At 63.5% G+C, this 57,671-nt stretch carries 52 protein-coding genes and 1 tRNA gene; 52 read left to right on the top strand and 1 reads right to left on the bottom strand.

Going from position 1 to position 57,671, the window contains the following annotated elements; all coding sequences use genetic code 11:
• Positions 1-82 precede the first annotated feature (82 nt).
• From QME84_10015 to QME84_10245, 47 genes are all read left to right on the top strand, one after another.
• Entirely contained in the window at positions 83-787 is a 705-nt protein-coding gene (locus QME84_10015; GenBank protein ID MDI6874599.1) for an HAD-IA family hydrolase, read from the top strand.
• An 8-nt stretch (positions 788-795) separates the two neighbouring features.
• Positions 796-2,799: an excinuclease ABC subunit UvrB gene (uvrB, locus tag QME84_10020; protein ID MDI6874600.1), complete on the top strand. Its 2,004-nt coding sequence runs from the start codon at positions 796-798 to the stop codon at positions 2,797-2,799.
• A 7-nt stretch (positions 2,800-2,806) separates the two neighbouring features.
• On the top strand, positions 2,807-5,644 hold the full coding sequence (gene uvrA, locus QME84_10025) for an excinuclease ABC subunit UvrA (protein ID MDI6874601.1): 2,838 nt from the start codon (positions 2,807-2,809) through the stop codon (positions 5,642-5,644).
• Between the two features lie 78 nt (positions 5,645-5,722).
• A complete protein-coding gene (gene uvrC, locus QME84_10030) occupies positions 5,723-7,603 on the top strand; it encodes an excinuclease ABC subunit UvrC (protein MDI6874602.1) in 1,881 nt (626 codons plus the stop codon).
• Positions 7,604-7,843: 240 nt separating this feature from the next.
• Complete coding sequence (locus QME84_10035; GenBank protein MDI6874603.1) at positions 7,844-8,323, top strand: MGMT family protein; 480 nt, start codon at positions 7,844-7,846, stop codon at positions 8,321-8,323.
• A gap of 102 nt (positions 8,324-8,425) precedes the next feature.
• On the top strand, positions 8,426-9,361 hold the full coding sequence (gene rapZ, locus QME84_10040) for an RNase adapter RapZ (protein ID MDI6874604.1): 936 nt from the start codon (positions 8,426-8,428) through the stop codon (positions 9,359-9,361).
• Between the two features lie 3 nt (positions 9,362-9,364).
• On the top strand, positions 9,365-10,300 hold the full coding sequence (gene whiA, locus QME84_10045; protein MDI6874605.1) for a DNA-binding protein WhiA: 936 nt from the start codon (positions 9,365-9,367) through the stop codon (positions 10,298-10,300).
• 297 nt (positions 10,301-10,597) lie between these two features.
• On the top strand, positions 10,598-11,590 hold the full coding sequence (gap, locus tag QME84_10050) for a type I glyceraldehyde-3-phosphate dehydrogenase (protein MDI6874606.1): 993 nt from the start codon (positions 10,598-10,600) through the stop codon (positions 11,588-11,590).
• Between the two features lie 13 nt (positions 11,591-11,603).
• Positions 11,604-12,788, top strand: a complete 1,185-nt coding sequence (locus tag QME84_10055; GenBank protein MDI6874607.1) for a phosphoglycerate kinase — start codon at positions 11,604-11,606, stop codon at positions 12,786-12,788.
• Positions 12,789-12,807: 19 nt separating this feature from the next.
• A complete protein-coding gene (gene tpiA, locus QME84_10060) occupies positions 12,808-13,569 on the top strand; it encodes a triose-phosphate isomerase (GenBank protein ID MDI6874608.1) in 762 nt (253 codons plus the stop codon).
• 153 nt (positions 13,570-13,722) lie between these two features.
• Positions 13,723-13,938 (top strand): preprotein translocase subunit SecG, encoded by a 216-nt coding sequence (gene secG, locus QME84_10065; protein MDI6874609.1) that lies wholly within the window; start codon positions 13,723-13,725, stop codon positions 13,936-13,938.
• Positions 13,939-14,408: 470 nt separating this feature from the next.
• Complete coding sequence (metK, locus tag QME84_10070; GenBank protein MDI6874610.1) at positions 14,409-15,608, top strand: methionine adenosyltransferase; 1,200 nt, start codon at positions 14,409-14,411, stop codon at positions 15,606-15,608.
• An 84-nt stretch (positions 15,609-15,692) separates the two neighbouring features.
• Positions 15,693-16,196: a peptide deformylase gene (gene def / locus QME84_10075; protein ID MDI6874611.1), complete on the top strand. Its 504-nt coding sequence runs from the start codon at positions 15,693-15,695 to the stop codon at positions 16,194-16,196.
• Between the two features lie 33 nt (positions 16,197-16,229).
• Positions 16,230-17,177: a methionyl-tRNA formyltransferase gene (gene fmt, locus QME84_10080; protein ID MDI6874612.1), complete on the top strand. Its 948-nt coding sequence runs from the start codon at positions 16,230-16,232 to the stop codon at positions 17,175-17,177.
• Positions 17,170-18,570, top strand: a complete 1,401-nt coding sequence (gene rsmB, locus QME84_10085; protein ID MDI6874613.1) for a 16S rRNA (cytosine(967)-C(5))-methyltransferase RsmB — start codon at positions 17,170-17,172, stop codon at positions 18,568-18,570. Before fmt ends, rsmB begins: the two co-directional genes overlap by 8 nt.
• A 295-nt stretch (positions 18,571-18,865) precedes the next feature.
• Positions 18,866-19,957: a recombinase RecA gene (gene recA, locus QME84_10090; protein ID MDI6874614.1), complete on the top strand. Its 1,092-nt coding sequence runs from the start codon at positions 18,866-18,868 to the stop codon at positions 19,955-19,957.
• Between the two features lie 302 nt (positions 19,958-20,259).
• On the top strand, positions 20,260-21,801 hold the full coding sequence (gene rny / locus QME84_10095; GenBank protein MDI6874615.1) for a ribonuclease Y: 1,542 nt from the start codon (positions 20,260-20,262) through the stop codon (positions 21,799-21,801).
• A 374-nt stretch (positions 21,802-22,175) separates the two neighbouring features.
• Positions 22,176-23,282, top strand: coding sequence for an ATP-binding protein (locus QME84_10100; GenBank protein ID MDI6874616.1), 1,107 nt, complete (start codon positions 22,176-22,178; stop codon positions 23,280-23,282).
• A gap of 236 nt (positions 23,283-23,518) precedes the next feature.
• Positions 23,519-23,779: a stage V sporulation protein S gene (locus QME84_10105; protein MDI6874617.1), complete on the top strand. Its 261-nt coding sequence runs from the start codon at positions 23,519-23,521 to the stop codon at positions 23,777-23,779.
• A 557-nt stretch (positions 23,780-24,336) separates the two neighbouring features.
• Positions 24,337-24,708 (top strand): hypothetical protein, encoded by a 372-nt coding sequence (locus tag QME84_10110; GenBank protein ID MDI6874618.1) that lies wholly within the window; start codon positions 24,337-24,339, stop codon positions 24,706-24,708.
• Between the two features lie 24 nt (positions 24,709-24,732).
• Positions 24,733-25,509 (top strand): sugar phosphate isomerase/epimerase, encoded by a 777-nt coding sequence (locus QME84_10115; protein MDI6874619.1) that lies wholly within the window; start codon positions 24,733-24,735, stop codon positions 25,507-25,509.
• Positions 25,510-25,830: 321 nt separating this feature from the next.
• Entirely contained in the window at positions 25,831-27,159 is a 1,329-nt protein-coding gene (gene miaB, locus QME84_10120) for a tRNA (N6-isopentenyl adenosine(37)-C2)-methylthiotransferase MiaB (GenBank protein MDI6874620.1), read from the top strand.
• Between the two features lie 141 nt (positions 27,160-27,300).
• The gene (locus QME84_10125; GenBank protein ID MDI6874621.1) at positions 27,301-28,143 is read left to right on the top strand and encodes a class III extradiol dioxygenase subunit B-like domain-containing protein; all 843 of its coding nucleotides are present in this window, start codon (positions 27,301-27,303) and stop codon (positions 28,141-28,143) included.
• 2 nt (positions 28,144-28,145) lie between these two features.
• Positions 28,146-28,685 (top strand): AmmeMemoRadiSam system protein A, encoded by a 540-nt coding sequence (amrA, locus tag QME84_10130; protein ID MDI6874622.1) that lies wholly within the window; start codon positions 28,146-28,148, stop codon positions 28,683-28,685.
• 298 nt (positions 28,686-28,983) lie between these two features.
• Positions 28,984-29,952, top strand: a complete 969-nt coding sequence (miaA, locus tag QME84_10135) for a tRNA (adenosine(37)-N6)-dimethylallyltransferase MiaA (protein ID MDI6874623.1) — start codon at positions 28,984-28,986, stop codon at positions 29,950-29,952.
• Positions 29,953-30,810, top strand: a complete 858-nt coding sequence (gene dapF / locus QME84_10140) for a diaminopimelate epimerase (protein ID MDI6874624.1) — start codon at positions 29,953-29,955, stop codon at positions 30,808-30,810. It abuts the gene before it with no gap.
• A gap of 115 nt (positions 30,811-30,925) precedes the next feature.
• Positions 30,926-32,086: an LL-diaminopimelate aminotransferase gene (locus tag QME84_10145; GenBank protein ID MDI6874625.1), complete on the top strand. Its 1,161-nt coding sequence runs from the start codon at positions 30,926-30,928 to the stop codon at positions 32,084-32,086.
• A 62-nt stretch (positions 32,087-32,148) separates the two neighbouring features.
• Entirely contained in the window at positions 32,149-33,444 is a 1,296-nt protein-coding gene (gene hflX, locus QME84_10150) for a GTPase HflX (protein ID MDI6874626.1), read from the top strand.
• Between the two features lie 127 nt (positions 33,445-33,571).
• Positions 33,572-35,683, top strand: coding sequence for a diguanylate cyclase (locus QME84_10155; protein MDI6874627.1), 2,112 nt, complete (start codon positions 33,572-33,574; stop codon positions 35,681-35,683).
• Between the two features lie 65 nt (positions 35,684-35,748).
• Positions 35,749-35,826 (top strand) — tRNA-Pro (locus tag QME84_10160).
• Positions 35,827-36,133: 307 nt separating this feature from the next.
• Positions 36,134-36,709 carry a CDP-diacylglycerol--glycerol-3-phosphate 3-phosphatidyltransferase gene (gene pgsA / locus QME84_10165; protein ID MDI6874628.1) on the top strand — a complete coding sequence of 192 codons (576 nt, stop codon included), beginning with the start codon at positions 36,134-36,136 and terminating at the stop codon, positions 36,707-36,709.
• 81 nt (positions 36,710-36,790) lie between these two features.
• Positions 36,791-37,474, top strand: a complete 684-nt coding sequence (locus tag QME84_10170) for an MBL fold metallo-hydrolase (GenBank protein ID MDI6874629.1) — start codon at positions 36,791-36,793, stop codon at positions 37,472-37,474.
• A gap of 646 nt (positions 37,475-38,120) precedes the next feature.
• Positions 38,121-40,619 carry a sugar phosphate nucleotidyltransferase gene (locus QME84_10175; GenBank protein ID MDI6874630.1) on the top strand — a complete coding sequence of 833 codons (2,499 nt, stop codon included), beginning with the start codon at positions 38,121-38,123 and terminating at the stop codon, positions 40,617-40,619.
• 502 nt (positions 40,620-41,121) lie between these two features.
• Positions 41,122-41,655 (top strand): isochorismatase family cysteine hydrolase, encoded by a 534-nt coding sequence (locus QME84_10180; protein MDI6874631.1) that lies wholly within the window; start codon positions 41,122-41,124, stop codon positions 41,653-41,655.
• A gap of 13 nt (positions 41,656-41,668) precedes the next feature.
• Positions 41,669-42,838, top strand: a complete 1,170-nt coding sequence (locus tag QME84_10185) for a nicotinate phosphoribosyltransferase (GenBank protein ID MDI6874632.1) — start codon at positions 41,669-41,671, stop codon at positions 42,836-42,838.
• 92 nt (positions 42,839-42,930) lie between these two features.
• A complete protein-coding gene (locus tag QME84_10190; protein ID MDI6874633.1) occupies positions 42,931-43,812 on the top strand; it encodes a lipoate--protein ligase family protein in 882 nt (293 codons plus the stop codon).
• 92 nt (positions 43,813-43,904) lie between these two features.
• Positions 43,905-44,213 (top strand): hypothetical protein, encoded by a 309-nt coding sequence (locus tag QME84_10195; GenBank protein ID MDI6874634.1) that lies wholly within the window; start codon positions 43,905-43,907, stop codon positions 44,211-44,213.
• Positions 44,214-44,454: 241 nt separating this feature from the next.
• Positions 44,455-44,925, top strand: a complete 471-nt coding sequence (locus tag QME84_10200) for an FHA domain-containing protein (protein ID MDI6874635.1) — start codon at positions 44,455-44,457, stop codon at positions 44,923-44,925.
• Positions 44,926-44,967: 42 nt separating this feature from the next.
• Positions 44,968-45,699, top strand: coding sequence for a MerR family transcriptional regulator (locus tag QME84_10205; GenBank protein MDI6874636.1), 732 nt, complete (start codon positions 44,968-44,970; stop codon positions 45,697-45,699).
• 1 nt (position 45,700) lies between these two features.
• On the top strand, positions 45,701-46,234 hold the full coding sequence (locus tag QME84_10210; protein MDI6874637.1) for a Mut7-C RNAse domain-containing protein: 534 nt from the start codon (positions 45,701-45,703) through the stop codon (positions 46,232-46,234).
• Positions 46,235-46,348: 114 nt separating this feature from the next.
• Entirely contained in the window at positions 46,349-48,157 is a 1,809-nt protein-coding gene (gene mgtE / locus QME84_10215) for a magnesium transporter (GenBank protein MDI6874638.1), read from the top strand.
• A 400-nt stretch (positions 48,158-48,557) separates the two neighbouring features.
• Positions 48,558-49,811 (top strand): D-alanyl-D-alanine carboxypeptidase family protein, encoded by a 1,254-nt coding sequence (locus tag QME84_10220; GenBank protein MDI6874639.1) that lies wholly within the window; start codon positions 48,558-48,560, stop codon positions 49,809-49,811.
• A gap of 27 nt (positions 49,812-49,838) precedes the next feature.
• The gene (gene hpt, locus QME84_10225; protein ID MDI6874640.1) at positions 49,839-50,381 is read left to right on the top strand and encodes a hypoxanthine phosphoribosyltransferase; all 543 of its coding nucleotides are present in this window, start codon (positions 49,839-49,841) and stop codon (positions 50,379-50,381) included.
• Positions 50,382-50,624: 243 nt separating this feature from the next.
• Entirely contained in the window at positions 50,625-51,095 is a 471-nt protein-coding gene (locus QME84_10230) for a bifunctional nuclease family protein (protein MDI6874641.1), read from the top strand.
• Between the two features lie 189 nt (positions 51,096-51,284).
• The gene (locus QME84_10235) at positions 51,285-52,337 is read left to right on the top strand and encodes an NAD-binding protein (GenBank protein ID MDI6874642.1); all 1,053 of its coding nucleotides are present in this window, start codon (positions 51,285-51,287) and stop codon (positions 52,335-52,337) included.
• A gap of 91 nt (positions 52,338-52,428) precedes the next feature.
• Positions 52,429-53,469 (top strand): septal ring lytic transglycosylase RlpA family protein, encoded by a 1,041-nt coding sequence (locus tag QME84_10240; GenBank protein MDI6874643.1) that lies wholly within the window; start codon positions 52,429-52,431, stop codon positions 53,467-53,469.
• 114 nt (positions 53,470-53,583) lie between these two features.
• Entirely contained in the window at positions 53,584-54,000 is a 417-nt protein-coding gene (locus QME84_10245; GenBank protein MDI6874644.1) for a hypothetical protein, read from the top strand.
• Here QME84_10245 and QME84_10250 read toward each other — a convergent pair.
• On the bottom strand, positions 53,963-54,661 hold the full coding sequence (locus tag QME84_10250; protein MDI6874645.1) for a helix-turn-helix domain-containing protein: 699 nt from the start codon (positions 54,659-54,661) through the stop codon (positions 53,963-53,965). The genes QME84_10245 and QME84_10250 overlap by 38 nt on opposite strands.
• Positions 54,662-54,751: 90 nt before the next feature.
• Here QME84_10250 and QME84_10255 point away from each other — a divergent pair, with 90 nt between their 5' ends.
• From QME84_10255 to QME84_10275, 5 genes are all read left to right on the top strand, one after another.
• On the top strand, positions 54,752-55,048 hold the full coding sequence (locus QME84_10255) for a hypothetical protein (protein ID MDI6874646.1): 297 nt from the start codon (positions 54,752-54,754) through the stop codon (positions 55,046-55,048).
• A 94-nt stretch (positions 55,049-55,142) separates the two neighbouring features.
• Positions 55,143-55,352: a DUF1858 domain-containing protein gene (locus tag QME84_10260; GenBank protein ID MDI6874647.1), complete on the top strand. Its 210-nt coding sequence runs from the start codon at positions 55,143-55,145 to the stop codon at positions 55,350-55,352.
• A gap of 458 nt (positions 55,353-55,810) precedes the next feature.
• Positions 55,811-56,353, top strand: a complete 543-nt coding sequence (locus QME84_10265) for a signal peptidase I (GenBank protein MDI6874648.1) — start codon at positions 55,811-55,813, stop codon at positions 56,351-56,353.
• A gap of 279 nt (positions 56,354-56,632) precedes the next feature.
• Positions 56,633-56,812, top strand: coding sequence for a hypothetical protein (locus tag QME84_10270; protein MDI6874649.1), 180 nt, complete (start codon positions 56,633-56,635; stop codon positions 56,810-56,812).
• A gap of 18 nt (positions 56,813-56,830) precedes the next feature.
• Positions 56,831-57,598: a glycerophosphodiester phosphodiesterase gene (locus tag QME84_10275; GenBank protein ID MDI6874650.1), complete on the top strand. Its 768-nt coding sequence runs from the start codon at positions 56,831-56,833 to the stop codon at positions 57,596-57,598.
• Positions 57,599-57,671 lie beyond the last annotated feature (73 nt).

Raw genomic sequence — 57,671 nt, forward strand, 5'->3', positions numbered from 1 at the left:
GATTGCTCTCCATAATGTCTATGGATTTGGTGACACAATTTCGTATACGCTACCGTTTTAGAGGAGGAGGAAGGGAACTCGATTGAGCGGGAAACGGATCAGCACGGTGTTCCTGGATGCCGGGGAGACCCTCGTCCACCCCATCCCCTCCTTCCCGGAGCTCTTCCGGGAGGTCTGCGCCTCTCACGGGCTGACGGTGGACATGATGGAGGTATCCAGGGCGACCCGCAGCCTGATGGCCGAGGTGGAGGAGAGGCAGAAGGAGGGCTTCACCTTCAGCGACCATCCCGAGAAGTCCCGCCGTTTCTGGCTCGACTTCTACTCCAGGCTGGTCGGCGAGCTGGGATACCGGGGCGGCGACGGCCTGCCGTGGGAGCTCTACCGCGTCTTTTCCGACCCGGAAAGGTACGACGCCTACCCGGATGCCCGGGAAGCCGTCTCCGGGCTGCGGGAGCGGGGCTTTCGCCTGGGCCTGATTTCTAATTTCGAACCCTGGCTGGAAGGTCTTCTAGCTCGCCTTGGGCTGGCGGATTACTTTTCCGTCCTGGTAATCTCGGGGAAGGAGGGCATCGAAAAGCCCCATCCCCGCCTTTTCGGGATCGCCCTGGAACGGGTGGGTGCCCATCCCGGGGAATGCCTGCACGTGGGGGACTCGCCCAACTCCGATTACCGGGGCGCCCGCGAGGTCGGAATGCGCGCCGTCCTCCTGGACCGATGGGGGAGGCATCCCTTTTTCCCGGGGGAGCGCATCTCCGACCTGCGAGAACTCCTCACCCTGCTGGACTGAGGTGCGAGATGGGAGGCTTCAGGCTGGAGACGGAACTCAAGCCCCGGGGCGACCAGCCCAAGGCCATCGCCCGGCTCACGGAGGGCGTCCTGCGGGGGGACCGCTACCAGACCCTGCTGGGGGTAACGGGCTCGGGCAAGACCTTCACCATGGCCCACGTGATCCACAACGTGCAGAAGCCCACCCTGGTCATCGCCCCCAACAAGACCCTGGCCGCCCAGCTGTGCAATGAGTTCCGGGAGCTCTTCCCCGAGAACGCCGTGGAATATTTCGTCAGTTACTACGATTACTACCAGCCGGAGGCCTACGTTCCCCGCACCGACACCTATATCGAGAAGGACACCTCCATAAACGACGACATAGACCGCCTCCGCCACCGGGCCACCTCCGCCCTCCTGTCCCGGGAGGACGTGATCATCGTGGCCTCGGTGTCCTGCATCTACGGCCTGGGGAGCCCCCAGGAATACATGAAGCGGGTGCTCATCCTCAAGCGGGGTGGGGAGTATGACCTGCGGGAGGTGGCCAGGAAGCTGGTGGACATGCACTACGAGCGCAACGACCAGTTCCTGGAGAGGGGGCGCTTCAGGATCAGGGGGGATACCCTGGAAATTTATCCCAGCTACGAGGAGAGGCTGGTGAGGGTGGAGTTCTTCGGGGACCAGGTGGACCGCATCACGGTAGTCGATCCCCTCACCGGAGAGGTGATCTCCCGCGAGGAATCCACGGCCGTCTACCCCGCCACCCACTACCTCACCAGCGAGGAGAACCTGGAGAGGGCGGTGGCCTCCATCCGCGCCGAGCTGGAGGAGAGGGTGGCGGAGCTGGAATCCGCCGGCCGGCTGCTGGAGGCCCAGAGGCTCCTGCAGCGCACCACCTACGACCTGGAAATGCTGCGGGAAACGGGTTACTGCTCGGGCATCGAGAACTACTCCCGGCACCTGGACGGGAGGAAGCCGGGGGAGCCGCCCTACACCCTCCTGGACTTCTTCCCCGAGGACTTCCTGGTCTTCGTGGACGAGAGCCACATCACCGTGCCCCAGCTGCACGGGATGCACGAGGGGGACCGTTCCCGCAAGGAGACCCTGGTGGAATACGGCTTCCGGCTGCCCAGCGCCCTGGACAACCGTCCCCTGCGCTTCGACGAGTTCCTGGAGAGGGTGCCCCAGCTGATAGCCGTTAGCGCCACCCCCGGCCCCTGGGAGCTGGAGGTCTCTACCCAGGTGGTGGAGCAGATCATCCGTCCTACCGGCCTGGTGGACCCGGAGCTGGTGGTGCGCCCGGCGGAGGGGCAGGTGGACGACCTCATCGGGGAGATCCGCAAGCGGGTGGAGAGGGACGAGCGCGTCCTGGTCACCACCCTTACCAAGCGCATGGCCGAGAGCCTCACCGACTATCTCCTGGAGATGGGCCTCCGGGTGCGCTACCTGCACTCAGAGATCGACACCCTGGACCGGGTGGAGATCATCCGCGACCTGCGCCTGGGGGAGTTCGACGTCCTGGTGGGCATCAACCTCCTGCGGGAGGGCCTGGACCTCCCGGAGGTCTCCCTGGTGGCCATCCTGGACGCCGACCGGGAGGGCTTCCTGCGCAATGAGCGGTCCCTCATCCAGACCATAGGCCGGGCCTCCCGCAACGTGAACGGACAGGTGATCATGTACGCCTCGGAGATCACCGATTCCATGCGCCGGGCCCTGGAGGAGACGGAGCGCCGGCGCAGGCTGCAGATGGAGTACAACCGCCGGCACGGCATCAACCCCCAGACGGTGCGCAAGAGGGTGAGTGACATCATGGACATGGTGCTGCTGCCGGATGAGAAGGTCCCCTACCGGGCGCGCCGCAAGGAGAGGGAGGAGATGCCTCCCGAGGAGATTGAGCAGCTCATCCTGGGCCTGGAGGACGAGATGCGCCTGGCCGCCGAGGATTTGCGCTTCGAGTACGCAGCCCGCCTCAGGGACGAGATCGCTGACCTCCGGAAGCGCCTGCGCTGGGCCACGGCGGGGGAGAAGAGGTGAGCTCGGCATGGAGTGGATAACGGTCAGCGGGGCAAGGGAACACAACCTCAAGAACATAAGCGTCCGGCTCCCCCGCAACCGGATGATCGTCATGACCGGACTTTCGGGAAGCGGCAAGTCCTCCCTGGCCTTCGACACCATCTACGCCGAAGGGCAAAGGAGGTACGTGGAATCCTTGTCCGCTTACGCCCGCCAGTTCCTGGGGCAGATGGAAAAGCCCGACGTGGACCATATCGAGGGCCTGTCCCCGGCCATCTCCATCGACCAGAAGAGCGCCAGCCGCAACCCGCGCTCCACGGTGGGGACCATAACCGAGATCCACGACTACCTGCGCCTCCTCTACGCCCGCATCGGGAAGGCCCATTGCCCCTCCTGCGGGAGGCCCATCGAGAGGCAGACCGCGCAGCAAATAATCGAGAAGGTCTCCTCCCTGGAGCCCGGGACCAGGTTTTCCATCCTGGCCCCGGTGGTGAGGGGCCGCAAGGGGGAGTACACTCGTCTGCTGGCAGAGATAAGGGCCAAGGGCTTCTCCCGGGCACGGGTGGACGGGGAGCTGCGAGAGCTGGAGGAGGAGATCCGCCTGGAGAGGTACAAGCGCCATGACATCGAGGTGGTTGTAGACCGCCTGGTGATGAAGGAAGGCGTTGAGAGGAGGCTGGCGGAATCCCTGGAGGCGGCCCTGGAACTGGGGAAGGGCACGGTGGTCATCTCCCTGGAAGGGGGCGAGGACCGCTATTTCAGTGAGCATTTCACCTGCCCTGAATGCGAGGTTTCCCTCCCGGAGCTGGAACCGCGCATCTTCTCCTTCAACAGCCCCTACGGGGCATGCCCGGAATGTAGCGGCCTGGGTTTCCTGCAGGTCATCGACCCCGAGCTGGTGGTGCCCGATCCCGACCTCAGCCTGGAGGAGGGGGCCATATCCCCCTGGCCCCGCACAGCCACCATCTTCTACCGTAAACTGGAGGCCCTGGCCCAGAAGTACGAGTTCAGCCTCAAGACCCCCTTCCGAGAGCTCCCCGAGAGGATCAGGGAGATAATCCTCTACGGGAGCGGAGAGGAGAAGATCTACCTGCGCTACCGCAACCGCCGCGGCTTCCTGCGCTCCTACTTCACCCATTACGAGGGAGTCGTCAACTGGCTGGAAAGGCGCTACCAGGAGACGGACTCCGAGTACGCGCGGGCCCGTATCTCCCAGTACATGAGCCTGCGCCCCTGCCCGGCCTGCGGCGGCGCCCGCCTGAAGCCGGCTAGCCTGGCGGTGACCGTGGGCGGGCTGAACATCCACCAGGTCTCCCAGCTCTCCGTGCGCGAGTGCATGCGCTTCCTGCGGGAACTGAAGCTCACCCCCACGGAGAGGGCCATCGCCGAGCGCGTGCTGCGGGAGCTGGAAGCCCGGCTCCGCTTCCTGGTGGACGTGGGCCTGGACTACCTCACCCTGGACCGCGCCGCCTCCACCCTGGCCGGGGGTGAGGCCCAGCGCATAAGGCTGGCCACCCAGATAGGCTCCGGGCTGGTGGGAGTACTGTATATACTGGATGAGCCCTCCATCGGCCTTCACCAGCGGGACAACCATCGGCTCATCGCCACCCTGCACGGGCTTCGCGACCTGGGGAACACCCTCATCGTGGTGGAGCACGATGAGGCCACCATCCGCTCCGCCGACTGGGTGGTGGACATAGGTCCCGGGGCGGGGGAGCACGGGGGGGAGATCGTCTTCAGCGGTCCCCTGGAGGAGCTGCTCAGGCATCCCGACTCCATAACCGCCCGCTACCTGCGGGGGGACTTGAGCATCCGCATCCCGGAGAGGAGGAGAAAACCCTCCGGGAAGAAGCTGGTGATACGGGAGGCCCGGGAACATAACCTCAAGGGGATTGACGTGGAGATCCCTCTGGGGCTCTTGGTTTGCGTCACCGGGGTCTCGGGCTCCGGTAAAAGCACCCTGGTCCACGATGTCCTCTACCGCGGGGTGGCCAGGAGGCTCTACCATTCCCGGGTGCCGCCCGGAAAACACCGAAGCATCGAGGGCCTGGAGCACGTGGACAAGGTGATCAACATCGACCAGAGTCCCATCGGGCGCACCCCGCGCTCCAACCCGGCCACCTACACCGGGGTCTTCGACCACATACGGGCCCTCTTCGCCGAGACCCGGGAGGCGAGGGTGCGCGGCTATAAGCCTGGCCGTTTCAGCTTCAACGTCCGGGGCGGAAGGTGCGAAGCCTGTCGTGGCGAAGGCACCATAAAGATCGAGATGCATTTCCTCCCCGACGTGTACATACCCTGCGAGGTGTGCAAGGGGAAGCGCTACAACCGCGACACCCTGGAAGTAACCTACCGGGGGAAGAACATCAGCGAGGTCCTGGACATGTCCGTGGAGGAGGCCCTGCACTTCTTCGAGGCCGTCCCCGCTGTACAAAGGCGCCTGCGCACCCTTTACGACGTGGGGCTGGGCTACATCAAGCTGGGCCAGCCGGCTCCTACCCTTTCCGGCGGGGAGGCGCAGCGGGTGAAGCTGGCAGCGGAGCTCAATAAGCGTCCTACGGGGAAGACCCTTTACCTCCTGGACGAGCCGACCACCGGCCTGCACTTCGACGACATCAACAAGCTACTGGCCATGCTGCAGGGGCTGGTGGAGGCGGGGAACACCGTCCTGGTCATCGAGCACAACCTGGACGTAATCAAGTGCGCCGACTGGATAATCGACCTGGGCCCGGAGGGAGGAGAGGAAGGGGGTTGGATCGTGGCCGAAGGGCCGCCGGAGGAGGTGGCCCGGGAACCGCGATCCTATACCGGTTATTATCTGCGGCCCCTCCTGGGCCTGGAGGAGGCCAGGGCCATGGGGGGTTAGGGTCAGGGGATAATCCGTGAAGGGACCCGGTGGCAGTTGTTTCCAGGACGGCAGGCGATCGGTGGCGGTGATAGGGAGATGACCGAAGCCCGTCGGAAGGCGGAATCGCTGCCCGAAGCTCCCGGCGTATATCTCCTCAAGGACGACCGGGGGAGGATCATCTACGTGGGCAAAGCCGCCTCCCTGCGCAAGAGGGTGGCTTCCTACTTCCATTCCCGGGAAGAGGAGAACCCCAGGCTGGCTGGGCTGCGGGCACGCATAGCCGACCTGGATTTCATCGTAACCGCCAACGAGGCGGAGGCCCTTCTCCTGGAGGCCAACCTCATCAAGAGGTTCCACCCGGACTACAACATCGACTTTCGCGACGACAAGTCCTACCCCTTCATGGTCATTCGCACCGGGGACACCTACCCCCGGGTGATGTTCACCCGGGGCAGGCGCCGTCCGGATGCCGTTTATTACGGTCCCTTTGCCCACGCCGGGGCGGTGCGGGAGACCATCGAGACCCTGCGCAAGGTTTTTCCCTTCCGCGCCTGCCGGGGGAGGGAGCCGGGCAAACCCACCGGCGGACCGTGCCTCGACTACCACATCCGGTTGTGCTGCGGTCCCTGTACCGGCAAGGTATCCGTGGAAGATTATGGAAAGATAATTGAGGGGGTGCGCCGCTTCATGGAGGGGGACCACCGGGCCGTGCTGGAGGAGCTGGAGAACCGCATGCGGGAGGAGGCCTCCCGGCAGGAATTCGAGCTCGCCGCGCGGACCCGGGACCGGCTCCTGGCCCTGCGGCGCATCCTGGAGAGGCAGCAGGCCCATACCCTGAAGGAAGGGGACCAGGACGTGTTCGCCCTGGCCGCCGGTGACCTGGACGCCTGCGTCACCATCTTCTACGTCCGGGGTGGGAAAATAATAGGAAAACAGGATTTCTTTTCCACCCCTCCCGCAGGCAGCGGGGAAGAGGATATCCTGGCCGCCTTCCTGCCGCAGTTCTACGCCCAGGCCGCGCATATCCCCCGGGAGATCCTGCTCTCCCACGCCCTCCCGGAGTCCGAGCTTCCCCTACTCGAGGAATGGCTGTCCGGGAGGGCGGGCAGGAAGGTTCGCCTGCTGGTCCCGCAGAGGGGGGAGAAGAGGAGCCTGGTGGAAAAGGTCGCCCGCAACGCCCGCATGTCCCTGGAGGTGCACCTGGCCAAGCAGGCCGCCGACCTGGGTTGGATCTCCAGGGCGGTGCAGGGGATAGGTGATGGCTTGGGGTTGAGCCGGGTGCCCTACCGGATAGAGTGTTACGACGTCTCTAACCTGGGGCCGCTGGACGCCGTGGGCTCCATGGTGGTCTTCGAGGGGGGCATTCCCCTGCGGCGGGACTTCCGCCGCTTCCGCATCCGGGGGGTGGAGGAACAGAACGACGTGGCCATGATGGAGGAGATGCTGGACCGGAGGCTCTCCCGCCTGGCCTCGTCCGGTGGAAACGGGGGCGATGGAGAGGTCAAGTCCGGGGTGCGACTGGACACCTTTCACAAGAAGCCCGACCTCATCGTGGTGGACGGGGGTATCCCCCAACTGGGGGCGGCAGTGCGGGCCCTGGCCCGGCACGGGATAAGGGACGTCGAGGTGGCAGCCCTGGCCAAGCGGCTGGAGGAGATATACCTTCCGGGTAGGCGCGAACCCGTGGTCCTCCCGAGGGATTCGGAGGCCCTCCACCTCCTGCAGCGCATCCGCGACGAGGCCCACCGCTACGCCCTGGAATACCACCGCCAGCAGAGGGAGAGGAGGACCCGCCGTTCCCTGCTGGACGAGGTCCCGGGCATCGGGCCCCGACGCAAGCAGAGGCTGCTGCGCCATTTCGGGAGCCTGGCCCGCATCGCGGAGGCCTCCCGGGAGGAACTGGCGGGGCTGAGCTTCCTGGACCGGAGGACGGCGGAGAACCTCTACCGCGCCCTGCATCCCGGGGAGGAGGGCTGATGCGCTCACTGGCAAACTTTAACATATACATCCGCCCCCGGTGGGGATACCGAACCGGATCGACTCGGCCTCAAGGAGATGATGGTGAGCGAAGGGACGAAGGAAAGAGGACGTAGCTGCCTCATCACCATGCCGGGAGAAATCTACGTCCTCACTCGTAGGGATATCCAACCGGGTTGAATAGGCCTCAAGGAGCCTGATGTGTGCGGAAGAACCAAGAAAATAAGATGTTACCAAATCATGACCGTGCTGGGAGATATTTACATCCATTCCGTCGGAGGAACCCCGAGCCGGATAAGTTTCCTGCCGCCGGAGTCGGATGTCTCCCTGGAAGAGGAAGAGCCTCCCCCTGGAATACGGAGGCTGAAGCGCGCCCTCCTCGACTGCCTGGAAGGGAAGGAGGTCGACCGCGAGGTGGCGGAGGGGCTTCTGGCCTTGCCAGGCCTGACCGAGTTCCAGCGCCGCGTCTACCGCGCGGTCATCTCCATACCCCGGGGCAGCACCCTTTCCTACCGCCAGGTCGCGGAGAGGGTCGGTTCTCCCCGGGCGGCGCGGGCGGTGGGGAACGTCATGCGGCGCAACCCCTTCCCGGTGATCATCCCCTGCCACCGCGTCGTCCGCTCCGACGGGAGCCCGGGAGGCTACAGCGGGCCCCGGGGCATGAAGGAGAGGTTGTTGAGGATGGAGGGCGCCGCGGCGGGCGCAGGGAGGTCGCCGTGAGGAGGCGGCGAAATCTATAATGGTGGTTGGAGAGCGCGAAGGCGGCGCATTCCCGTTTCTTTTCAGGCTACGGGGGGAAGCCGGGAGAGGGAGCCCAACGGCTTGGCGAGGTGGGGGAAGGAGGCCTTCAAGGAGCGAGGCCGCAAAGGGGGTAAGCCCCGTCGAGGGAGGAGGAAGGAACTGGAAATCACCATCATCACTGGGCTTTCCGGAGCCGGTAAGTCGGTAGCCATAAAGAGCCTGGAGGACCTGGGCTATTTCTGCGTAGACAACCTTCCGCCCTCCCTGCTCCTGAAGATGGTGGAGCTCTGTTCGCAGGGTGCCTCCAGCCTGGAGAAACTGGCCGCGGTCATAGACGTGCGGGGAGGGGAGTTCTTCAGGGACCTCAACCAGGCGCTGGAGGAGCTGGACCGCGGTAACATTTCCTACCAGATCATCTTCCTGGAGGCGGATGAAGAAACATTGGTGCGCCGCTTCAAGGAGACTCGCAGGGCTCACCCCCTCCACAGCGAGGGGGGGATCCTGGAGAGCATCGCCAGGGAGAGGGAACTCCTCCGGGGCCTGCGCGCCCGTGCCGACGTGGTAATCGACACCTCCCGGAGCAACGTGCACCAGTTGCGGGAGCAGATCATGAACCGCTACCAGGCCCGCGAGGCCGCCGAGTCCCTGGAGATGAGCCTGGTCTCCTTCGGTTACAAGTACGGTCTGCCCCTGGACGCGGACATGGTTTTCGACCTCCGTTTCCTTCCCAACCCCTTTTGGGTGGACGATTTGAGGGAACGGGAAGGAACCGACGGGAGGGTCAGGGACTTCGTGCTCGGTCAGCCGGAGAGCGAGGAGTTCCTCTCCCGCCTGCAGTCCCTCATCCTTTACCTTAAGGACCGTTTCGTCCGGGAGGGGAGGCGCTACGTCACCCTGGCCATGGGCTGCACGGGAGGACGCCACCGGTCGGTGGTGCTGGTGGAGGAGCTCGCCCGGAGGCTGCGCGAGGCGGGGATCAAGGTGGAAGTGCGCCACCGGGACATGGATCGCGGGTAAGCCATGAGTCATATCGCGGAGGTCAAGGAGGAGCTGGCCCGGATCAGGGCTTCGAGACGCTGTTGCCGCCTGGCCGAGCTTTCCGCCTTGCTCCACCTGGAGGGCAGCCTCCACCTGGGAAGCGGCAGCCACCTGGTCCTGCACACGGAAAGCGAGAATGCCGCCGTGGCCCGCAAGATGTTCAGGTTGCTCAAGGAGCTCTTCGCCCTTCTTCCCGAGTTGCGCGTGGAGAGGTCTCCCCGCCTCAGGGGACATAACTGCTACCAGCTCTTCCTCTCTGGTGACGGCCTGCCCCAGGTGCTCAACGAACTGGGTCTGCTCGATGATTCCCTGCGTCCGGTGCTGGGGATTCCGCCGCGCGTCATCCGGAGGCGCTGCTGCGGAATATCCTACCTCCGGGGTGCCTTCCTGGGCGGGGGTTACGTAAGCCGGCCGGATCTTCCCGCTCACCTGGAGATAAATACCCAGCACTGGGAGATGGCCCGGGACCTCCGGGAGCTGCTGAAGAGATACGGCATCCGCACCCAGGTGACGGAGCGGAGGAACATGATCACCCTGTACGCCAAGAGCAGGGCCGATCAGGCCGACTTCCTGGCCCTGGTGGGAGCTCACGAGGCCCTGCTCCGCCTGCAGAGCGAGTCCGTGTTGCGCGAACTGCGGGAGAGCGTCAACCGCCGGGTGAACAGCGAGACCGCCAACCTGGAGAAGGCGGTGGACGCCGCCCAAAGGCAGCTCAGGGACATCAGGATTCTCGAGGACACCATCGGACTGGAGAACCTTCCCCTGGCACTCCGTTCCGTAGCCGAACTCCGCCTGGAGCATCCCGAGGCCACCCTCAAGGAGCTGGGCGACCTCATGCAACCCGCCCTGAGCAAGTCCGCCGTCTACCACCGCATGCGGCGCTTGAGCCGCCTGGCCGCGGAGCTGGGGAAGACGTAGGTGACGAGCGCGGCCGCCCAGCCGAAAAACCGGAACCGGAGTGGATGGACCTTTAACGGCTCGTGCAAGTTCTAGCCGCGACGTGGCAATGCTTCCCTTGAACCCTTCGGATACTTCGCCTCTTTGGACGCCGCTGCGACACCGCTCCCACGCGACGCGGGAAGGACTCTTCGATCCCTTCCCGAGTTTAAACGCCCTCCCTTTTGCTTATAATGTCAGAGTGAGCGGCTTGACGGCGATAGAGATAGAGATAGAGATGGAGATGGAGATGGAGATGGAGATGGAAGGAGGTAGGAAATGGGAGTCAAGGTCGGGATAAACGGTTTCGGCAGGATAGGAAGGCTCTTCCTGCGCGCCGCGGCGGGCAAGGACGTGGATATAGTGGCCGTGAACGACCTCACCGACCCCGCCACCCTGGCACACCTGCTGAAGTACGATACCGTCTTCGGAAGGTACCCGGGCGAGGTTTCCGCGGGGGAGGGGAAGCTGGTGGTGGACGGCAAGGAGATAAAGGTGCTCTCCCAGTCCGACCCCGCCCTGCTTCCCTGGAAGGACCTGGGAGTCGAGGCGGTGATCGAGGCCACCGGAAGGTTCACCGCTCGCGAGAAAGCCTCAAAGCACCTGGAGGCCGGGGCCCGCAAGGTGATCATCACCGCGCCGGCCACCGATCCGGACATCACCGTGGTCATGGGGGTCAACCACGACAAGTACGATCCCTCCTCGCATCACATCGTGAGCAACGCCTCCTGCACCACCAACTGCTTGGCCCCGGTGGTCAAGGTGCTCATGGAGAGCTTCGGCGTGGAATCCGGCTTCATGACCACCGTGCACGCCTACACCAACGACCAGCGTACCCTGGACCTGCCTCACAAGGACCTGCGGCGAGCCCGTGCGGCGGCGGGCAACATCATCCCTACCTCCACGGGTGCCGCCCGGGCCATAGGCCTGGTCATCCCGGAGCTCAAGGGCAAGATGGACGGCATCGCCATGCGCGTTCCGGTGATGGACGGGAGCGTGGTGGACCTGACCGCCGTCCTGAGCCGGGAGGTGAGCAAGGAGGAGATAAACGCAGCCATGAAGGAAGCCGCGGAGGGAGCCCTCAAGGGCATCCTCGAGTACACCGAGGACCCCATCGTCTCCTCGGACGTCATCGGCAACCCGGCCTCCTCGGTATTCGACGCCCAGTCCACCATGGTCATGGGGAAGCTGTGTAAGATAGTCTCCTGGTACGACAACGAGTGGGGCTTCTCCAACCGCCTGGTGGACCTGCTGGGCATCCTCTTCGCCTGATACGGAGGCGGAAATGACCAAGAAGACCGTTCGGGACGTGGAGGTGGCCGGCAAGCGGGTGCTGGTCAGGGTGGACTTCAATGTCCCCCTCACCGAAAGCGGGGAGATAGAGGACGACACCCGCATACGCGCCGCCCTGCCCACCCTCCGGTATCTCCTGGACAAGGGAGCCTCCCTGGTGATCATGTCCCACCTGGGACGCCCAAAGGGGCAGGTGGTGGACAAGCTGCGCCTAGACCCGGTGGCCAAGAGGCTGGGAGAGCTCCTGGGAGCGCCGGTGCGCAAGCTGGACCAGGTGGTGGGCCCCGAGGTGGAGGAAGTCTGCTCCGCCCTGCGTCCCGGCGAGGCGGTCCTCCTGGAGAACCTGCGCTTCCACCCCGGCGAAACGGCCAACGACCCCGAGTTCGCCGCCGCCCTGGCGCGACTGGGCGACCTCTACGTGAACGACGCCTTTGGGGCGGCCCACCGGGCACACGCCTCCGTGGTGGGCGTGGCGGAGCGGCTCCCCGCCGTGGCCGGCCTGCTCATGGAGAAGGAACTCCGGGCCCTGGGAGGGCTGGTGCAGAATCCCGGCCGGCCCTTCGTGGCCGTCCTGGGGGGAAGCAAGATCTCCGACAAGCTCAAGGTGCTCTCCAGGCTGCGTGAGCTGGTGGACACCCTCATCCTGGGCGGGGGCATGTGCTTCACGATAATGAAATGGAAGGGACTGGAAATCGGGAAATCACTCTGCGAAGAGGATTTTCTGGACCAGGTGGGGGAACTGGTGGAGGGAGGCCCGGCCGGGGGGGCGGAGATCCTCCTTCCCCGGGACCTGGTGGTGGCCGACGACTTCCGACCCGACGCGGAGAGTCGGGTGGTGGACGCGGAGCACATCCCTCCAGGTTGGATGGGCCTGGACATCGGCCCGCGTACCTGCGAGGCCTACGCTTCCAGAATAGGCCAGGCGGCCACCGTCTTCTGGAACGGCCCCATGGGCGTCTTCGAGTGGGAACGTTTCCAGGAGGGTACCCGGAGGGTGGCGGAGGCCATAGCCTCCTCGGGAGCGGTAACCGTTGCCGGAGGGGGAGATACCATAGCCGCCATCCGCAAGTTTGGCCTGGAGGACCGCTTCACCCACATCTCCACGGGCGGTGGCGCCTCCATGGAATTCCTGGAAGGCAAGGTACTTCCGGGGGTGGAGGTTCTTCAGGAAAAATAAGGAAAGGGGGACCTTACCCATGCGCTTGCCGCTGGTTGCAGGGAACTGGAAGATGCACAAGGATCACCGCGAGGCGGTGGAACTGGTGAAGGAACTGGACGGTCTCCTGGCTGGGCTGGAAGGGGTGGAGGTAGTGGTCTGCCCGCCCTTCACCGCTCTCTCCGACGTCTCGCGCACGCTCAGGGGATCCGGCTCGCGGATCGCCCTGGGGGCCCAGGACGTATACCCAGCGCCGGAAGGGGCCTATACCGGGGAGATATCACCCCGCATGCTCAAGGCCCTGGAAGTACTTTACGTAATCGTGGGCCACAGCGAACGCCGGGAGATCATCGGGGAGGGAGACGACCTGGTGGCCGCCAAGGCGCGTGCGGTTCTGGAGGAGGGAATGGTGCCCATCCTGTGCGTGGGCGAGACCCTTAAGGAGAGGGAGGAGGGGAAGGCCGTCTCCAAGGTGCGGGGGCAGCTGGAGGCGGCTCTCTCCGCCTGGACCGGCGACGAGGTCTCCGGTCTGGTGATCGCCTACGAGCCCATATGGGCCATAGGGACGGGCAAAACGGCCACCCCCGAGGATGCCCAAGAGATGAACTCCTTCATCCGCGGCTGGCTTGCCGAGAGGTACGGGCAGGACACCGCCTCAGAGGTGCGCATCCTCTACGGCGGCAGCGTGAAGCCGGATAACGCCGCGGAGCTCATGGCCATGCCGGACATCGACGGGGCGCTGGTGGGCGGAGCCAGCCTGAAGGCGAAGGATTTCGCCGCTATCGCTCGCTTCCGCGATTGACCTCCTAAATGTCAAGCGCGGGGACGGGGGAGACGTCGTCGTGGTAAAATACCCCTGGTGGGCCGTTCCGCATTTAAGGACGCAGGATCGCGAGAAGGAATGACCTTGAGACGTGCAGCCGGGAGGTAGGAATTGGATATCCTGAAATACATCATGATCCCCCTCTTCTTTATCTCCGGGCTTTCCATGACCGTCTTCGTCCTCCTGCATTCCGGGAGGGGGAGCGGCCTCTCCAGCGCCTTCGGAGGGTCCTCGCTGGGGGGCCTTTCCGGGACCCAGGTGGTGCAGAAAAACCTGGACCGCATCACCATCGCCAGCGCCTTCGTCTTCGTCATCACCACCATAGTCCTCATCTTCATTTACAAGTGATCACGGCCACGTAAGTGGCCTCGGCCTTCCTGGGTATCCTGGAGAGACGGGGAATACCGCCGGCCTCCGTTCCCTGGTGGCGGATGGGGGACGAGACGGTACTTCGTCGGCCTTTCCGGTGGAGGGAGCCTGGGGCTTGCCGTTTCCCCTCGGCGGGGGATCTCCGGTACGTAATTGTTGGAATATTTTCCCATTGAACATGGAAGTTTCAGGTACCGCCCGGGCACGGAAAGACGCCGAAGATGGTTGCCCCTCCCGTCTCCCAGACGTGTAAATATTCTCCGGGCGCATGGATACGCCGCATGGTGACCGCAGGCGCATTCAGGGTTAAGGAATGGTGGGCAACACCGTTATCCCTGGCAGGCATGCGGGTGGGAGGCGGATGGGAGATATTATTGTAGTATAATGTTTCGATTAGGGTTGGAAAGCCGCAGGGATTCCTTTATGCGGCCGAAGGGAAAGGAGAGGAAGTGACCGACAGGTACCTGTTCACCTCGGAATCCGTCACCGAGGGGCATCCGGATAAGATAGCCGACCAGATAAGCGACGCCATCCTGGACGAGGTGTACCGCGATGACCCCTTCGGAAGGGTGGCCGTAGAGACCCTGGTGACCACCGGCCTGGTGATCGTGGCGGGGGAGATGACCACCTCCACCTACGTGGACATCCCCGGCGTGGTGCGCAAGACCATCGAGGAAATCGGCTACACGCGCGCCAAGTACGGCTTCGATTACGAGACCTGTGGCATCGTGGTCTCCATCGATCCCCAGTCCCAGGACATCGCCCAGGGCGTGGACCAAGCCTACGAGGCCAGGATGGGGATGACCGAGGACGAGATGCTGGATTCCCTGGGGGCGGGGGACCAAGGCATGATGTTCGGTTTCGCCTGCAACGAGACGCCGGAACTCATGCCCATGCCCATCATCCTGGCGCACAAGCTGGCCCACCGTCTGGCCGAGGTGCGCAAGGCGGGCATACTTCCCTACCTGCGGCCGGACGGCAAGTCCCAGGTCACCGTGGAATACGAGAACGGCAGGCCAGTTAGGGTGAACACGGTGCTCATCTCCGCCCAGCACCGCCCCAACGTGGACATCGAGGAGCTCATGAAGCCCGACCTCATTGAGCACGTCATACACCCGGTGCTACCCCCGGAGATGGTGGACAAGGACCTGCGGGTGCTGGTGAACCCTACGGGGAAGTTCGTCACCGGAGGCCCCATGGGCGATACCGGTCTCACCGGGAGGAAGATCATCGTGGACACCTACGGGGGCATGGCCAGGCACGGGGGAGGCTGCTTCTCGGGAAAGGACCCCACCAAGGTGGACCGCTCCGCGGCTTACGCGGCGCGCTACGTGGCCAAGAACGTGGTGGCCGCGGGGCTGGCGGACCGCTTCGAGATCCAGCTGGCCTACGCCATCGGCGTGGCCCGTCCGGTGTCCATAATGATCGACGCCTTCGGCACGGAGAAGGTGGAGCTGGACACCATCCTGGAGCTCATCCGGGCCCACTTCGACCTGCGCCCGGCGGCCATCATCCGGGACCTCAATCTCAGGAGGCCCATCTACAAGAAGACGGCGGCCTACGGCCATTTCGGGCGCATGGACAAGGACTTCACCTGGGAGAGGACGGACAAGGCGGAGATCCTGCGCCGGGAGGCCGGCCTGGATTGAGCGGGGTCAAGGCCCCCGGGGGCCGCGGGTGTTAGTCTTGAGGCGTTGCGGAACTCGAGTCGTGTCGCTGGTGGAGGCGTGAAAATGGCGGTTCTTCCCATCAGGGTCTTCGGGGATCCCGTGCTCCGGGAGGTCTGCCCGGAGGTGAAGGAGATCGACGAGAGCGTGGAAAAGCTGGTCCGGGACCTGGTGGACTCCCTGCCCCGTCCGGGAGGAGCGGGTCTTTCCGCGAACCAGTTGGGGGTCCTGAAGAGGGTCTTCGTCTACGAGGACCAGGGGGAGGTCAGGGCCTGCATCAATCCGCGCCTGGTGTCCGTATCCGAGGAGACGGGGGAGGATCTGGAAGGATGCCTCAGCCTTCCGGGAGTGGCGGTGCCCGTGACCAGGCACCTGTCCCTGGTCCTGGAGTGCCTGGACCTGGATGGCAGCCCGAGGCGGTTAGAGGTGGAGGGCTGGCTTGCCAGGGTTTTCCAGCACGAACTGGACCACCTGGACGGCCGGCTCATCCTGGACAGGACGGACCGCTCGAGCAGGGTGCAGGCCATACAGTTCCTACAGGGAGAACTTGAACCCGAGTGCAGCGACTGACCGCCGGAAATAAGGGAGGGGGACTTCGTTTCCTTGAGATTCCTTTTTCTGGGAACCGGTGATTACGCGCGTGATGCCCTGGAGAAGCTGCTCAGCGGGGGGCTGAACCCACGGGAGGTGATCACCGGTCCGGACCGGCCCTCCGGAAGGGGACTGCGTACGCGGCCCACCCCGGTGGCGGAACTGGCGGGAAGGAGGGGGCTGGACCTCCACAAGCTCGAAAGGCCGGCGGAATGGGAATTCAAGGAGATCCTGGACCGGCACCGGCCCGATTTCATCCTGGTCTGCGACTACGGGAACCTGATACCGGGGGGCGTTCTTTCCCTCCTGCCCGGACGTTTCCTGAACCTGCACCCCTCGCTCCTGCCGCGGTACCGCGGTGCAGCGCCCATCCGCCGGGCGCTGATGGACGGGGCGACGAGGACCGGGGTATCCCTGATGGTGATGGACGAGGGGCTGGACACCGGACCGGTGGTGGACGCCCTGGAGGTGGAGGTCCTTCCCGAGGACGACGCGGGAACCCTGCGGCTCCGGCTGGCGGAGCTGGGCGCGCACCTGGTTGAGGCGGCGCTTCCCGCCTACCTGGAGGGAAGGTTGCCTCCGAGGGAGCAGGATCCGCGTGAAGCCACCTACGCCCCTCCCCTGCGGAAGGAGGAGCTGTTGATAGACTGGAAGATGCCGGCGTCCGAGATCCACAACCGGATCCGGGCCTTGGCCCCCTCTCCGGGCGCGCGGGGGAGGTTGGGAGGGAAATGGATGAAGATACTCCGTTCGCGGCCGCGTGAGGACGTCCTGGGCCTTCAACCCGGAGAGCTGGCCGGGGAGGGGAAGAGGGAGATGCTGGTGGGAACGGGGCACGGCGCCCTGGAGGTGCTCCAACTGCAGCCGGAGGGCCGCAGGCGCATGGAGGCTGCCGAATTCCTCAGGGGCTACCGCGGCGGAAAAGGGGGTTTCTTCGAAGCGGTGGTCGGAAATGGCTGACAACAGAAGGAAGGGGAAGGGCGTCCGCGCGAGGGAGAGGAAGGCGGCGGTCCCTCCCGCCGATGCCCGGGACCTGGCCTACCGGCTTACCCGGCGCGTCCACGCCGAGGGGGGTTACCTAGGCCTTCTTATCAGGTACGGCCTGGACGGCAGCAACCTGAGCGCCCGCGACCGCGCCTTAGTGGCCGAGCTGGCCTACGGTGTGCAGCGGCACCGCAACAAGATCGACCACGTCATCGCCGCCTTTTCCAACCGCCCCCTGAAGGAGCTCAATCCCGAGGTCCTGGACATCCTGCGTTTAGGGGTCTTCCAGCTGCTGGAGATGCGGGTGCCTCCCCACGCGGCGGTAAATGAGAGCGTGGAGCTGGCCAAAAGGCACCTTGGGAAAAGCGCGGGCTACGTCAACGCGGTGATGCGCGGCGTGGCCGAGGGGCTGGAAGATGTTTCCTGGCCCGGTCCGGAGGACCTTCCCTTCCACCTGGAGGTGGTCCATTCCCATCCCCGCTGGCTGGTTGAGTACCTGATAAAGCGCTTTGGGGAGAAGGAAGCCCTGGAGCTCTGCCGGACGGACAACCGGATCCCCACCCTCACCCTGCGGATAAATCCTCTCCGCACCTCGCGGGAGGAGCTCCTCGTGGAGATGGAATCCCACGGCTGGCGGGGGAGACCCTCCGCCCTGTTCCCCGAATCCCTGGTGGAGGTGGCCGTCCCCTATCCAACCCTCCTGGACTGGCTGGAAAGAGGCCTCTGCGTGGTTCAGGACGAGAGCTCCATGCTGGTCAGCCACGTGGTAGATCCCCGGGAGGGGCAGGTGGTGGTGGACGCCTGCGCCGCTCCGGGAGGAAAGTCCACCCACCTGGCTCTGCTGGGAGGGGAGAGGTGCCGGGTGATCGCCGTGGACCGCAACCCCGGGCGACTTAAGGCCATGCGCAACGCCGTGAGGCGGCTGGGGCTGAAAAACATCGATATCCGGATGGGAGACGCGGCGCGCCTGCGCGAGGTGGTGGAGGTTTCCGCCGATGCCGTGCTCCTGGATGCTCCCTGCAGCGGGCTGGGAACCTTGCGCAGGAATCCGGAACTGAAGTGGAAGCGTTTCCCCGGCGACATCGCCAACCTGGCCGGCGTGCAGTCCAGGCTCATCCGAGGCTGCGCGGAGGCGGTGCGCCCCGGCGGGGTCCTGGTCTATTCCGTATGCACCTTCACCCTCGAGGAGACGGTTGGTGTGGTGGAGGACTTCCTGCGGGAGAGGAAGGATTTCGTGCCGGAGAGCCCGGCTTCCCTGATCCCCGAAACGCTGGCGGTGGATCTCTCGCCGCGAGGATACCTCCAGATCCTGCCTCATCGCCACGGCATGGAGGGGATGTTTATCGCCCGCCTGCGGAGGAAGGAGTGAGGGCTGCGGCATGACGCGCCGCCGGTCCTGATCTTCGCCACCTCGCCGGATCTTGAGCCGGGCGGACCGGCGCCGGCCCGGAAAAATTGATCTCGTGCACCCCGCAACAGCGTGGTTTACCGTCGTTCCCCGTCGGGACGCATGTTCGATGGGACCTCCGCCTCCAGGGTCCTTCAGGGCTGGAGGTAAAGGTAATTTTGTCACCCCGCGGAAATATAATCAGTGAGGACTTGACGAGAGGACTTCGCGCACGGGCGGTTCATGGTGAAGGTCGGGACGTGAGAAGAGCGGGAGGATGAAAGTGGAAAAGGAAAAGGCACTGGAGATGGCCCTGATGCAGATTGAAAGGCAGTTCGGCAAGGGTTCCATCATGAAGCTGGGCCAGGACAACCACCGTTTCCAGGTGGAGGTGATACCCACGGGCGCCCTTTCCCTGGACATCGCCCTGGGGATAGGGGGGGTACCGCGGGGACGTATCGTGGAGATCTTCGGCCCCGAGTCCTCGGGAAAGACCACCGTAGCCCTGCACATTATCGCCGAGGCGCAGAAACGCGGCGGCATCGCCGCCTTCATCGATGCCGAGCATGCCCTGGACCCAAGTTACGCCAGGGCCTTGGGGGTGGACGTGGACGAGCTCCTCATCTCCCAGCCGGATACCGGCGAGCAGGCCCTGGAGATAGCGGATATGCTGGTCCGCAGCGGGGCCCTGGACGTGGTGGTCATCGATTCCGTGGCCGCACTGGTTCCCCGCATGGAGATCGAGGGGGAGATGGGTGACTCCCACGTGGGCCTCCAGGCCCGGCTGATGTCCCAGGCCCTGCGCAAGCTTGCTGGAACCATAAGCAAGTCCAACACCACGGCCATCTTCATAAACCAGCTCCGAGAGAAGATAGGCGTGATGTTCGGAAGCCCGGAGACCACGCCGGGTGGGAAGGCGTTGAAGTTTTACGCCTCCGTGAGGCTGGACATAAGAAAATTGGACAGCATCAAGCAGGGTGCGGAGATCATCGGCAACCAGGTGAGGGTCAAGGTGGTCAAGAACAAGATGGCCCCGCCCTTCCGGAAGGCGGAATTCGACATCATGTATGGGAAGGGGATTTCCTCGGAGGGAAATGTCCTGGACCTGGCGGTGGAGCACGGCCTGGTGAAGAAGAGCGGTTCCTGGTACACCTACGGCGAGGAGCAGCTGGGGCAGGGAAGGGAAAACGCCAAGCAATACCTTTCCGACAACCCGGACCTCATGCGCAAGCTGGAAAACCAGTTGAGGGCCATGCTCAACCTCCCTCCCGTCCCGGAGATCGTGCCTCGGGTGGCGCAGAACGGAAAGGCCAACAACACCAACGGGTCCAAGGCCAAGCCAGAGGCCGCCTCCAGGGGTTCCGAGTAAGGCGGCATGGCATGGTATCCGCCTGGGGTATTCAGGGGAACCCCCTCCTTCCGGATGTGGGGTTTCCTTGACACTATATCGGCGCTTTTCTTAGAATAAAATTCGGCTAAGGTTATTGGCAGCTGGTTGATATCCGAGCGGCTTTGCCGCTTCATGGATAGCCGTAAGAGAGCAAGGAGTTGATACCTGAACCTTACGGTCAATCTAAACCGTAGATTTAACCTTATGCCGAGATTAAAACTCGGCATTTTTGCGTTATTTCTCCGGGGTTTAACCCGGTTTGACATACAAGAAGGGAGGAAATGACCATGGTATTGGCAATCATTATCGGAGTAGCGGCCCTGCTGGTGGGGGCCCTGGGTGGTTATTTGGGGCGGAAGATCATAGCCGAGTCCAAGATATCCTCCGCCGAGGATGCGGCCAGGAAGATCATAGAGGAAGCGGAGAGGACCTCGGAGAACAAGAAACGCGAGGCTCTACTTGAGGCTAAGGATGAGATCTTCGCCATGCGCAATGAAGCTGAGCGGGAGATAAAGAACCGCCGCAGCGAGCTCCAGAGGCTGGAGCGGAGATTGCTCCAGAGAGAAGAGCAGATGGACAACCGGGCGGAGAACCTGGAGAAAAGGGAAAAGGCCCTGGCGGAGAGGGAATCTCAGCTGGAATCCATGCAAAAGGAAGTGGAGAGAACCCTTCAGGAGCAGCAGGAGAAGCTGGAGAAGATAGCCGGTCTATCCAGGGAGGAAGCCAAGCAGATACTCTTGGCCCAGGTGGAGGAGGAGAGCAAGCGGGAAGCGGCCCAGATCCTGAAGCGGATGGAGCTCAAGGTGAGGGAGGAGGCCGACAAGAGGGCCAAGAACATCATCGCCAACGCCATCCAGAGATGCGCTTCCGATCACGTGGCGGAGACCACCGTTTCCGTGGTCCCCCTGCCCAACGACGAGATGAAGGGGAGGATCATCGGTCGGGAAGGGCGGAACATCCGCACCTTCGAGACCCTTACAGGCATAAACCTGATCATCGACGACACCCCGGAGGCGGTCATACTGTCCAGCTTCGACCCGGTGAGGCGGGAGATAGCGCGCCTGACCCTGGAGAGGCTCATCGCCGACGGCCGCATCCAGCCCGCCCGCATCGAGGAAATGTACGAGAAGGCCAAGGCCGAGGTGGAGGCGGAGATCAAGGAGGTGGGCGAACAGGCCGTCTTCGAGGTGGGCCTCCACGGGGTCAACCCTGAGCTCATGCGGGTTCTGGGAAGGCTGAAGTACCGCACCAGTTACGGACAGAACGTGCTCAAGCATTCCCTGGAGGTGGCCCACCTGGCCGGGCTCATGGCCGCCGAACTGGGGACGGACATCAAGCTGGCCAAGAGGGCGGGCCTCCTGCACGACATCGGTAAGGCCATCGATCACGAGGTGGAGGGTTCCCACGCCATCATCGGCGCGGAGTTAGCCAAGCGCCTCAAGGAGAGTCCGGCGGTCATCCACGCCATAGAGGCCCATCACGGCGAGGTGGAACCCCAGACCATCGAGGCGGTGCTGGTCCAGGCAGCGGACGCCATAAGCGCGGCGCGGCCCGGGGCGCGGAGAGAGACCCTGGAGAGTTACATCAAGCGGCTGGAGAAGCTGGAGACCATCGCCGACTCCTTCGAGGGCGTGGAGAGCTCTTATGCCCTCCAGGCGGGCAGGGAGATCAGGGTCATGGTGAAGTCCGACGTCATCGACGACCTGGGTTGCATCACCCTCTCCCGGGAGATAGCCCGCCAGATAGAGGAGGAGCTGGAATACCCCGGCCAGATAAAGATAACCGTGGTCCGGGAGAAGCGGGTCGTGGATTACGCCAAGTGATGGTCGCTACCAGCTCACCGTGGCCAGGAAACCCGGTTCAGGCTCCCGCCCCGGGCTGCTTTGTGAGGGTAAGATGAAGGGTTTTTCCTCCCACTGAGAAAACGCTGTATGCCGCCGGGGGAACTCGTCGAACCCCCCGCAAGGACCCCCGGGGGTCTTGACCGGAGCGCCGCGACCTTCCTATCTTGGTTGTCGGGTTCTGTCGTCTATTGGGCAGGCCCCTTTTTTGCGGACCGGGGGTTCAGGGGTAACCACAGGCTGCCGAGATGAATCAGTAGGGCGGGCGGCGGATCATGCATGCCAGAAACCCCTGGTGGCGATGGCCGTGCGAGTCGCGCGGCGGTCGCGGGACAGCCGAAGGACGAGGTGGGGCCATGCGCGAGGCGGACAACGGCAACGACCTCCTCGGTTTCGTGAAAGAACTCGCCGACCCGGCCACCTTCACCGTGGAGGAGGACCTGGGTCACGGGTACGTGCGGCTTCGGGTCACCGAGGCGGAGAGGCGGCAGGCGCTCCAGGACATCCGCAGCGTCGAGGACGTGGTAAAGGAACTGGTGCGCAACGCCCGCGACGCGGGCGCCAGGCACATCCTGGTCTCCTTCCAGAAGGAGAGGGGGCGCTGGAGGAACATATGCGTCCTGGACGACGGCGGCGGTATACCCATCGAGCTGCACCACAAGATATTCGAGGCCCGGGTGACCTCCAAGATCAAGGAGGTGGTGGCCGATCACCTGGGCATCCACGGCAGGGGCATGGCTCTCTATTCCATTAAGCAGGTGGTGGGAGAGGTGCATCTGGTCGGTTCGGAGGTGGGGAGGGGAACCGTCATCCGGGCGCGCATAGACACCCGGAACGTCCCGGAAAGAAAGGACCAGTCCACCTTTCCGCGGCTGGAAGTAAACGAGGAGGGCTGCCTGGAGGTGGCCGGCGGCCCCCACAACGTGCCCCGCGTGCTCACGGAGTTCGTGGTCCAGGACGACGGCGTGGAGATATACCTGGGGTCCAACGCGGAGATACTTTCCACCCTCTACCACCTCTCCTCGGACCTCCGGAAATCGTGGGCAGGGGGGAAGGAGGTCGAAGGACGCCCGCTGTGGTTCGAACTGGGCGGCATCAAGGAAGGGAAGGCCCTGAGGAGCTTCGCCTGGGAGCGGCTGGGACTGGCGGTCTCCGAGCGCAACGCCTTCCGGGTACTTGAATACGAGATACCGCCACTGATGAGCATAAACGAGCTCCTGCGCCGCGGCGCCGACGACCCGTGCATCCGCCGCTCGGACCTGCACCGCCCGGCCCGCACGGATTGGGGCGACCAGCTGGCACGCCGCCTCACCCCACAGGACCTGAGGGTGCTGGCCAACCGCCTCAGCGAGGTCTTCGCGGACATTGGGGAGAGGTGCTGGCTAACCGCCGAGCAGCCGGTCATAAAGAGGCGCAAGGACCGGCTGATCATCTCCCTCCGCCTGCACGAGAAGGAGGATTAAGGGGGCCTGGAGAAAGGGGCGCGGCAGGAAGCACGATATGGCTGGCGACGGTTTACCGGAACCTGGCGAACCCTCGCCGCCGCGGACTTTTTGAAGGCGAGGTGTCCCTTGGTTTCGCGATCATTTCCACTAGCTCTTTCTTACCCTTTAAAGGTATAAAGGACATCGTTATAATAGAACCGATACCTGGGATGTCGGCTTCGCCGCACAGAAGGAGCAATGGGAGGAGTAAGGAGATGGAAGTGCTCAAGGTTTCCTCGAAGTCTAACCCCAATTCAGTGGCCGGTGCTCTGGCTGGAGTGCTTCGCGAGTCGGGCAGCGCCGAGATCCAGGTGATTGGAGCCGGCGCCCTGAACCAGGCCATCAAGGCCATCGCCATCGCCAGGGGTTTCGTGGCTCCCAGCGGCATCGACCTGGTATGTATCCCCGCCTTCACCGACATCATCATCGACGGTGAGGAGAGGACGGCCATCAGGCTTTCCGTCGAATCGCGCTGATACCGGGCCTTGAAGTCGCCGGCGCGACTGTCCTTCCCGGCGGTGCCGCAGGATGAAGCTCGTAAGGCGGAGTACCTTCCCGCACCCCGCGCGATACTGGAATGGACAAGAGGCCGCTCCTCAACACGCTTTTTCCTGGAGGATGGCAGAAACTTCCTGAGTTATTGGCACAACCCGGATAGGAGAGAAAAGGGGGTTTCTACAGAAGGTCGGCGTAAACAACGGGCAGATTCAAGGTAAATCCCCGCTGAAAAGGAAGAGGCTTCCAGACGTCATGATGCAACCCGGATCGGAGAGAAAAGGGGGTTTCTGCAGAAGGTCGGCGTAAGCAACGATTCGGCACAAAAGGAATCCCCGCCTAATAGGGAGAAATTTCCAGGTTTCGCGGAACAAACGTGACCGAACGAAAATCAGGCCGCTTACATACCCCTGTTTACCTCCTCCCGTAGGGGCTATAAAATAGGTTAACCGGTGTCCTGTCCGGCGGTGCTCCGCCAGGCCGGGCATCGCGCGGAGGCGAGGCGACGCGGGATAGGCAGCATGGAGGATAAGGAAGGATGACCACGCTCAAGGTGATATTTCTGCTGGCGGCCGTCATCTCCGTGCCCACCCTATGCTTTTTCCTGATCCGCCTGACTCTCAAGCTCTCGAGGAGCGTGGACCAGGTGAACCGTACCCTGAAGGATGCCCGGCCCCAGCTGAATATGCTGCTGGTCAACCTGAACAAGGCTGCGGAGGAGATCAACCTGGAGCTGGAGAACGTCACCGCGGCGACCGGCGAGATACGTGATCTGTTCTCCGGCCTGGAATCCAGCCTCGCCGCGGTGGAGAAAGCCCTCCGTTCCCCCTGGGCCAGGTGGGGAAGCTTCCTGGCCACCGCGGCGGCCGGCAGTAGCCTCCTGCGCCGCATCCTTCACGGGCGAGGATGACGGCGGAGCGCGAAGAAGGGAGATATGGGCATAGATTTCATCTTTTCCACGGCTTCCCTCTTCCAATGGGAGCTGGAGCGCATATTCAATCTGGCCGGCGAGGCGGGCTTCAGCGGCGTGGAGCTCATGGTCACCAAACGCCCCGAGACCCAGTCCCCGAAGGAAGTGAGGCGCCTGGCGGAGAAGTACGGGCTGAGCGTGGATTGCGTTCACGCCCCATTTCTAATGGCGGCGCGGAAGGTGTGGGGCGACTATCGGGGCAAGATCGAGCACTCCCTGGAGATGGCGCGCCGCCTGGGAGCCGGAGTGGTGGTGGCCCATCTGCCCTATTTCTGGCAGTGGCAGTACGCGCGCTGGGTACGCCGGGATCTGAAATCGGACCGGGAGAGGGGAGGCGTATGCCTAGCGCTGGAGAACGCCATGCTGCTCAAGCTGCGCCGCCCCCTCAACTTCAGCTTCTACAACTCCCTTCCGACGCTGGCCCGTTTCCCGCACCTGGTCTTCGACACCAGCCATTTCGCTATCGCTGGCGTGGACATTTTCCGCGCCTGGGATATTCTGGGAGAACGGGTCAGGCACGTCCACCTTTCCAACAATTACCTCAAGGGCTTCGACGATCACGCCCTGCCCTTCGACGGCCGCCTTCCCCTGGACCGTTTCCTGAAGCTGCTCTCGACCACTGGGTACCGGGGCAAGGTCTCCCTGGAGCTCGGTCCAGGTCCCCTGGAAGCGCGGCTGGGCGAGAGGCGGGTGCTGTCCAACCTTAGACGCAGCCTGGAGTTTTGCCTGGAGTCCGTGTAAGGCCACGCTGACCCTGGGCGGCCAGGCGCCGACCTTCACGCTCCTTACCGAAGCCACGCGAAGGATAAGCGCATAGAGGCCTCCGAGGGCATTTCCTCCCTTTCCGTTCCTCTGCCGGGCCGAACGGAAAACGCCCGCGGTCCGGGAGGCGCGGGCCCTGCCCGCCCTCCATTAAAAGGCCCTGCGGACGGGGCGGTCCGGGCTGAAGCATGCGGCACCGGTATATCCTCTCGATTCCCTTCACCTCCCGCTCGAAGTGCGTCGCGTTCCAACCGGCTTTGCCCGAGTCCGAGACAACAAGACATGGTTTACAATGAGGGTATGGAAGAGGAAAAGAGCTTTGCCCTGCTGACCTTCGGTTGCCAGATGAACCTTCACGATGCCGAACGCATCGCCGGCATCCTCCATGCCGCGGGCTGGCGGGAAACCGAACCTGGGCAGGCCGGGGCAGTCATCCTCCTCACCTGCTGCGTGAGGGAGAGTGCCGAGGAGAGGCTTTACGGCCGGCTTTCCTCCCTCCGGCCGTTGAAGGAGGAGAGGGGCACCCTTATCGCCGTGGGCGGCTGCCTGGCCCAGAAGGACGGCCGGCGGCTCCTGGAGAGGGCCTCCCACGTGGACCTGGTCTTCGGGACCCACCAGTTTCCCCGTATCGCCGAGCTTCTGGAAGAGGCGGCCGAAAGGCGCGTCTGCGCTCTGGGGATGAACGGTCTCCGCCTGGCTGGCCTTCCGGCCAGGAGGAAGGAGAACTTCAGGGCTTGGGTGACCATAACCCACGGGTGCGACAACTTCTGTTCCTACTGCGTGGTCCCCTACGTCCGCGGAAGGGAAATGAGTAGGCCCCCGGAAGAGATACTCGAGGAAGTAGGACGCTTGGTGGAGGAGGGCGCGCGGGAGATCAACCTCCTTGGCCAGAACGTAAACTCCTACCGCCTCCGAGAGGAGGGGCGCAGCCGTTTCGCCGAGCTGCTGCGCCTCCTGGGGCGGGAATTCCCGGGGGTATGGATACGCTTCACCACCTCCCACCCTCGCGATTTCGACCGCCGGATAATGGAGGCCATCGCGGAGACGGAGAACGTATGCGAGCACGTCCACCTCCCCGTGCAGGCCGGTTCGGACCGCATACTCCAGGCCATGAACCGGGGTTACCGGGCGGCGGATTACCTTCGCAAGGTGGAGGAACTGCGGGACCTGGTGGATGGCGTGGTCCTGACCACCGACCTCATGGTAGGCTTTCCGGGGGAGACCGAGGAGGACTTCCGGCAGACCCTGGAACTGGTGGAACGGTGCCGGTTCGACGCCGCTTTCACCTTCATATACAACCCGCGTCCGGGCACCGCCGCCTCGCGGCTCGGCGACGACGTCCCCAGGGAGGTAAAGCTTGAAAGGCTGGAAAGGCTGGCGGACCTCACCCGCCGACTGACCGCGGAGAGCCTGCGGGGGAGGGTGGGAAGGGTGGAGCACGTTCTGGTGGAAGGCCCCAGCCGCAAGGACGAGGGCATGTGGAAGGCGCGCACCAGGGGAAATCAGCTGGTGCATTTCCCTCGGGGTCGGGAGAACCTGGAGGGTAAGCTGGCCCGGGTGAGGATCACCCACTCCGGCAGCTGGAGCCTTTACGGGGAACTGGTGGAGATAGGCGGCTTTACCGGTTGAGGGCTGTTTCCCGGACGCCGGACCGGGGTATCCTAATATCTGGCCGGCCGCGAGTTACTACGGAAGCCCATCCTGGGAGCGCGGAAACCCGGGGTCTGGAGATAGGTGAACGGTCGAAGGGCGTTTGCTGGGGGTGATGGAGTGAGCGCTGAAGCGGGAATCTTAGGCGGGTGCATAGTCCCCCACCCTCCGCTGCTGGTGCCCGACATCGGGGGCAGGGAACTAGAGAGGGTGCGTTCCACCCGGGAAGCCATGGAGAAACTGGGGTCGGCCGTCAGGGACCTGGGCCCGGACGTCCTGGTGATGATCTCTCCCCACACCCCCATTTTCCGGGACGCCTTCTCCGTCAAGGTGGGGGAAAGGCTGGAGGGGAGTTTCGCCTCCTTCGGATGTCCTCAGGTGCGCATAGCCAAGAACAACGATGTCGAGCTGGCTCGCGCCGTGGTCGAGGAAGCCAAGGCGGAGGGCCTCCCCCTGGTACCCCTGGAGCACTCGAGGGGAGGCTGGCTGGACAGGGGCGAGGAGCTGGACCACGGGCTTCTGGTGCCCCTCTACTACCTCGACCGGTATCTGGAAACGCCCATAATCTCCCTGTCCATCTCCGGGCTGGATTACCGGAGCCACTTCCGCCTGGGGAGGATCGCGCGCCGGGCATGCCGCCGGACGGGGAGGAAGGCCGTCTTCGTGGCCAGCGGGGATCTTTCTCACCGCCTTATAAGGGGGGCGCCGGCCGGGTATCATCCCCGGGCAGCGGAGTTCGACCGCCGCATCGTGGACATCGCCCGCACCGGGGACTTCGAGTCCCTGTACCTGCTGGAGGAGGAACTGGTGGAAGCGGCTGGGGAATGCGGACTCCGTTCCATCCACGCCCTGTGGGGAGCCTTGAAGGACGGGGAGCTGCACAACCAAGTGCTTTCCTACGAGGGTCCCTTCGGGGTAGGGTACCTGGTGTCCCTGCACCTCATCTCCTCTCGGGAGGTGTGAGAATGAGCGGGAAGGAAACCCGGAGCCCGAGCAGCCCTCACGTGTCCCTTGCCCGAGCGGCCATCGAGAAGTGGGTCCGGGAGAGGAAAATCCTGGATCCCGGACCCCGGGAGAGGCTGCCCGAGGAGCTGCGGGAGCGGGCCGGAGCCTTCGTTAGCCTCAAGAAGGGGGGCGAGCTCAGGGGGTGCATCGGCACCTTCCAGCCCACCCGGGATAACCTGGCCGAGGAGATTGTCTCCAACGCCATCAGCGCCGCCACCCGCGATCCCCGCTTCCCCCCCGTGAGCCCGGATGAACTCCCGGACCTGGACATAAGCGTGGATGTCCTGAGCGAACCGGAACCGGTGGAGGACATCTCCCAACTCGACCCCCGCCGCTACGGGGTCATCGTCCAGAGCGGAGGGCGGCTGGGCCTCCTCCTCCCGGACCTGGAAGGCGTGGACACCGTGGAGGAGCAGCTGGACATCGCCAGGCGCAAGGCCGGGATCGGCGGGCACGAACCCATCCACATCTACCGTTTCACGGTCCGGAGGCACCATTGAGGGAGACGGCTCCATCGAGGGAGGCGCCTCCCGGGATGCGCACGAGAGGAGAGACCGGGATGAGCCACATTGTCCGGCGGGATCCGGCGTCCTCGTCCCGGAGCGCCGGCGCATTGCGGGGATGGAACATGGCGGCATGCCGCTCCTCCATGCGTTCCGCGGGGAGGGAAGGTTTTCCGGACCGGAAGCCCGGACGAAGGAAGGAGGTCGCGGCGGTCTCCGACCCGCTCCAGGGCCGCTTCATGCGCCTGCAGGCTTCACTCCGGCACGCGAGACCTACGAACCAACCCTGAAGTTGATGGCCGAGGGGAACGCCGGCAAGGGAATAAGGGTGGCCGCCGTCCTGGGCCCTACGGCGGTGGGGAAAAGCCGCATAGCCGTGGAGGTGGCTCGCCACCTGGAGGCGGAGATCATCTCCGTGGATTCCATGCAGGTATACCGTGGCATGGACATCGGCACCGCCAAGCCGGGGCCCGAGCTGCAGGAGATAGTCCCCCACCACATGATCGACGTGGCGGATCCCGCCGAGGATTATTCCGTGGCCCGCTTCCAGCGGGAGGCGCGCCGGGCGGTGGAGGAAGTGGCGGCACGGGGAAAGGTGCCCCTCCTGGTGGGGGGAACGGGCCTGTACTTCGAGGCAGTGGTCTACGACCTCCGCTTTCCGCCCGGTGGCGAGGAGGACGAACTCCGGCGGGAACTGGAAAAGTGGGCGGAAGAGGACCTGGACGGACTGAAGCGGCGACTGAGGGAGGTGGATCCCGAATTCGCCTCCCGTGGTGACTTCTCCAATCCCCGCCGCGTGATCCGGGCCATGGAAGTCTACCTGCGGACGGGCGTTCCCATTTCCCGCTTCCAGTCGCGTCGCGGCGAGCAGGCGCTGGTCTACCCCTATTGCGGCGTGGTCCTGGATGCCCCCCGCCAGGCCCTCTACCGGGCCATAGACCGAAGGGTGGAAGAGATGGTTTCCGCCGGGCTGGTGGAAGAGGTGAAGGCTCTTGCGGCAAGGGGCCTTTCCCGTACCGCGAGGCAGGCCCTGGGGTACAAGGAGGTCCTTTCCTATCTTGACAGCCAAAAACCCCTCGGGGAGACTATCTCTGAAATAAAGCGCCGTTCCCGGCGCTACGCCAAGAGGCAGCTGACCTGGTTCCGGCGTCTGCCGGGACTTCGATGGTTGAGGCTCGAGGAGCACGAGCTCCTCCAGCATCCCCCCGAGAGCTGGAAAAGAGTGCTCGAGTGCCTGCAGGAGGAGTTGAGCGGAGGAGAGTAGGTGGTCTTTTACAAGTATCACGGCACGGGTAACGATTTCATAATCCTGAGCGCCCTGGACCGCGGAGGGCCTTTCCTTGCCCCCGCGGAGATCGTGGAGCTCTGCCGCAGGCACACCGGCGTGGGAGCGGACGGGGTGATCTTCGCCTGTCCGCCACGTGCCGGGGGGGACGCCGGGATGCGCATCTTCAACGCCGACGGAACGGAGGCGGAGATGTGCGGGAACGGCATCCGTTGCCTGGCCAAGTACCTTTACGAGAGGGCGGGAATCAGCCGGGAGACGATGTTCGTGGAGACCGGGGCCGGGACCAAGGAGCTGCGCCTTTCGGTGGAGGAGGGAAGGGTGCGGGAGGTGGACGTGGACATGGGCTTTCCGGAATTCGGCGGTCCCGATCTCCCGGACTCCGTGGAAGCCGGCACCCCGATGGAGATAACCCTGGACCTCCCGGACGGGGCGAGGACCCAGGCCCTCTGCCTTTCCATGGGCAATCCCCACTGCGTGCTCTTCGTCCCCGAGGTGGAGAAGGCACCGGTAAAGGAATGGGGTCCGCACATCGAGAGACACCCTTATTTTCCCCACCGCACCAACGTGGAGTTCGTGGAGGTGGTGGATGAGGGACGCCTCAGGGTGCGGGTCTGGGAGAGGGGGGTGGGGGAGACCCAGGCCTGCGGAACGGGAGCCTGCGCCGCCTTCGTGGCCTGCGTGCATTCCGGCAGGGGGGTCACCTCCATGGAGGTGTCGCTCCCGGGCGGAAAACTCAGGATCTACGCGGATCCGGGAGGTCACGTACACCTGGTGGGCGGCGCGGTGGAGATATTCAGCGGAGAGTTGAGTCCCGGATGGATGGACCGTCACTGAGTCGGTACCGGGAATTCCCGGAACCCGGGCGAGGACGTTTACCCGCCGTCGCCCTCTGGAGGGCGGTGACCAACGGCAGAGGATTCGGAAATATAAAGCCTGCAAGGAGGAGATGGTGAGAGTTTCCAGGAGGATCGAGGAACTCCCGCCCTACCCCTTCGCCGAGATCGACCGGCGAGTGGAGGAGCTCAGGAAAAAGGGAGTGGAGATAATCAACTTCGGCATCGGGGACCCCGATCTGCCCACGCCACCGCACGTGGTGGAGGAGCTCCGCCTTCAGGCGGCGCGCCCGGAGAACCACCGCTATCCCTCCTACCAGGGCATGAAGAGGTTCCGGGAGGCCGCCGCCTCCTGGTTCCTCGGCCGCTTCGGAGTGGAGCTGGATCCCGACCGGGAAGTGTTGACACTCATCGGTTCCAAGGAGGGGATCGCCCACTTTCCCCTGGCCTGCCTGAACCCGGGAGACGTGGCCTTGGTCCCGGATCCCGGTTATCCAGTCTACCGCACGGCGGTCATCCTGTCCGGCGGACAACCGGTGGACCTGCCCCTGAGCGAGGAGAACGGCTTCCTGCCCGACCTGGATTCCGTGGAGGACGCGGTCTGGGAAAAGGCCAGGGTGCTGTTCATCAACTACCCCAACAATCCCACCGCGGCGGTGGCCGACCTTTCCTTCTTCGAGAGGGCCGTCTTCTACGCCAGGCGCCACCAGGTGGTCCTGGTTCACGACAACGCCTATTCGGAGATCACCTACGACGGCTACCGCGCTCCCTCCCTCCTGGAGGTCCCCGGGGCCCGGGAGGTGGGGCTGGAGTTCCATTCCCTATCCAAGACCTACAACATGACCGGATGGCGCCTGGGCTTCGCCGTGGGGGGAGAGGAGATCGTCGCCGCCCTGGGCAAGGTGAAGACCAACGTCGATTCCGGGGTCTTCAACGCCATCCAGCTGGCGGGCGTGGCAGCCCTGGAGGGTCCCCAGGACTGCGTGGAGGACAACCGGAACGTGTACCGCAGGCGGAGGGACGAGCTGGTGAACGCACTACGCTCCCTGGGCTGGAAGGTCGATCTTCCCAGGGCCACCCTCTACGTCTGGATGCGTGTGCCCGACGGCCACACCTCGGAATCCTTCACCCGTGAGCTTCTGGACAGGGCGGGGGTGGTGGTGGTCCCGGGGGCCGCTTACGGGTCCCGCGGGGAAGGATACGTGAGGTTCTCCCTCACCCTGCCCGACGAGGAGCTGAGGGAGGGGGTGCGCAGGCTCCGGGAAGCCTTCTCCTGAGCGGCGGGATTCCGGATACATCCTTCCGGTAGCAGGCTGGACGTAAGGCGGGGTGACGACCCTTGAGCGAGGAACACAGGGACCTTTCCGAGCGACTCCCGGAAGAGGAGGCGGAGAAGGCCGTACTGGTGAGCGTGCTCTGGGGGGATGTCCCGGAGGGTGAGGCCGAGGAGAGCCTGGCCGAACTGCGCTCCCTGGCTGAAACCGCCGGCGCCGTGGTGGTCGACTTCCTCGTCCAGTCTCGCCGGAAGCCGGATTCCGCCACCCTCCTGGGCAGGGGGAAACTGGAGGAGCTGCAGAGGCGGGTTTCGAAAAATGGCGCCGACCTGGTCATCTTTGATCAGGAGCTCACCTCCTCGCAGCAGCGCAACCTGGAGAACGCCCTGGGCATCAAGGTCGTTGATCGCACCGCCCTCATCCTGGACATCTTCGCCCAGCACGCGCACTCCAAGGAGGGTAAGGCCCAGGTGGAAATGGCCCAGCTGCGCTACCAGCTTACCAGGCTGACCGGGAAGGGCGCCCAGTTGAGCCGCCTGGGAGGAGGGATAGGTACCCGGGGACCCGGCGAGACCAAGCTGGAGGTTGACCGCCGCCGCATAAACATGCGCTTGAGGACCCTGAACCGGGAACTCAGGGAGCTCACCCGGGTGCGTCGCGTGAAGAGGAAGAGGCGCCTGCGCCTGGAGGTCCCCACCTTTTCCCTGGTCGGCTACACCAACGCCGGAAAGTCCTCCCTCCTCAACCGGCTTACCGATGCCGGTGTCCTGGTGGAGGACGGCCTGTTCTCCACCCTGGACCCCACCACCAGGCGGGTGGTGCTTCCGGGGAACCGGCGCGCGGTGATCACCGACACGGTGGGTTTCATCAACCACCTGCCTCACCAGCTGGTGGAGGCCTTCAAGTCCACCCTCGAGGAGGTCAGGGAGGCGGACGTCCTCCTGCACGTCATCGACGCCTCGGCCTCCAATATCGAGCGGAAGACCAGGGCCGTGGAGGAGGTCCTGGAGGAGCTCGGCGCCCTAGAAATTCCCACTATCTACGTGCTCAACAAGATCGACCTCCTGGGGGCGGAGGAAAGGGAATCCCTGCGCAGGAAATTTCCCGGCAGCGTGCTCACCTCCACGGTCACCGGAGAGGGCCTCCCGGAGCTCAAGGAGAAGATGGCCGCCTTCATCCCCGCCTCGCGCACCATGCGTTTGAAGCTTCCCCTGGAGGAGGGCCGCCTCCTCTCCCTGCTTTACCGGCGGGGAAGGGTGCTGGAGGTGAGCACCAGGGACGGTTTTTACCGCCTCCTGGCCGAGGTGCCCCCGGAGCTGGTGGAGAGGATGCGGCCCTTCCGGGAGGAGGACGGGGCCTGAGGGGCGGTACCGCGCATCCTCGCCATCCCGGTCCGGAGCCGGAGATGCGCGGCCGATGCCCGCCCTTGTCGGCGCATTGGTATAATATTTTCTCGTATTTTTCCAGGTCTTCAGGATCCAAGGGGAGATGGAAGAGACGGCTGGCGGCGGAGGGGAAGGCGGCCTCTGGGCCGGGGAAACGGACCGGGAGGTGCGGAAGCGGGAGTTCATCTTCCGGCTATTCTTCACCCTCGGTTTCCTGCTCCTGGTTCAACTGGAGCGCCTGGACGTGAACCTGGGCGGGGAGATCTCCTACCCCCCACTTTATATCCTGGGAGGAATCTATCTCGCTTACACCCTGGCCACCTACCGCTATTACCGGGTGCTCAGCCTCAGGGGAAGGCTCCGCTGGCTGGCGGCGATCATCGATGTCTCCGCCATCTGCCTGGCCATCTACCTTTGCGGTGGCGTGGAGAGCTATACCTTCCTCTTCCTGGGGCTGGCCTCGCTCATCGGAGGCGTCTACGGCGAGTTCGGAGGGGCGGTGTTCGCCTCCCTTCTGGCCCTCCTGGGGTACACGGCGGTGATCCTGGCCGACCGGACCATTCCCTCGGGTTACGACCTTCCCCGGGCCCTCGCGCTGCGCTACGGGTTCCTGGCCGGAGCCTCCATCCTCAACTTCTACGTGACGGACATACTCCTCAAGGACCGGCGGCGACTGCGACTCTTCTACGAGATAAGCCGCAGTTCGAGCAAGAGCCCGGCCCTTTACAACGTCATATCCGAGATCACCTACCGCATGGCCGAGATCATGCGCGCGGAGATCACGCTCCTCTTGACCCACGACGAGAATTCCGCTTCCCTGGTGGCCCAGCAACCCTCGCCGGGGCTCGACTTCCTGACCGCTACCCGCTTGAGGATGCCCATGGGATCGGAAAGCCTCCTGGTGAAGGCGTTCGAGCAGGGCAGGCCCCTCCTCCTCACCAGGCGTGCCTGCCGGGAAATGGAGCTGCCCGCGCTGCTCCCGGAGATACGCGTGCTAGACCTTTTGGCCTGCCCGCTGGAGGCGCGGGGCAAGAAGATAGGGCTACTGGTGCTAGCCAACAAGATGGACAGGAGGGGCTACTCCCGGCGCGACCTGGAGCTCCTGTGCCTGCTCGCGCCCCACATCTCCGTCTTCCTGGACAACGCCCTCCTCTTCCGGCGCAGCGAGGAGAAGGTCGCCCAGCTGACCAGTCTCATCAGGGTGGTGGACGCCATCCATACCACCTCCAGCCTGGACCAGCTGTACAACCTGGCCATGGACGTCATCCGGGCCCTCTTTGCCCCGGACAAGGCCCTCATTAACCTGGTGGATGCCCAGTCGGGGATGCTAAGAACGGTGCGCAACCTGGGGTATGGTCAGGAGTACGCCGAGAAACACCTGAGCCATCCCTTCGAGCCGGTGGCGGACTGCTTCGTGCTCAGGAGCGGGGACCACTTCTTATGTCCCGATGTGGAGTCCGAAAAGCGGTGTCCCAACATGGTGGTGAGCGAGGATATCCGGTCGGTGCTCTGCGTGCCCATCCGTTCCGGCACCAAGCTGTACGGGATACTGCACATGGCCAGCCATTTCGAAAGGGGCTTCGACGAGGAGGACGCCGCCCTGGCCAAGGCCATAGGGGAGCAGATAGGCGTGGCCGTGGAGAGGGCCCGCCTCTTCGAGGAGGTAAGCCAGCTGGCCATCACCGACGAGCTTACCGGCCTGTACAACATCCGCCACCTCAAGCGGGTACTCGGGGAGGAGGTCAAGCGATCCCTGCGCTACGGAAGGGCCTTCTCCTTCATCATGCTGGATATCGACTATTTCAAGGTCTACAACGACCAGCACGGACACCTGCGCGGAGACGAGGTGCTGCGTATTATGGCCGGCCTCCTGCAGCAGAATGTCCGGGAAGTAGACACCGTCTTCCGCTACGGGGGGGAGGAATTCTCCGTCATCATCCCCGAGGTGGCCAAGCAGGAGGCCCTCAACATCGCGGAACGTATACGGCGGGTGGTCCAGGATTACGTATTCCCCTTCGAGGAATTCCAGCCCGGCGGGAACCTCACCGTCAGCATGGGGATATCCGGTTTTCCGGAAGACGCCGAGGGCACCGAGGAGCTCATCGACCGTGCCGACCGCGCCCTTTACCGCGCCAAACTCACGGGCCGCAACCGCATCTGTCTCTACGACCCCTCCCTGGATCGGGAGGCGTTCCACCCCCATGTGCCCCAATGACTGGCGTGCTTCCGGATTGCGTTGTCACGGCCCATGGGCTGGGTATAAAATAACAATTGTCAAGCCGGGATGTGGCGCAGCTTGGTTAGCGCGCTAGACTGGGGGTCTAGAGGTCGCCGGTTCAAATCCGGCCATCCCGACCAGAAGAAAGGCGGCGTGAGCCGCCTTTTGATTTAGGACCGACCGCTGGTTCAACCGCGTGCCCGATCAGGAAACGTGCACACCACCTTTCGCCGTCCGTGGGTTGGCCGTTTGGTCTCCTTTTTCGTACGTCACTCCCCCGGATTAAAATACACTTCTGGACGACTCCACCCAGGATGCCCCTGCAGTTGGACTAAGGGGGGAAAGCGCCGGGTCTTTCCGCGTCGGTCGAAAGGAGGCTCCATGGGGAAAGGTGCGGCAGGGCTTTTCGTATCGGATGACGATATCCCACGAGAAGGGAGGTCCTCGATGATCAGGAGGAACATCGCTAACTTCTTCACCTGTCTGCGCATAGCGCTCATCCCGGTGGTGGTGTGGCTTATCTTCGCCGCCGACCCTCACGCCAGGGACGCGGCTCATGCCTGGGCCCTCGCCGCCTTCGTCTTCGCCGCCATGACGGATTTCATAGACGGCCAGATAGCGCGCCGCACCAACACCATATCCGAGTTCGGCAAGGTGGTGGACCCGCTGGCCGACCGCCTTCTGGTCATCGCCGTGCTGGTGGCCCTCATGTGGCGTTCCTTCATGCCCCTGTGGATGGGGATCGTGATCGTGAGCAGGGACGTGCTCATGCTCGTGGGCGCCCCGGTGGTGGGCATCAGGGACCCGCAGGTGAGGGAGAAGCTGGCCGTGCACTGGACGGGCAAGCTGGCCACCGCCCTGCTCTTTACCGCCATCTGCATCTTCATCTACTGGAACCTCTACCGGCAGGTGAACCCCGTGGGGCTGGCGATATTCTGCGCGGGCATCCTCTTCTCCTACCTCAGCGGTTTCATCTACCTCCACAGGGGTATAAAATTGTTAGGAGCAAGGCTGGAATCCTGAGACCCGCCCCGCGGTAATGGGGCCGGAAATTTGAAGCGGAATGCGGGTAGCATCGGCTACGCTTCGCGAGGAGGTGTGAAAATGAGTTCCCATTTCACCCAGGAGAAGGATCTTTCCTCCGCGGTGAGGGTCAGCTGGTTGGGACATGCCATGTTCTTGCTGGAAGACGGGTCCGGGCACCGCCTGGTCACCGACCCCTACGGGGAGGGGGTGGGTTATGCCCTTCCCCGGGTGGAGGCGGACATCGTCCTGGTGAGCCACGATCACTTCGACCACGCCAACGTGGACCTGGTGAAGGGCGACCCCGTCGTGGTGCGGGATGCGGGGCGGAGGGAGATAGACGGCGTGCTCATCGAGGGCTTTCCGACCTTCCACGATCCCAGCGGGGGAAAGGAACGCGGATCCAACATCGTCTTCAGGGTGCAAATACAGGGCCTGACCTTCGTCCACCTCGGGGATCTGGGGCATCTCCTGGAGGAGGATCTGGTATCCGAGCTCAAGGGAGCGGACGTGCTCTTCGTCCCCGTGGGAGGTACCTTCACCGTGGACGACGCCCAGGCGGCGGAGGTGGTGAGGGCCCTCGCCCCGCGCATAGCCGTGCCCATGCATTTCCGCAATTCCGGGTGCAGCTTCCCCATCCTCACCGAGGAGCCCTTCCTCTCCCGGTTCGAGCGCGTGGAGAAGGTGGGGAAGAAGCCGGTGTATATAGACCCCGGGGAGCTTCCCGAGCCCACCCTGATTCTGGTACTCGATTTCCTGGACTGAAGCAGGCTGGAGAGGAGCGCCGTCATTCACACGTCGGCGGCGGACTGATTCCGGTACTCGATTACTGGGGCGGATACAGGCCACGGTGGAACGTGTAAGGGATCCCGGAGTATCTTTTATCCCACCGCCCTCTCGATTTCCGTCACTGCCACCCCCGAGTCCTTTTCACCTCTTTTTCGCCGCCGGACCTCCCGCACTCCTACCGCCTTCCGTAAGCCCGGTACGCATATGACGACGAGGAGCAGGGGAGGCGGCCGGGACTTCTCTCCAGTGCATGGCCGGTTTTTCCCTCATCTGAGGATCAAGATGCCCACCACCGGGGTACCCACGAGCATGGTTACGCCCCTGCTCAGAGAGGCGGTTGCAAGCACGACGAGTACGGTCCGCCCATGTCGTTCGGGCGCGCTTCCGGGAAAAAGAGAGGAAGGCTTTCGGTTATAATAAGGTTAAGCCGGTCGGAAACGGACTTCATCACAGTCTCATCTCCTTTCCGGCCGCTGTAAAAGAACATTAAGGCGCCTTGAGGCCGGCGCGGGAAAGAAACACGTATTGAGGATCATGGCCTTCCTGGGCTTCCCGACCGGCGTTCTCGAAGTTACTTACGCAGCTCCGCCAAGCTCGTACAAGGGAGTGCAGGAGGTGGATGTTGAAGGCGGTTATCATGGCCGGAGGGCAGGGAACCAGGCTGCGTCCCTTGACCAGCAACCAGCCCAAGCCCATGCTCCCGGTGGTCAACAAACCCATGATGGAGCATATCATCGAATTGCTCAAGAAATGCGGGTTCCGGGAGATGGTGGTCACCCTGCAGTTCCTGCCCACGCTGATCACCAATTACTTCGGGGACGGGGCGGATTGGGGAGTGAACCTGGATTACACCACCGAGTTTGTTCCCCTGGGCACGGCAGGAAGCGTGAAGAACAGCTCCTCCCTTTTGGACGATACCTTTCTGGTGATCAGCGGTGACGCCTTGACGGACATTGACCTCAACCGGGTGGTGGAGTTCCATCGCAGTCGGAAGGCCATGGTGACCATCACCCTCATCCGGGTGGAAAATCCACTGGAATTCGGGATCGTAGTCACCGACGCAGAGGGGCGTATAGAGCGCTTCCTGGAAAAGCCCAACTGGGGGCAGGTATTCAGCGATACCATCAACACCGGTATCTACGTCCTGGAGCCGGAGGTCCTCGATTTCATCCCCGAGGGCCAGCCTTACGACTTCTCCAAGGATCTCTTCCCCCGCCTCCTCGAGGAGGGTTATCCCCTCTACGGGTACGTAGCCGACGGGTACTGGTGCGATATCGGCAACTTCGAGCAGTATGTCGCCGCCCACCGGGACGTCCTGGACGGAAAGGTCAAGGTGGACATCCCCGGCTTCCGCATGGCGGAGAACGTCTGGGTGGGCGAGGGGGTGGACATCGAGCCGGGGGCGGAGATAAAGGGCCCCTCGGTCTTGGGGGACCACTGCAAGGTGGAATCCGGGACCAAGATCCGGGAATATACCGTGCTGGGACACAACGTGGTGGTCAAGAAGGACTCCTTCCTCCACCGGGCCATCATCTACGAGAACTCCTACATAGGCAACGGGAGCCACCTGCGGGGTTGCGTGGTGGGCAAGAACTGTGACCTCAAGGCCAACGTCCGGCTGGAGGAGGGGGTGGTGGTGGGGGACGAGTGCCTCATCGGGGAGAGCGTCCTGGTCAAGCACGACGTGAAGATATACCCCTTCAAGACGGTGGAGACGGGAGCCACGGTCAACACCAGCATCGTCTGGGAATCCCGGGGCCTGCGCACCCTCTTCGGCAAGAGGGCCGTGTCCGGGATCGTCAACGTTGACGTGACCCCGGAACTGGCCCTCCGGCTGGCCATGGCCTACGGGTCCACCCTTCCCGTGGGCTCCACCGTGGTCACCTCCCGGGACGCCTCGCGGGCCGCCAGGACCATTAAGAGGGCCATGATAAGCGGCCTCAACGCGGCGGGGGTCAACGTCGCCGACCTGGAAATATCTCCCGCTCCGGTGAACCGCTACGCCATCCGGGCGGAGCGGGCCGAGGGGGGCGTGGACGTGCGCATCTCAGCCTTCGACCCCCAGTCCATCGAGATTCGTTTCTTCGACGAGGAAGGCATAGACATACCGGAATCCAAGCAGCGGGACATAGAGAAGGTCTTCAGCCAGGCCAGCTTCCGGCGCGCCTTCATGGACGAGATCGGGGCCATCGTCTTCCCGCCCCGCGTCCTGGAAATGTACACCAAGTCCCTCCTGGACCGCCTGGACCTCGAGCGCCTGCGGGAGAGGCGCTTCCGCGTGGTAGTGGACTACGCTTTCTCCAGCGCCAGCATGATCCTTCCCTCCATCCTGGGGAAGATGGGCTGCGACGTCCTGAGCCTGAACAACTTCACCGACGAGAAGAGGGTGACCCTCTCCCAGGAGGAACTCAACGCCTCCCTGCGCAACCTGTCCCGGCTGGTGAAATCCTCGGAAGCCGAGCTGGGGGTCCTCCTGGACAACGCCGCGGAGAGGCTCTACCTCCTCGACGAGACGGGCCGCCAGATCCATCCCCAGGTGGCCCTCCTCCTCTTCGTCGAGCTCCTGGGCGAAGCGGGGATGAGGGGCAGCATCGTGGTGCCAGTAAGCGTGACCTCCCAGGTGGAAAGGGTAGCCTCCCGCTACGGCAACCGGGTGGTGCGCACCAAGGTCAGCAGGAGTGACCTCATGAAGGCTTCCCTGGAGGACGGGGTGGTCTTCGGCGGAGCCGGCAGCGGGGGGTTCATCTTCCCCTCCTTCATACCCACCTATGATGCCATGGCCAGCACGGCCATGCTCCTCGAGGCCCTGAGCCGCGTGGAGGGACCCCTTTCCCGTCACGTGAACGGCCTGCCTCCCATCCACATGCTGTCCACGGAATACCTGGCCTCCTGGGAGCAGAAGGGCACCATCATGAGGAGGCTGGTGGAGGAGTACGCACAGGAGAGAGTGGACCTGGTGGATGGGGTCAAGGTCTACATGGACGGTTCCTCCTGGGTCCTGGTGCTGCCCGACCCGGACGAACCCACCCTCCACATCATCAGCGAGGCGGAGAGCGACTCCGAGGCCGCGCGCCTTATCGCCGAGATGACTAGGAAAATAAACGCCCTGGTGGGTACCTGAAGCCTCGCGGGAGAAAAACCGGGCTCCAGGGGTCCTTAAAAACCGGTTTAGGTCTGACTACCCTCCGTGCGTTATAGGGGACCCCGTTGCCCGTGGTATCCGCGATGCAGGGCGGCGCGGAAAAACGGCCTTAGCTCCACAGGAGGTGCAGCCGGTGCTTGCACCGTAAGCGGGGCGTCTTCATTGGGGGTAAAAATATGGCAGATCTGATAGTGGAAATCCCATGAAGGATATGCCTCGCCCGGCACCGTTAACCCGGAAAGGTGGCATCAATGATGCGGTCCTTCTGGGCAAGGCGGGGAATTGAATAAAACAGGTTCCCAAGGTAGTCAAGGTAGCGCGTCCCGCCCGGCGCACCTTAACCATGTGCTCGTAAAGCGGGTATTATAGATGGAAAGTACACGGCGCGGAGGTAGAGCCAGGAACGGATGGGTAACCGCGGGGAGGCGGAGGGCTTCCCGCGCGGCGGGGAGCGGTAGGATTCGCTGGGAGGTGTGAGAGCATGGCCTTTACCTTTGACGCAGACGGTGCCCTGCTGGTCATCGATATGCTCAACGATTTCATACATGAGAAGGGGGCCCTGGTGGTGCCCGGAGCCTCCCGCATCGTGTCCAGGATCTCCGACCTGGTGCGTGACGCCCGGCAGCAGGGCATCCCGGTCATCTACGTGGCCGACCGGCACCGTCCGGACGACCGGGAATTCCAGCACTGGCCTCCCCATGCCATTGCCGGCACCTGGGGAGGGGAGGTGGTGGAGGAGCTCGCCCCCGGGGAGAAGGACTACCTGATACCCAAGAGGCGGTACAGCGCTTTCTTCGGTACCGACCTGGATACCTATCTCCGCGAGATGGGGGTGGGAAAGCTTTACCTCACCGGGGTGCTCACCAACATATGCGTGTACGCCACCGCCCTGGACGCCGCCATGCGCAACTACCGGGTGGCGGTCTTCAGGGACGGCGTGGCTTCCTTGAGCGAGGAGACCGACGCCTTCATCTTCAAGCAGCTGGAGGAGGTGCTCCAGGCCGAGTTGATCTGAGGAGGTGGGGAAGATTTTTCACGTCGCATCCAGTGAGGACATCCTGGGGGGCAGGGTAACCGACGTCTATTTCACCAACGTGGTCAAGGCCCTCCGGTACCTCGACCTCAACCCCCGCGTGGCGGCGGAGGTGCGGGCCGGAAGTCTGCCCGAGGACTGGGAATGGGCTGTCTTCGCCGGACTCGAGGAATCCCTGCGCCTTCTCGAGGGTCGCCCCGTGGACGTTTACGCCATGCGCGAGGGGACCCTCTTCCAGCCGGAGGAGACGGTCCTCATCGTGGAGGGAAGGTACCAGGATTTCGCCGTGCTGGAGACGGCCCTCCTGGGCTTCCTTTGCCAAGCCTCGGGAGTGGCCACCAAGGCCGCCCGCTGCCGGCTGGCAGCCGGCGAACGCATGGTGATAAGCTTCGGTGCCCGCCGCATGCATCCCGCCATCACCCCCATGATTGAGAGGAACGCCTTCATAGGGGGATGTGACGGGGTGGCCGTGGTGGCCAGCGCGGAGCTCATCGGCGAGAAGCCCCTGGGCACCATGTCCCACTCCCTGCTACTGTGCGTGGGGGACGAGGCGCGCGCCTTCCAAGCCTTCGACGCCACCGCCGACGCCTACATTCGCCGCGTGGCCCTCGTGGATACCTACCAGGACGAGAAGTTCGGCGCCCTCACCGCCGCGGAGGCCCTGGGCGAACGGCTCTTCGCCGTGCGCCTGGACACGCCGAGTTCGCGTCGGGGCGATTTCCTCAAGATCATCCGCGAGGTACGCTGGGAGCTCGACCTGCGGGGCTACGAGAAGGTGAAGATATTCCTGAGCGGGGGACTGGACGAGTACGACATACTCCGTTACAACCCCTACGCCGACGCCTACGGCGTGGGGACCTCCATCTCCAACGCCCCGGTGGTGGACTACTCCCTGGATATCGTGGAGGTGGACGGGAAACCCCGGGCCAAGCGGGGGAAGATGTCGGGAAAGAAGCAGGTATTCAGGTGCCCTTCCTGCCGGGAGAGCCGCCTGACCCCCTGGGAAGCGGAGCCTCCGGACTGCCGGTGCGGGGAGCGGATGGAACCGGCGCTGCGCCGCTTCCTGGAGGGCGGGAAACTGGTGGAGGAGCTGCCCGCTCCACAGGTGATACGGAATTACGTGCTGGAACAGCTCTCCGGGCGGGAGTTGAAGGCGCCCTCCTGAGACGACGCGGCATGTAACACCCCACGCCTCATTCGCGGCGCTCAAGGGGTATGTTCCCTCAACATTTGCTTACCATACGGAAGGGCGAGGAATTGGAGACCTGGAGATTCATACCCCGTCAAGCTGACGACGGCGCCTCCCACATGGCTCTGGACCAGGCCCTGCTGGAGTGCGCCACGGGGCCTTCATTCCCGCCCACCCTGCGCTTCCAGCGGTGGGTACCGCCGGCCCTTTCATTAGGGCGATTCCAGAAACTGGAAGATGTGGACCTGGAGGCCTGCGAGGCCTCCGGCGTGGAGGTGGTTAGGCGTCCCACCGGTGGAAGGAGCATACTCCACCTGGACGATTTCACCTACAGCCTGGTCCTCCCCTCGCGCATGCCTCTGCCCTCCGGAGTAGTGGAGACCTATTCCCTTATCTGCAGGGGTATCGTGGCCGCCCTGCGCCTCCTGGGCCTGGAGCCCGTCATACGGGTAGGGGGAGGAACGCGTTACGCGCGTTCCGGAGCGGCCTGTTTCGCCGCTTCCACCCAGGCCGATCTCAGGTGCGGGGACAGGAAGATATGCGGAAGCGCCCAGCTGAGGAGGGGCGGAGCGGTGCTGCAGCACGGTTCGATTCTGTTGAAAGACCGCTCGGAACTGCATTTCGGCCTCCTCCGCTTCGAGGGCGAGGAGGAGAGGTTATCCTCCCTCCGGGATTACCGGCGGAACTGCGCCTCCCTCGAGGAGCTGGGCGTGAACGCATCCTGGGAGGAAGTGGCGGAATGCTTCCGCCGGGGTTTCGAGGAGAGCTTCGCCGTTCGCCTGCGGGAAGGGGGACTCGAGGCAGGGGAGGAACAACGCTGGCGCTCACTGATACCCTCCTACCGCTCCGGGGAATGGCTGCGAAACCCCCGCCGCCTGGAACTTCCATCCTCCCTCCAGACCGGAAGAAGGGGAACTTCCAGCGGACTACCAGGGGTTTACATTTTCTAGACGTCCGTCGACCGCTGGACAGGCGGGTTTTTGGAAGTCCCGCCGGTTTCTGTTAAAATATGAGCTTAGGGTAGCCGGAAGGAGGGCTGTGGATGGAAGAGGAAAAACGGGATTCCGGGACGGTTCCCATACACGAGACATACATCGACTACAGCTCGAAGAGCGACGAGGAACTGCGCAAGATCCTGGAGGAGCTCCTCAGGGAAGAGAAGAGGATATCCTACCAGAGAAGGATTCTGCACGGGAAGATCGACCTGCTCCGTGCCGAGCTGGTCAGGCGCAGGAAGGAAGGGCTGAGAAGGGGCCGCATCCTCTTCAACGACGATGACATCCGGAGGCTCAGCGAGATACTGGCCGGAGAGGCCCTAGGTGTGAGCCGCAACGACCCCACCCTCGATTGATTCCTTTAATAAACTTTCCCCGTCAGTCCGGTCGGCGGTCATCAGCATGTCCAAGGGCATCCTTCCGGCACCCCATGCGAGGGGAGTTCACCCTGGAAAACCTTAACCATAAAGTTTTTCTTTAAAAATCCGGCGGGAAATATTATCATTAAAAACGGATAGGACCCTTGAACTGCGACCTTCCGGGAGTGCGGGGGAGAGGCCCTGAGGCGAGAGGAGCGAAGGGGAGGAGGTAGTGGATTTGCTCTGTAGGAAGTGCGGTTTCGTGAACGCCGAGGGCAGCTCCTATTGCTCCCGCTGCGGCGCGATCCTGGAGGAAAAGGCCTGCTCCGAGGAGGCGACGCTGGGCATACCGGTCATCGAGCCCGAGGCCGAAGAGGAGAACGTGGAGATTACCCCTCCGGTGAGCGCCCCAGCCAAGGGAACGGCCATGCTGGTGATAAAGAAGGGGCCCGACGCGGGCATGAACTTCACCCTGGAAGGCGAGGTCACCGTCATCGGGAGGCACCCGGAAAGCGACATCTTCCTGGACGACATCACCGTGAGCAGGCGCCACGCGGAGATCAGGAGGGAAGGGGAGTCCTTCGTCATCACGGACACCGGATCCCTCAACGGCACCTACCTCAACCGCGAACGCATAGAAAGCGCGCCTCTCTTCAGCGGCGACGAGATACAGATAGGCAAGTTCAAGCTGCTTTTCCTGCAAGGTTGACGAAGGAAGCCGGGAGGGGCACCGTACCCGAGGAGTAGAACGATGAGCCAGGCCAAGGACAAGATGAGCATCGGCGAGCTCCTCAAGCTTCTACAGCAGGAGTTCCCCGATCTCACTATCTCCAAGATAAGGTTCCTGGAGAGCGAGGGCCTCCTGAGCCCGGAAAGGACCCCGTCGGGCTACCGGAAGTTCAGCCAAGCCGATGCCCAGCGCCTGCGCTTCATCCTCAAGCTCCAGAAGGAGAAGTACCTGCCCCTCAAGGTGATTCGGGAGAAGCTCAACGAGCTGGAAAGCGGCAGGATGCGCGCTGGAGACCTGGCCACGGGGGAGACGGATGGCTTCAGGGTGGGGGAGGAGATATCCGCTTATCAGGACGCCACCCTCCCGAGGGAAAACCTTCCCCAGGCCCTGGACATCGACCTCTCCTTCGCCGACACCCTGGAGGAGTACGGGCTCATATGCTCCCACAAGGGCGACGACGGACCATACTATGAAAGGGAGGACGTTAAGATCCTGCGCATAGCCAGGGAGTTCTCGCGCTACGGCCTGGAGCCGCGCCACATGCGGATGTATGAGAACCTCACCGACCGGGAAGTGATGGCCTTCGAGCAGATCATCCTGCCCTCCCTGAAGTCCAAGGACCCCGAGGCCCGGAGGCGCGCCCTGGACATCCTCCTGCAGCTGGTGAACCTGTCACGGGAGCTGAAGGACCAGCTACTCAAGAACCGGGTGAAGGAATACTTCCGGCAGTACAACCAACCCATACCCTTCTGAATTGACCACCCCACGGCCACCTCACCGTTTCCTGGCCGACCGCATGTTGGGACGGCTGGCCCGCTATCTCCGCCTCCTGGGCCACGACGTTTCCTACCCCGACCCCTGCGCGGACGCCGGACTGGTGGCCATGGCTCAGAACGAGGGACGCGTGCTGCTGACCCGGGACCAGGGGATCCTGGAACGCCTCGGGCCCGCGGGGGGCAATCCCAGGGTGGTTATACTCCGCTCCCAGGTGGTGACCCAACAGGTCGCGCAGCTGGCTGCCGAGGGATGGCTGCAATGCCCCGGCCCGCCGCGCTGCGCATCCTGTAATCGGACCCTGGAACACCTCGACGCCTTCGAGGCCCGCCATCTGGTCCCACCTTACACCTATGCCGTCCATTCGCGCTTCATGTACTGCCGCAGCTGCAATCACGTGTTATGGGAGGGCAGCCACCTGGAGAGGTTTCGCCGGCGTATCTCCATGTCCCACTGCGCCTCGGGTCTGCCGCCCCGCGGGCCCGGCGCAGGTTCCCGTTCGCGTGAAGGATAAGTGGTTTTGGGGAGATCTCCACATAGAGGAGAGAACCCTCCTCTGATATCGCCGCGTTGACGCCCCGTGCGGCGGGCAATACAATTTTACCCGTGTCCGGAAGGGGGTTCTTTCATGTTCTTCTTCTCCGAGCTGCAGGAAAAGAAGGTTCTGGATACACACGGTCGGCCGGTGGGTAAGGTCCAGGACATCGCCTTCAGGGTGGGCCACGGGCTTCCGCGCAGCGAGTACCTTCTGGTCTATCGCACCAGGAGGGGGCGCCGGGAGACGGCGGCCGTGCCCTGGGAATGGGTGTCCTCCGTGGGTCGTGACGGGGTGACCCTGACGCGCGAGCGGGACGCGGTGTGGAAGAGCGACATCCAGGCGGAGGGGCTGTGGTTGGGCCGCAACCTGCTAGACCGGCAGATCGTGGACCTCAACGGGTACAAGGTGGTCCGGGTGAACGACCTCCGCCTCGCGGAGTCCAATTCTCACCTCACCCTCACCGGCGTGGATGTGAGCCAGAGGGCGCTGCTGCGCCGCCTGGGCCTGGAGAGGATGGCTCGTGCCGCGGCCAGGCTGGGCATCGACCTCCCGGAGAGGACCATACCCTGGAGCTTCGTGGCTCCCCTGGAGGTGAGCCAGGCCGGCCTGAGGCTGACCGTCACCCAGTCCCAGCTCAGCGAGATGCACCCCACGGACCTCGCCGACATCCTGGAGCAGCTTGACGCGAGCCAGCGCGGACGGCTCCTCGACATCCTGGACGCCTTCACCGCCGCTCAGTCCCTTTCCGAGGTAGAACCGGAAATGCAGGCGGAGGTCATCGAGGGCCTCGCGGAGACCAGGGCCTCCAACCTCCTGGAGATTATGCCCCCCGACGAGGCCGCGGACATTTTAGGCAACCTTCCCCGAGACAAGGTGGAACGCCTCCTGAACATGATGGGCGTGAGGGAGGCGAAGCTCATCCGGGAGCTACTGGGTTACGCCGAGGACACGGCTGGGGGAAAGATGACCCCGGAATTTCTGGCCGTGCTCAGCTCCTACACCGCCGGGGAATGCATCGACTTTTTACGCCGGAGGGCCCCGGATGCGGAAACCTTGTACTACGTCTACGTGGTGGACGACGAGGGGCGGCTCAAGGGGGTGGTCTCCCTGCGCGATCTTCTGACTGTGGATCCGGGGGAAAGGGTGGAGGAGTTCATGCGCCGCGACGTCATCTCCGTGAACGTGGACGACGACCAGGAGGCAGTGGCCGAGGTGATGGCCCGTTACAACCTGCTGGCCCTGCCGGTGGTGGACGACGAAAACGTGCTCAAGGGAATAATCACCGTGGATGACGTGATAGACGTCATGCGCGAGGAGGTCATGGAGGACCTTTCCCACCTAGGAGGTTTGGAGCTGGCGGAGGCCGGCCTTACCACCTCCCTGCGCAGCCGGCTCCCATCCCTCGCCGTTACCCTCCTGGGGGGCTGCCTCTGCGCCCTGGTGCTGATGCTCTTCGAGGCCCGGCCGATCCCCCTTGTGACCCTGGCTTTTTTCCTTCCCCTGGTCCTGAGGGCGGCCCAGGATGTGGGACTCGTATCCCAGGCGGTCATCCTGGAGCGGTTGGGCGGCGGCGAGGTTTCCGCCGGGGAGGTCATCAGGCTGGCCTGGAGGGAATTCCGCCTGGTCTTCCTCATCTCCTGCGGCCTTGCCCTCCTGGGAGGGGCGGCCGCCTTCCTCTGGGAGGGATATCTGCGCCTGGGCCTGGTCCTCGGTTTCACCCTGCTGGCCTCCATCCCCCTGGGCGGCATGCTGGGTATGATTTTCACCCTCATATCGCAGCGCGTTCCGGGGGAGCTTCATTTCGCCCAGGCCCGCCTTTCCGGGCTTCTCATGGGACTTACCACCTTGGTCATCTACCTGGGCCTGGCGGTGGTCCTGCTTTCCGGACGCGCGTCTTGACCCCTTCATGTCCTTTTCTCCTCGTAAAAACCGGGACCTCGATGAGGCAGGGACGCTGAAATGTCTCTGTTGGCCCCTACGTGGCGGAAGAGGCTCGAGGAATCGCACTATCATCCTGGCGAATCTTGGCGAAACGATTAAAAAACTACGCAAGAAAGGCACCACCTCTCCATTGTTGGGCTGCTCACCGGTGAACCCCAAACCATCATCTGATAAACTCCTCTTAATGATGGAGGGATACGAACACGAAGGGGTAGGCCGGCGCTCTCGACCGGGAAGGCCTCCACGTACCGAGGCTCCGGACCCTCGCGAGCGGCGTCGCCAGGCCCGCAAGAGAATACGCGAGCTCCGCCGGAAACGGCGCCGTATGCTGAGGAAATCCCGGAGCCCGGTGAGGTGCATGTTACCCCGGGTGCTTCTCCTCCTCTTGGCGATCCTGCTCGTCGCCGGCGCAACCACCGCCTGGGTGGGGAGGGGAGAGGAGGGGAGGGCCCGGGTCTTTGAGCTGCCGGCGTCCAACCTGGAGGACCTGCGCGAGCAATACGTGCCCGGAGGCATCAGCGAACCGGACATCCCTGCCAGGGCCGCCGTACTCATGGAGGCGGAGAGCGGTGAGATACTCTGGGAGAAGAACGCCGACCTGGAGCTGCCCATGGCCTCCACCACCAAGATCATGACCGCCGTGATCACCCTGGAGAACGCTTCCCTGGACGAGAAGGTGGTCGTCAGCGAGAGAGCCAGTTCCACGGGCGAGTCCTCGGCCTGGCTGGAGAAGGGGGAAGTCCTCACCGTGGAACAGCTCCTTCATGCCCTGATGGTGCAGTCGGCAAACGACTCCGCCGTGGCCCTTGCGGAACACGTGGCGGGTTCCGTGGAGGCCTTCGTGGAGATGATGAACCGGAAAGCCGTCGAACTGGGGGCCGAGCATACCCGTTTCGCCAACCCTCACGGACTGGACCAGAGGGGCCATTACACCACCGCCCGCGACCTGGCCCGGATAGCCGCTTACGCCATGCGCAACCCGGTCTTCCGGGAGCTGGTGATCTCCGACGGTTACCAGATACCCTGGCCCGGGCACCCTTACAACCGGGTCATGGTCAATCACAACAAGTTCCTGAAGCTCTACCCCTACGCCACGGGCATCAAGACCGGGTACACGGAGGGAGCCGGAAAGTGCCTGGTAGCCTCGGCGGCGAAGGATGGCCGGGAGCTCATCTCCGTGATCCTTAACGGAGGGGATAGTTACTGGGACCAGGCCGTGCAGCTCATGGACCATGGGTTCCAGGACTTCGCCAGGGTGGAATACGCTTACGCAGGACAGCCTCTTTCCGAGGTGGAGGTGGGAGATTTTCCCAGGAAGAAAGTGGATGCCGTGGCTCGCGAGGACATCGCCTTCACCGTGCGCAAGGACCGGCTGCAAAATTTCTTTACCGCCGAAGTCAGCTGCGTTGAATGGGTATCCTACCCGGTGGAGAAAGGCCGGGAGGTGGGAGAGCTCAGGGTGGGGGAGGGAAATCCCGGCAAGCGGACGGCCGTCCTGGTGAGCCCGAAGGATTGCCGCCCTCCCAACCCGCTGTTCCGCCTCTTCGCCTTTCTGTGGGCCGTCCTCAAAGTGTGGTGGAGGTGGCTCAGATGGCTATTGCCCGGCGTCTAAAGCTGCCTTTCGAGGCGGGTTGAGAACATGGATGGCGTGACCCTGGGACCGGTGCTTTTCACGGCGGACGCCATCGCCGCGCGGGTCAAGGAAGTGAGCGCGGAGATCAACCGGGACTACCTGGCGCGCGAGGAACCCGGCAGGGACGTTGTCTTGGTCAGCGTGCTCAAGGGTGGCTTCATCTTCCTCGCCGACCTGGTGCGGTGCCTGGAGATTCCCGTGGTAGTGGACTTCCTGGCCATCTCCGGGTACGGGGATCGCAGGACCTCGGCCGGCGTCCGCATCCTCAAGGACCTCTCGGAAAGTATCCGGGGCAGGGATGTGCTGGTGGTAGAGGACATCGTGGACACCGGGCTGACCCTCAGCTACATCCTTCGCAACCTCGAGGCCCGCGGACCGGAATCGGTGAGGGTCTGCACCTTCCTGGACCGTGCGGTGAAGCGCATAGTCCCCGTGGAGATCCGTTACCGCTGCTTCGAGGTAGGGGAGGAGTTTGTGGTTGGTTACGGACTGGATTACAACCAGAAGTGGAGGAACCTTCCCCACGTGCACTTACTCAGGGGCGGGTAGGCCCGGGCGCGGGGATGGGTTGAGGGCCATAAATCGATATGTCAAACATTTCACCCCTAAAACGATAATAGAGCCGGGACCCTTCAAAGGGTTGGGAGATTGCGGCGCGCGGAAAACGGATTCCACCGCGGATGGGTTATTATATTATATGGACCACGCACCTGGGGCGGTGGAGGGAGGTCGTTTGACAGCCGCAAGGTGGTAATATAGTTTTACCATGTAAGGCGCAAGGATGTGAGGGCCATGGTGGAACTGACCCTAATAGGCGTGAGAGTGGAGCTTCCGGCCAACCAGCCCATCGTACTCCTCAAGGAGAGGATGGGGGACCGCTACCTTCCCATCTGGATCGGTGCCTTCGAGGCCACGGCCATCGCCTTCGCCCTGCAGGGAATAGAGACCGCCCGGCCTATGACCCACGACCTGATGAAGAACATCCTCGACCAGCTGGGCATCGTCATGAAGGACGTAGTCATTTCCGACCTACGGGAGGGCACCTTCTACGCAGACATCAACCTGATATACGAGGGAAAGTCGTTCAAGATCGACGCCCGCCCCAGCGATGCCATCGCCCTCGCCGTGCGCACGGGGGTTTCCATCTATTCCGACGAGCACGTACTCAACGAGGCCAGCGTGTTCATCAAGACCGACGAGGAAGAGGAGATCGAGAGGTTCCGCGACTTCCTCAAGGACGTGAAGCCCGAGGACTTCATGTAGGCGGGACCCTCGATCGGGAACCGGATGCCTTCGCCCAATCCCATCCACACTTTGAAGTCCACGTGGCTCGCAACGGAGCTCCTGCCCGCGAGCCCCTCGAGGGATGACCCTCCGGCGATTGGCCTTCCGGCAGGCGTTGATTTACAATTTTAACCAGGTAGCATGAGGAGAGGGGAGCAAGGCTAATCCATGCTGGACAGACTGAAAGCCCTGGAGAAAGCGGTCATCCTCCTGGTGATCATCATCCTCATCGGGACCCTGGGGTACATGCTTATCGAGAAGCAGAATTTCCTCGATTCCCTGTACATGGTGATCATCACCGTGACCACCATCGGCTACGGCGAGACCTTCATCCTGAGCACCAACGGCCGCATCTTCACCATCTTCCTGGTCATCGCCGGTGTGGGAACGGTGGGATACACGCTGGTCAGTGGGGTAGAATTCATGATAGAGAACAGCCTATCGGGACTGATGGGAAGGAGGAAGATGCGCCGGGAGATAGAGAGCCTCGTAGGTCACTATATACTGTGCGGGTACGGCAGGGTGGGGCAGCGCGTCGCCGAGGATCTCAGGGACGCCAAGGCCAAGTTCGTGATCATCGAGAAGGACCCCGCCGCCGCGGAGAAGGCAGTCAACCGCGGATACCTGGTGGTCAGGGCCGACGCCACCACCGAGGAAGCCCTGCGGGAGGCGGGGATCGAGAAGGCCAAGGGTCTGGTCACCGCGCTGAACAGCGACGCGGAGAACCTCTACATCACCCTCACCGCCCGCGAGCTCTGCCCCCACCTCTTCATCGTCAGCCGCTGTGACGTTGAGGAATCGGAGTCCAAGCTGCGGCGGGCGGGAGCCGACCGGGTGATCTCCCCCCATTCCATCGGCGGACGGCGCATGGCAGCCATGCTCCTCAAGCCTATGGTGTGGGATTACCTGGACCTGGCCACCAAGGGACAGTACATTCAGTTCAACATCGAGAACCTGGAGTGGCGGATCGACGACGTGGAGATACAGCCCAATTCCTACCTGGACGGGAAGACCATAGAGGAGGCAAGGATATACTCCATATCCGGGGCCCTGGTGCTGGCGGTCAAGAAGAGGGGGATGAGCTTCGACACCAAACCCTCCAAGGAGACCCGCCTGGACGCCGGGGACTGCATCATAGCCATCGGGACCGTGGAACAGCTGGCCAAGCTGGAGGAGATCGCCACTTCCAAGTCCTGGATGCAGGGAGGGCGCTATACCTGACACCCACCGCCCTTGCCCGGCGGAAGGAACCTTAACCTCCACTTTCTGTTATCATAAAACGCGAAGCTTTACCGGAGGTTTCAATATGCGAATGAGGCGCGGATCACGCTTCATGCCGGCCGGAAAAGCCCTGGCCGTCCTGGCGGCAGGGGTCCTGGCCTGCTGCATGACACTTACCGTGCCTTCCGTAGCCCGGGCCCAGAACGAGGAGGCCTCCCTGTCCCAGGAGGCTAACCGGCTCACCTACCAGATCCTGGACCTCAGGGCCAGGCGGGACGCGGCCCTGAGGGAGGGGGACGCCCTCCGGGCGGAACTGGAGAACCTCGACCGGGTTATCGCCGCCAACCAGGAAGAGATGGCCACCCTGGAGCTGGAACTCTCCCGGGCCCGTGAAGCCTACCGGGAATCCCTGCGGCGCCTCTACATGCAGGGGGATTTGAGCGAGCTCGAGGTCATCCTCGAGTCGCGGGAGCTGGATGAGATGTGGCGGGACGTGGAATACCTGGACCGCATGGCCGGCCTTCACCTCCAGGACCTAAGGGATCTCAAGGACAAGTTATCCAGGTGTCAGGTAAAGGAGCGGGACCTGCGGGAATACCGGGAACGGAGGAAAAGGCTGGCCGAGGCCCTGGACGCGGAAGTTATGGAGCGGCGCATCCAGGAACTGGAATCCCGCTTGAGCGATATTAACGCCCGCCTCCGGGAGCTCCGCAGCGCGAGGGCCGCCAATCCCACCCCCGCCCCTACTTCCGCCCCCTCGACATGGACGCTGCCGCCCCCCGGAAAACTGCTGGACCGCGTCCCCGTCATGCCAGCGCTCTCGGACTTCGAGCGCACGGGAATCGTGTTTTCCGGCTACACCACCTTCTACGGGCCCGAGTGGCACGGCAAGCCAACCAGCAGTGGGGTCATATACAACATGTACGACTACACCTGCGCCCACCGCACCCTCCCCTTCGGCACCTGGCTGCTGGTTACCTACCAGGGGAAGCAGGTCATCGTGCAGGTCAACAATCGAGGGCCCTTCGTGCCCGGCCGCGTGCTGGACCTCTCCTGGGCCGCGGCCCAGAGCATCGGCCTGAGAGGGGTGAAGTGGACGGAGTTCGAGATCCTCGTTCCGCGCGGGGGCTGAAAAGGATCGCCCTTGCTTCCCGCAGGGGGAAGGACCGGGGCCGGCGGACGGCGAAGGAAATTTCCGGTGATCACGGTACCGGTCTTCCGGAACCCGCTTGCGGCGGAGGAGCCGATGGCCGAGAGAGAGAGGTATCCTCGCTGGGACGAGGTCAGGTTCGCCCACCGGAGCGAACAGGAATTCGCCAGGCTGCTGGATTTCTACGACATAAAATGGCTCTACGAGCCGGTAAGCTTCGACATCGCCTGGGACAAGAAGGGTAACCCAGTCTCCAAGTTCACCCCCGACTTCTACCTTCCGGAGTTCGACCTCTACATAGAGATCACCACCATGAACCAGAAGCTGGTGACGAAGAAAAACCGCAAGATACGGAGGTTGATGGAGCTCTACCCCGAGGTGAAGTGCAAGATACTGTACCGGAAGGACTTCGAGCATCTGCTCTTCAAGTATCACATCAACCTGGGCGGTGTCGAGGGAGAGGAGGAGGAGGACGCTATCCCCGAGGAGCGCCCCCCGGAGGACGGGCCGTGAACGCGCAGCCTTCCTCGCGGTTCAGACGCCATTCCCCGGCTAGACCGATGCGTCCCTCCTCCAGGGCGGCGTGAACGTCACATACCAGTTCCCCCACCGTTCGGGGCAGCTCCCCGAAGGGACAGCTTAGAAATACCGTCTTCACGCAGCCTTCCTCCGTGACCCGGGTACGCCTCCTCAGGCCCCTGCTTCCCAGGTCCTCGTCCCAGGCGCCCGCCAAGGACCGCGCGTCCTGCCCCCGCACGCGCAGCAGGGGAGAGGCCTCTGCCGCAGCCTCCATGCGGCCACGATGCCGGGCCTCCTCCAGGACCGCGAGACGGGAACGGCTGCTCATCCGGGACACCGCTCCAGCCAGGATCTCCGCCAGCAGCCGGTACTGACGGGGTGGAAAATGGAGCTCGTCTCCGCCCTCATCCACCTGGTAATGGTATGCGGGCCTGCCGCCCAGGTCCCCGCGGCGGCGTATGACGCGCACCAGCCCGCTCCCGGCTAGCTTCTCCAGGTGGATCCGGGCCGCGTTCACGTGCAGCCCGAAGTGCTCCGCCACCTGGCGCGCGGAGAGGGGAGAGTCGCTCTCCCGAAGGTATTCGAATATCCGCCGGCGGGTGGAATCCGCCATGGCCGCGGACAGCTGACCCAGCCTCTCCCCGTAGTCGAGCATCTTTCCTCTTTTCTTCCCGCTTCTTGACAGCATAATTATATCATTGTATATAAATACAGTATATATAGTATTTATATTAAGGAGGGGAAAATGCTGAGAGTTAAGTCTCGGTGCTGGAGGTGCGGGGAAATCACCCTGGCCCTTGAGGACATCATGCTGGTGGAGCACGGGGACGGGGACGGCATCTTCTATTCCTTCTTCTGTCCCACCTGCGGGGACGTACAGGCCTATCCCGCGGATCCCCGTTTCGTGGATTTCATGCACATGAACGGGTTTCAGTCCATACTGCTCCCCGAGCCCATCGAGTGCAAGCGGGAGGCGGCCTCACCCCCGCTGACCTGGGACGACCTCCTGGACCTGCACCTGCAGCTGGAGAGTGATTCATGACCGGCATCATACCGCCGCTCGAAAACGGTCTGGCGGAAAAGGTGCGTCTGCGGGTAAACTAATGCCAGGAGTTACGACCAAGGAGGTAGGGGAAATGACCATCGACAAGCACATGACCATACAGGAAGTGGTGGAGAAGAACCCGGAAACCATCCGGGTCTTCCTCGAGCACGGCCTGCACTGCATCGGCTGTGCCGTGGCCCGCTTCGAGAACATCGAGCAGGGAGCCCTGGCCCACGGCATAGACGTAGACGCCCTCATCCGGGACCTCAACGCCAAGGTCGCGGAGAAGAACCAACAGTAAGGACACCTTCAGGTGGACGCCGCCTCCGGCTCACGCCGGAGGCTTTTTCTTAAATGCTGAACCCCGCGCCGGGCCTTCCAATACCTCAATCTTACCCTGGGCGGTCTCCCGAAAGCGTCTCTCAAGAGGCGGGCCTTTAAAATCCCTGGGCACCTCGGCATGTAATGGCGGCCCTCAACGGGACTCTCGTCGACGTCAGCCTCTGCCCCGCGCTCGAGAACGCACATCGACCTTCCGGCACCCTTCATTAATACCAACGGCCTATGCGTAGCGTCCCCAGAAGTCACGAGAAAGTAGATGAGCGCAAAATCTTGCCCGCAATACCGGATACCCTGCGATTTTCGCTTCCCCTTCGCGAGCAGGTTAGGGGAGAACGGAAAGCGACAGGGACGGAGGCGGAACGCCTCCCGGGTTCGAGGGAGCAGGGGAGAGAGGTGAGGTGGAAGATGAGGTTAACGTTGAGCAAGCTGTTGTCCTGGGCACTGGAGACGGCGGTCATGGGTCTGGTGGCCTTGGCACTGGCGGCCAATTTCCTGATCATCGCCCAGGGGCTTTTCTCCCCCTTGAACATAGTGCAGGGAAACTCCATGTCTCCATACATCGAGGACCGCGACGCCGTGCTGGCGATGCCCGTCGATCCGGAGGAGATCAGACGGGGGGACGTGGTGATATTCCCCGACCCTGAGCAGGAAGATTATAGTATCGTCCACCGCGTCGTATCCCTGGAGGAAAGGGAAGGCCGCCTTTACGCCATCACCAAGGGGGACGCCAACCCGGTGCCCGATCCCCAGCCGGTGCCGGTAAACCGCATCTCCGGAAAGGTGAGATTGGTGATACCCATGGGCGGCGCCTTCCTGGAATTCCTCCGCTCTCCTCGGGGGTTCCTTCTTTGCGTGATCATGCTCTTCGCCGTCCTCCTGCTCTACCTACTGGTCCAGAGATACAAGGAGAAGGTGGGGGAGGGCGGGAGCTTCCTGCTCTTTCCCATCTTGAAGGCATAACCCTGAAAGCGGGCAGGCAGTCTCGGACCCGCTGCCTCCAGTGGTCCGTCGATATACCGTCGCTCAAACCAACTGGACAACGGACGCACGCTTCCTTGCCTTTCCACGTTCCACGAAGCCCCTGCATGCGCTCGGAACTCGCTTCTCATCAATTGAAGTCTTGGAAACCGGGCAGGAAGCGGGGATGGATCACGGCACCCGAAAGCTTCAGGACTCGTTCAACCTATCCTCAGGGGCCGAGGCAACAGCCCTCCTTTTTCTTCCACGGTAAGGGACGGGATGCCGAAGGCCGATGACTTAAGGGAGCGGAAGGAGGGGAATGAGGATACGGTCGTCGACGGCACGAATGGCACGGAACGGGGGCTCCTGCTGGTAAGCCACCGGGGAGGCGGGGGATTCGGCCCGGAGAACACTCAAGAGGCGCTGCGCGCGGCGCTGGACTTCGGGGTGGGCAAGTGAGAAGGTTAAGAGGCGGGGATGAAGATCGAGATTGACCTGGGAGTGCGGCGGGAGGAACGCGATTTCCTGCTGGTAAGCCACCGGGGAGGCGGGGGATTCGGCCCGGAGAACACCCTGGAGGCGCTGCGTGCGGCGCTGGACTTCGGGGTGGAGATGGTGGAGACCGACGTGCGCATGACCAGGGAGGGCGTTCCCGTTATCCACCACGGGCCCTTCCTGGGATTGCGCCTTATCAGCCGCATGTCCGCAGCCGAACTGAGGGACGCTGCCCCGGAGGTACCCACCCTGCGGGAGTACCTCGAGGTGGCCGCGGGCCGTATCTCCCTGAACCTGGAAATCAAGAGGTGCGACCCAGACGTCCTGGCCGAGATGCTCCGCGAATTCCTTTTCCCGGACCCTCCCCTGGTGAGTTCCTTCGATGCCGCTTTCCTCTCCGCCTTCCGCCGCACGGGATACCGGGCCCCGCTGGGGCTTCTGGACCAATACGAGCCGGTGAAGGATCGCCTGTTCAGGAAGGCACGAGAATGTGGGGCGTCGGTCATCCTCCCCCTTTACCTGGGGGTGGACCGGGAACTGGTGACCGCGGCGCAACGGGAAGGCCTGCGGGTCATAACCTGGACGGTTAACACCACCTCCGCCCTTCGGTCTCTGCTCGAGTGGGGGGTGGACGGGGTCATAACCGACGACTATTCCAAGCTGCGGTCCTTCCTGGAAGAGAAATTCAGTGCCGTCAGGGTTCCGTTCCCGACGATAAGAGCTTCCCTTGAGGGGCTGGAGTCCTCCTAGGGTTGAGCCTCCGAAGAGAACTGAGAAGCTCACCGGCAGGGCATTTGCCGGGAAGGGGAATGGTGTATTTCTC

The organism is Actinomycetota bacterium, from assembly GCA_030019255.1.
Lineage (GTDB): Bacteria > Actinomycetota > Geothermincolia > Geothermincolales > RBG-13-55-18 > Solincola_A.

Excerpts from the sequence above, each read along its gene's own strand:
- uvrC (MDI6874602.1), top strand. The coding sequence starts at position 5,723 with ATGACCGAAGCCCGTCGGAAGGCGGAATCGCTGCCCGAAGCTCCCGGC.
- QME84_10230 (MDI6874641.1), top strand. The coding sequence starts at position 50,625 with ATGGTGGAACTGACCCTAATAGGCGTGAGAGTGGAGCTTCCGGCCAAC.
- recA (MDI6874614.1), top strand. The coding sequence starts at position 18,866 with ATGAAAGTGGAAAAGGAAAAGGCACTGGAGATGGCCCTGATGCAGATT.
- QME84_10275 (MDI6874650.1), top strand. The coding sequence starts at position 56,831 with ATGAAGATCGAGATTGACCTGGGAGTGCGGCGGGAGGAACGCGATTTC.
- QME84_10035 (MDI6874603.1), top strand. The coding sequence starts at position 7,844 with ATGACCGTGCTGGGAGATATTTACATCCATTCCGTCGGAGGAACCCCG.
- QME84_10180 (MDI6874631.1), top strand. The coding sequence starts at position 41,122 with ATGGCCTTTACCTTTGACGCAGACGGTGCCCTGCTGGTCATCGATATG.
- QME84_10250 (MDI6874645.1), bottom strand. The coding sequence starts at position 54,661 with ATGCTCGACTACGGGGAGAGGCTGGGTCAGCTGTCCGCGGCCATGGCG.
- gap (MDI6874606.1), top strand. The coding sequence starts at position 10,598 with ATGGGAGTCAAGGTCGGGATAAACGGTTTCGGCAGGATAGGAAGGCTC.
- uvrB (MDI6874600.1), top strand. The coding sequence starts at position 796 with ATGGGAGGCTTCAGGCTGGAGACGGAACTCAAGCCCCGGGGCGACCAG.
- pgsA (MDI6874628.1), top strand. The coding sequence starts at position 36,134 with ATGATCAGGAGGAACATCGCTAACTTCTTCACCTGTCTGCGCATAGCG.
- QME84_10155 (MDI6874627.1), top strand. The coding sequence starts at position 33,572 with ATGGAAGAGACGGCTGGCGGCGGAGGGGAAGGCGGCCTCTGGGCCGGG.
- hpt (MDI6874640.1), top strand. The coding sequence starts at position 49,839 with ATGGATGGCGTGACCCTGGGACCGGTGCTTTTCACGGCGGACGCCATC.
- QME84_10055 (MDI6874607.1), top strand. The coding sequence starts at position 11,604 with ATGACCAAGAAGACCGTTCGGGACGTGGAGGTGGCCGGCAAGCGGGTG.
- QME84_10235 (MDI6874642.1), top strand. The coding sequence starts at position 51,285 with ATGCTGGACAGACTGAAAGCCCTGGAGAAAGCGGTCATCCTCCTGGTG.
- QME84_10260 (MDI6874647.1), top strand. The coding sequence starts at position 55,143 with ATGACCATCGACAAGCACATGACCATACAGGAAGTGGTGGAGAAGAAC.
- QME84_10115 (MDI6874619.1), top strand. The coding sequence starts at position 24,733 with ATGGGCATAGATTTCATCTTTTCCACGGCTTCCCTCTTCCAATGGGAG.
- QME84_10105 (MDI6874617.1), top strand. The coding sequence starts at position 23,519 with ATGGAAGTGCTCAAGGTTTCCTCGAAGTCTAACCCCAATTCAGTGGCC.
- def (MDI6874611.1), top strand. The coding sequence starts at position 15,693 with ATGGCGGTTCTTCCCATCAGGGTCTTCGGGGATCCCGTGCTCCGGGAG.
- tpiA (MDI6874608.1), top strand. The coding sequence starts at position 12,808 with ATGCGCTTGCCGCTGGTTGCAGGGAACTGGAAGATGCACAAGGATCAC.
- mgtE (MDI6874638.1), top strand. The coding sequence starts at position 46,349 with ATGTTCTTCTTCTCCGAGCTGCAGGAAAAGAAGGTTCTGGATACACAC.
- rsmB (MDI6874613.1), top strand. The coding sequence starts at position 17,170 with ATGGCTGACAACAGAAGGAAGGGGAAGGGCGTCCGCGCGAGGGAGAGG.
- rny (MDI6874615.1), top strand. The coding sequence starts at position 20,260 with ATGACCATGGTATTGGCAATCATTATCGGAGTAGCGGCCCTGCTGGTG.
- QME84_10255 (MDI6874646.1), top strand. The coding sequence starts at position 54,752 with ATGCTGAGAGTTAAGTCTCGGTGCTGGAGGTGCGGGGAAATCACCCTG.
- whiA (MDI6874605.1), top strand. The coding sequence starts at position 9,365 with ATGAGTCATATCGCGGAGGTCAAGGAGGAGCTGGCCCGGATCAGGGCT.
- QME84_10195 (MDI6874634.1), top strand. The coding sequence starts at position 43,905 with ATGGAAGAGGAAAAACGGGATTCCGGGACGGTTCCCATACACGAGACA.
- QME84_10240 (MDI6874643.1), top strand. The coding sequence starts at position 52,429 with ATGAGGCGCGGATCACGCTTCATGCCGGCCGGAAAAGCCCTGGCCGTC.
- miaA (MDI6874623.1), top strand. The coding sequence starts at position 28,984 with ATGGCCGAGGGGAACGCCGGCAAGGGAATAAGGGTGGCCGCCGTCCTG.
- QME84_10270 (MDI6874649.1), top strand. The coding sequence starts at position 56,633 with ATGCCGAAGGCCGATGACTTAAGGGAGCGGAAGGAGGGGAATGAGGAT.
- QME84_10100 (MDI6874616.1), top strand. The coding sequence starts at position 22,176 with ATGCGCGAGGCGGACAACGGCAACGACCTCCTCGGTTTCGTGAAAGAA.
- amrA (MDI6874622.1), top strand. The coding sequence starts at position 28,146 with ATGAGCGGGAAGGAAACCCGGAGCCCGAGCAGCCCTCACGTGTCCCTT.
- QME84_10205 (MDI6874636.1), top strand. The coding sequence starts at position 44,968 with ATGAGCCAGGCCAAGGACAAGATGAGCATCGGCGAGCTCCTCAAGCTT.
- uvrA (MDI6874601.1), top strand. The coding sequence starts at position 2,807 with ATGGAGTGGATAACGGTCAGCGGGGCAAGGGAACACAACCTCAAGAAC.
- QME84_10170 (MDI6874629.1), top strand. The coding sequence starts at position 36,791 with ATGAGTTCCCATTTCACCCAGGAGAAGGATCTTTCCTCCGCGGTGAGG.
- secG (MDI6874609.1), top strand. The coding sequence starts at position 13,723 with ATGATCCCCCTCTTCTTTATCTCCGGGCTTTCCATGACCGTCTTCGTC.
- miaB (MDI6874620.1), top strand. The coding sequence starts at position 25,831 with ATGGAAGAGGAAAAGAGCTTTGCCCTGCTGACCTTCGGTTGCCAGATG.
- QME84_10220 (MDI6874639.1), top strand. The coding sequence starts at position 48,558 with ATGTTACCCCGGGTGCTTCTCCTCCTCTTGGCGATCCTGCTCGTCGCC.
- QME84_10110 (MDI6874618.1), top strand. The coding sequence starts at position 24,337 with ATGACCACGCTCAAGGTGATATTTCTGCTGGCGGCCGTCATCTCCGTG.
- QME84_10245 (MDI6874644.1), top strand. The coding sequence starts at position 53,584 with ATGGCCGAGAGAGAGAGGTATCCTCGCTGGGACGAGGTCAGGTTCGCC.